Source organism: Mesorhizobium sp. LCM 4577 (assembly GCF_001854795.2).
Lineage (GTDB): Bacteria > Pseudomonadota > Alphaproteobacteria > Rhizobiales > Rhizobiaceae > Mesorhizobium > Mesorhizobium plurifarium.
This window is the reverse complement of sequence record NZ_MDDU01000006.1, coordinates 56306-112166: the sequence shown is the minus strand read 5'-3', so window position 1 is coordinate 112166 and position 55861 is coordinate 56306. Positions and strand designations below refer to the sequence as shown.

At 64.7% G+C, this 55861-nt stretch carries 54 protein-coding genes and 2 tRNA genes (2 of these 56 cut by a window edge); 28 read left to right on the top strand and 28 right to left on the bottom strand.

Annotated features, from left to right (window positions below; translation table 11 throughout):
- On the top strand, positions 1 to 231 hold the 3' portion of the coding sequence (locus LCM4577_RS11130; protein ID WP_071071157.1) for an AraC family transcriptional regulator. 600 nt of this gene lie to the left of the window's left edge; 231 of the gene's 831 nt are visible here — the last part of the coding sequence; its start codon lies beyond the left edge, outside the window; the stop codon is at positions 229 to 231.
- A 3-nt stretch (positions 232 to 234) separates the two neighbouring features.
- Here the strand turns inward: LCM4577_RS11130 and LCM4577_RS11125 are convergent, their stop codons facing one another.
- Positions 235 to 1107 (bottom strand): ATP-binding protein, encoded by an 873-nt coding sequence (locus tag LCM4577_RS11125; RefSeq protein WP_071031991.1) that lies wholly within the window; start codon positions 1105 to 1107, stop codon positions 235 to 237.
- Between the two features lie 267 nt (positions 1108 to 1374).
- On the opposite strand from LCM4577_RS11125, the gene yajC reads away from it, so the two are divergent.
- From yajC to LCM4577_RS11090, 7 genes are all read left to right on the top strand, one after another.
- Entirely contained in the window at positions 1375 to 1710 is a 336-nt protein-coding gene (gene yajC / locus LCM4577_RS11120; protein WP_071031992.1) for a preprotein translocase subunit YajC, read from the top strand.
- A 52-nt stretch (positions 1711 to 1762) separates the two neighbouring features.
- Positions 1763 to 2776, top strand: coding sequence for a SecDF P1 head subdomain-containing protein (locus tag LCM4577_RS11115; RefSeq protein ID WP_071071155.1), 1014 nt, complete (start codon positions 1763 to 1765; stop codon positions 2774 to 2776).
- 89 nt (positions 2777 to 2865) lie between these two features.
- Positions 2866 to 5415: a protein translocase subunit SecDF gene (secDF, locus tag LCM4577_RS11110; protein WP_071071153.1), complete on the top strand. Its 2550-nt coding sequence runs from the start codon at positions 2866 to 2868 to the stop codon at positions 5413 to 5415.
- Between the two features lie 115 nt (positions 5416 to 5530).
- Complete coding sequence (locus LCM4577_RS11105) at positions 5531 to 5920, top strand: Mth938-like domain-containing protein (protein WP_071071151.1); 390 nt, start codon at positions 5531 to 5533, stop codon at positions 5918 to 5920.
- Positions 5921 to 6787 (top strand): phytoene/squalene synthase family protein, encoded by an 867-nt coding sequence (locus LCM4577_RS11100; protein WP_244508291.1) that lies wholly within the window; start codon positions 5921 to 5923, stop codon positions 6785 to 6787.
- 82 nt (positions 6788 to 6869) lie between these two features.
- A complete protein-coding gene (locus LCM4577_RS11095) occupies positions 6870 to 7295 on the top strand; it encodes a hypothetical protein (protein WP_071071149.1) in 426 nt (141 codons plus the stop codon).
- Entirely contained in the window at positions 7295 to 8242 is a 948-nt protein-coding gene (locus tag LCM4577_RS11090; RefSeq protein ID WP_198540233.1) for a sterol desaturase family protein, read from the top strand. The genes LCM4577_RS11095 and LCM4577_RS11090 overlap by 1 nt, the downstream gene beginning before the upstream one ends.
- Here LCM4577_RS11090 and trmFO read toward each other — a convergent pair whose 3' ends face one another.
- From trmFO to LCM4577_RS11075, 3 genes are all read right to left on the bottom strand, one after another.
- The gene (trmFO, locus tag LCM4577_RS11085; RefSeq protein ID WP_041011754.1) at positions 8243 to 9652 is read right to left on the bottom strand and encodes a methylenetetrahydrofolate--tRNA-(uracil(54)-C(5))-methyltransferase (FADH(2)-oxidizing) TrmFO; all 1410 of its coding nucleotides are present in this window, start codon (positions 9650 to 9652) and stop codon (positions 8243 to 8245) included.
- 426 nt (positions 9653 to 10078) lie between these two features.
- A complete protein-coding gene (locus tag LCM4577_RS11080) occupies positions 10079 to 10219 on the bottom strand; it encodes a DUF1127 domain-containing protein (RefSeq protein WP_071031998.1) in 141 nt (46 codons plus the stop codon).
- Between the two features lie 53 nt (positions 10220 to 10272).
- Complete coding sequence (locus LCM4577_RS11075; protein WP_071031999.1) at positions 10273 to 10413, bottom strand: DUF1127 domain-containing protein; 141 nt, start codon at positions 10411 to 10413, stop codon at positions 10273 to 10275.
- Positions 10414 to 10647: 234 nt separating this feature from the next.
- Here LCM4577_RS11075 and LCM4577_RS11070 point away from each other — a divergent pair, with 234 nt between their 5' ends.
- Entirely contained in the window at positions 10648 to 11766 is a 1119-nt protein-coding gene (locus LCM4577_RS11070; protein WP_071071147.1) for a DUF2157 domain-containing protein, read from the top strand.
- Positions 11763 to 12344 (top strand): GDYXXLXY domain-containing protein, encoded by a 582-nt coding sequence (locus LCM4577_RS11065; RefSeq protein WP_071071145.1) that lies wholly within the window; start codon positions 11763 to 11765, stop codon positions 12342 to 12344. The genes LCM4577_RS11070 and LCM4577_RS11065 overlap by 4 nt, the downstream gene beginning before the upstream one ends.
- A 329-nt stretch (positions 12345 to 12673) precedes the next feature.
- On the opposite strand, the gene LCM4577_RS11060 is transcribed toward LCM4577_RS11065, so the two are convergent.
- Positions 12674 to 12758: transfer RNA gene (locus LCM4577_RS11060), tRNA-Leu, on the bottom strand.
- A gap of 343 nt (positions 12759 to 13101) precedes the next feature.
- On the opposite strand from LCM4577_RS11060, the gene tig reads away from it, so the two are divergent.
- Together tig and LCM4577_RS11050 are read left to right on the top strand one after the other, a co-directional pair.
- A complete protein-coding gene (gene tig / locus LCM4577_RS11055) occupies positions 13102 to 14592 on the top strand; it encodes a trigger factor (RefSeq protein ID WP_040981612.1) in 1491 nt (496 codons plus the stop codon).
- A 177-nt stretch (positions 14593 to 14769) separates the two neighbouring features.
- Complete coding sequence (locus tag LCM4577_RS11050; protein WP_071071144.1) at positions 14770 to 15297, top strand: hypothetical protein; 528 nt, start codon at positions 14770 to 14772, stop codon at positions 15295 to 15297.
- 10 nt (positions 15298 to 15307) lie between these two features.
- Here LCM4577_RS11050 and LCM4577_RS11045 read toward each other — a convergent pair whose 3' ends face one another.
- Genes LCM4577_RS11045 through map form a run of 3 tightly spaced genes read right to left on the bottom strand, consistent with a single transcriptional unit; the run spans position 15308 to position 17561 of the window.
- A complete protein-coding gene (locus LCM4577_RS11045) occupies positions 15308 to 15922 on the bottom strand; it encodes an isochorismatase family protein (protein ID WP_071071141.1) in 615 nt (204 codons plus the stop codon).
- Between the two features lie 16 nt (positions 15923 to 15938).
- A complete protein-coding gene (gene radC, locus LCM4577_RS11040; RefSeq protein WP_071032003.1) occupies positions 15939 to 16700 on the bottom strand; it encodes a DNA repair protein RadC in 762 nt (253 codons plus the stop codon).
- A gap of 33 nt (positions 16701 to 16733) precedes the next feature.
- Entirely contained in the window at positions 16734 to 17561 is an 828-nt protein-coding gene (map, locus tag LCM4577_RS11035; protein ID WP_041008132.1) for a type I methionyl aminopeptidase, read from the bottom strand.
- Between the two features lie 168 nt (positions 17562 to 17729).
- Between map and LCM4577_RS11030 the strand changes: the two genes are divergently transcribed.
- The 4 genes from LCM4577_RS11030 to LCM4577_RS11015 all read left to right on the top strand — a co-directional run bounded on the left by LCM4577_RS11030 (position 17730) and on the right by LCM4577_RS11015 (position 21352).
- Positions 17730 to 18125, top strand: coding sequence for a hypothetical protein (locus LCM4577_RS11030; protein ID WP_083354695.1), 396 nt, complete (start codon positions 17730 to 17732; stop codon positions 18123 to 18125).
- A 113-nt stretch (positions 18126 to 18238) separates the two neighbouring features.
- Positions 18239 to 18475, top strand: a complete 237-nt coding sequence (locus LCM4577_RS11025; protein ID WP_071032005.1) for a hypothetical protein — start codon at positions 18239 to 18241, stop codon at positions 18473 to 18475.
- A gap of 139 nt (positions 18476 to 18614) precedes the next feature.
- Positions 18615 to 19589, top strand: coding sequence for an ABC transporter substrate-binding protein (locus LCM4577_RS11020; RefSeq protein WP_071071139.1), 975 nt, complete (start codon positions 18615 to 18617; stop codon positions 19587 to 19589).
- Positions 19590 to 19750: 161 nt separating this feature from the next.
- Positions 19751 to 21352 (top strand): iron ABC transporter permease, encoded by a 1602-nt coding sequence (locus LCM4577_RS11015; RefSeq protein ID WP_082369744.1) that lies wholly within the window; start codon positions 19751 to 19753, stop codon positions 21350 to 21352.
- A 58-nt stretch (positions 21353 to 21410) separates the two neighbouring features.
- Here LCM4577_RS11015 and LCM4577_RS11010 read toward each other — a convergent pair whose 3' ends face one another.
- A complete protein-coding gene (locus tag LCM4577_RS11010) occupies positions 21411 to 22454 on the bottom strand; it encodes an ABC transporter ATP-binding protein (RefSeq protein ID WP_071071138.1) in 1044 nt (347 codons plus the stop codon).
- 213 nt (positions 22455 to 22667) lie between these two features.
- Between LCM4577_RS11010 and LCM4577_RS11005 the strand changes: the two genes are divergently transcribed.
- A complete protein-coding gene (locus LCM4577_RS11005) occupies positions 22668 to 22973 on the top strand; it encodes a DUF982 domain-containing protein (protein ID WP_040981602.1) in 306 nt (101 codons plus the stop codon).
- A gap of 15 nt (positions 22974 to 22988) precedes the next feature.
- Here the strand turns inward: LCM4577_RS11005 and LCM4577_RS11000 are convergent, their stop codons facing one another.
- The 8 genes from LCM4577_RS11000 to LCM4577_RS10965 all read right to left on the bottom strand — a co-directional run bounded on the left by LCM4577_RS11000 (position 22989) and on the right by LCM4577_RS10965 (position 34977).
- Positions 22989 to 23675 carry an aspartyl/asparaginyl beta-hydroxylase domain-containing protein gene (locus tag LCM4577_RS11000; RefSeq protein WP_041007298.1) on the bottom strand — a complete coding sequence of 229 codons (687 nt, stop codon included), beginning with the start codon at positions 23673 to 23675 and terminating at the stop codon, positions 22989 to 22991.
- 107 nt (positions 23676 to 23782) lie between these two features.
- Positions 23783 to 25276, bottom strand: coding sequence for an efflux transporter outer membrane subunit (locus LCM4577_RS10995; RefSeq protein WP_071071137.1), 1494 nt, complete (start codon positions 25274 to 25276; stop codon positions 23783 to 23785).
- Positions 25277 to 25289: 13 nt separating this feature from the next.
- Positions 25290 to 28433 carry an efflux RND transporter permease subunit gene (locus tag LCM4577_RS10990; RefSeq protein ID WP_071071136.1) on the bottom strand — a complete coding sequence of 1048 codons (3144 nt, stop codon included), beginning with the start codon at positions 28431 to 28433 and terminating at the stop codon, positions 25290 to 25292.
- Positions 28434 to 28436: 3 nt separating this feature from the next.
- Positions 28437 to 29663, bottom strand: coding sequence for an efflux RND transporter periplasmic adaptor subunit (locus LCM4577_RS10985; RefSeq protein WP_071071135.1), 1227 nt, complete (start codon positions 29661 to 29663; stop codon positions 28437 to 28439).
- A 49-nt stretch (positions 29664 to 29712) separates the two neighbouring features.
- The gene (locus tag LCM4577_RS10980; RefSeq protein WP_071071134.1) at positions 29713 to 32859 is read right to left on the bottom strand and encodes an efflux RND transporter permease subunit; all 3147 of its coding nucleotides are present in this window, start codon (positions 32857 to 32859) and stop codon (positions 29713 to 29715) included.
- Entirely contained in the window at positions 32856 to 33995 is a 1140-nt protein-coding gene (locus tag LCM4577_RS10975; protein WP_157900462.1) for an efflux RND transporter periplasmic adaptor subunit, read from the bottom strand. The genes LCM4577_RS10980 and LCM4577_RS10975 overlap by 4 nt, the downstream gene beginning before the upstream one ends.
- Positions 33988 to 34182, bottom strand: coding sequence for a hypothetical protein (locus LCM4577_RS10970; RefSeq protein WP_071071131.1), 195 nt, complete (start codon positions 34180 to 34182; stop codon positions 33988 to 33990). The genes LCM4577_RS10975 and LCM4577_RS10970 overlap by 8 nt, the downstream gene beginning before the upstream one ends.
- Positions 34183 to 34296: 114 nt before the next feature.
- Positions 34297 to 34977 carry a hypothetical protein gene (locus tag LCM4577_RS10965; RefSeq protein WP_071032012.1) on the bottom strand — a complete coding sequence of 227 codons (681 nt, stop codon included), beginning with the start codon at positions 34975 to 34977 and terminating at the stop codon, positions 34297 to 34299.
- A 213-nt stretch (positions 34978 to 35190) separates the two neighbouring features.
- On the opposite strand from LCM4577_RS10965, the gene LCM4577_RS10960 reads away from it, so the two are divergent.
- From LCM4577_RS10960 to LCM4577_RS10950, 3 genes are all read left to right on the top strand, one after another.
- A complete protein-coding gene (locus tag LCM4577_RS10960) occupies positions 35191 to 35916 on the top strand; it encodes a response regulator (protein WP_071071130.1) in 726 nt (241 codons plus the stop codon).
- The gene (locus LCM4577_RS10955; RefSeq protein ID WP_071071129.1) at positions 35913 to 37157 is read left to right on the top strand and encodes an ATP-binding protein; all 1245 of its coding nucleotides are present in this window, start codon (positions 35913 to 35915) and stop codon (positions 37155 to 37157) included. Before LCM4577_RS10960 ends, LCM4577_RS10955 begins: the two co-directional genes overlap by 4 nt.
- Positions 37158 to 37313: 156 nt before the next feature.
- On the top strand, positions 37314 to 37607 hold the full coding sequence (locus tag LCM4577_RS10950) for a hypothetical protein (protein WP_041008120.1): 294 nt from the start codon (positions 37314 to 37316) through the stop codon (positions 37605 to 37607).
- Between the two features lie 106 nt (positions 37608 to 37713).
- On the opposite strand, the gene LCM4577_RS10945 is transcribed toward LCM4577_RS10950, so the two are convergent.
- From LCM4577_RS10945 to phaC, 4 genes are all read right to left on the bottom strand, one after another.
- Positions 37714 to 37965 (bottom strand): hypothetical protein, encoded by a 252-nt coding sequence (locus LCM4577_RS10945; RefSeq protein ID WP_131803453.1) that lies wholly within the window; start codon positions 37963 to 37965, stop codon positions 37714 to 37716.
- A 137-nt stretch (positions 37966 to 38102) separates the two neighbouring features.
- Positions 38103 to 38177: transfer RNA gene (locus LCM4577_RS10940), tRNA-Glu, on the bottom strand.
- Positions 38178 to 38639: 462 nt separating this feature from the next.
- Positions 38640 to 39812, bottom strand: coding sequence for a YcbK family protein (locus tag LCM4577_RS10935; protein ID WP_071071233.1), 1173 nt, complete (start codon positions 39810 to 39812; stop codon positions 38640 to 38642).
- A 326-nt stretch (positions 39813 to 40138) separates the two neighbouring features.
- Positions 40139 to 41974 (bottom strand): class I poly(R)-hydroxyalkanoic acid synthase, encoded by a 1836-nt coding sequence (gene phaC, locus LCM4577_RS10930; RefSeq protein ID WP_071071126.1) that lies wholly within the window; start codon positions 41972 to 41974, stop codon positions 40139 to 40141.
- 97 nt (positions 41975 to 42071) lie between these two features.
- Here phaC and LCM4577_RS10925 point away from each other — a divergent pair, with 97 nt between their 5' ends.
- From LCM4577_RS10925 to recJ, 5 genes are all read left to right on the top strand, one after another.
- Entirely contained in the window at positions 42072 to 42479 is a 408-nt protein-coding gene (locus LCM4577_RS10925) for a hypothetical protein (RefSeq protein WP_040981582.1), read from the top strand.
- A gap of 47 nt (positions 42480 to 42526) precedes the next feature.
- Positions 42527 to 43744: an LL-diaminopimelate aminotransferase gene (locus LCM4577_RS10920; RefSeq protein ID WP_040981580.1), complete on the top strand. Its 1218-nt coding sequence runs from the start codon at positions 42527 to 42529 to the stop codon at positions 43742 to 43744.
- A gap of 40 nt (positions 43745 to 43784) precedes the next feature.
- Positions 43785 to 45098 (top strand): homoserine dehydrogenase, encoded by a 1314-nt coding sequence (locus LCM4577_RS10915; RefSeq protein ID WP_071071125.1) that lies wholly within the window; start codon positions 43785 to 43787, stop codon positions 45096 to 45098.
- Positions 45099 to 45284: 186 nt separating this feature from the next.
- A complete protein-coding gene (gene glpX / locus LCM4577_RS10910; protein WP_040981577.1) occupies positions 45285 to 46268 on the top strand; it encodes a class II fructose-bisphosphatase in 984 nt (327 codons plus the stop codon).
- 130 nt (positions 46269 to 46398) lie between these two features.
- Positions 46399 to 48183, top strand: a complete 1785-nt coding sequence (recJ, locus tag LCM4577_RS10905; RefSeq protein WP_071071123.1) for a single-stranded-DNA-specific exonuclease RecJ — start codon at positions 46399 to 46401, stop codon at positions 48181 to 48183.
- Positions 48184 to 48200: 17 nt separating this feature from the next.
- On the opposite strand, the gene LCM4577_RS10900 is transcribed toward recJ, so the two are convergent.
- The 3 genes from LCM4577_RS10900 to folE all read right to left on the bottom strand — a co-directional run bounded on the left by LCM4577_RS10900 (position 48201) and on the right by folE (position 50382).
- A complete protein-coding gene (locus LCM4577_RS10900) occupies positions 48201 to 49166 on the bottom strand; it encodes a patatin family protein (protein WP_040981573.1) in 966 nt (321 codons plus the stop codon).
- 84 nt (positions 49167 to 49250) lie between these two features.
- A complete protein-coding gene (hisI, locus tag LCM4577_RS10895; RefSeq protein ID WP_040981571.1) occupies positions 49251 to 49709 on the bottom strand; it encodes a phosphoribosyl-AMP cyclohydrolase in 459 nt (152 codons plus the stop codon).
- A gap of 40 nt (positions 49710 to 49749) precedes the next feature.
- Positions 49750 to 50382, bottom strand: a complete 633-nt coding sequence (folE, locus tag LCM4577_RS10890) for a GTP cyclohydrolase I FolE (protein WP_040981569.1) — start codon at positions 50380 to 50382, stop codon at positions 49750 to 49752.
- Between the two features lie 236 nt (positions 50383 to 50618).
- On the opposite strand from folE, the gene LCM4577_RS10885 reads away from it, so the two are divergent.
- Positions 50619 to 51065 (top strand): iron-sulfur cluster assembly scaffold protein, encoded by a 447-nt coding sequence (locus tag LCM4577_RS10885; RefSeq protein WP_040981567.1) that lies wholly within the window; start codon positions 50619 to 50621, stop codon positions 51063 to 51065.
- Positions 51066 to 51073: 8 nt separating this feature from the next.
- On the opposite strand, the gene LCM4577_RS10880 is transcribed toward LCM4577_RS10885, so the two are convergent.
- Positions 51074 to 51979 (bottom strand): LysR substrate-binding domain-containing protein, encoded by a 906-nt coding sequence (locus LCM4577_RS10880; RefSeq protein WP_041007249.1) that lies wholly within the window; start codon positions 51977 to 51979, stop codon positions 51074 to 51076.
- Positions 51980 to 52300: 321 nt separating this feature from the next.
- Between LCM4577_RS10880 and yidD the strand changes: the two genes are divergently transcribed.
- Positions 52301 to 52675, top strand: coding sequence for a membrane protein insertion efficiency factor YidD (yidD, locus tag LCM4577_RS10875; RefSeq protein WP_041007247.1), 375 nt, complete (start codon positions 52301 to 52303; stop codon positions 52673 to 52675).
- A gap of 145 nt (positions 52676 to 52820) precedes the next feature.
- Complete coding sequence (blaOXA, locus tag LCM4577_RS10870) at positions 52821 to 53633, top strand: class D beta-lactamase (RefSeq protein ID WP_083354692.1); 813 nt, start codon at positions 52821 to 52823, stop codon at positions 53631 to 53633.
- Positions 53634 to 53728: 95 nt separating this feature from the next.
- Here the strand turns inward: blaOXA and LCM4577_RS10865 are convergent, their stop codons facing one another.
- The 3 genes from LCM4577_RS10865 to LCM4577_RS10855 all read right to left on the bottom strand — a co-directional run.
- Positions 53729 to 54697, bottom strand: a complete 969-nt coding sequence (locus tag LCM4577_RS10865) for an ABC transporter permease (protein WP_071071120.1) — start codon at positions 54695 to 54697, stop codon at positions 53729 to 53731.
- 101 nt (positions 54698 to 54798) lie between these two features.
- Positions 54799 to 55371 carry an ABC transporter permease subunit gene (locus tag LCM4577_RS10860; protein ID WP_244508290.1) on the bottom strand — a complete coding sequence of 191 codons (573 nt, stop codon included), beginning with the start codon at positions 55369 to 55371 and terminating at the stop codon, positions 54799 to 54801.
- A 310-nt stretch (positions 55372 to 55681) separates the two neighbouring features.
- A protein-coding gene (locus tag LCM4577_RS10855; protein ID WP_071071118.1) for an ATP-binding cassette domain-containing protein crosses the window boundary here: on the bottom strand, positions 55682 to 55861 show its 3' end. Its footprint extends 570 nt past the window's final position; only the last 180 of its 750 coding nucleotides appear in the window; its start codon lies beyond the right edge, outside the window; it ends in the stop codon at positions 55682 to 55684.

The window sequence follows — 55861 nt, the reverse complement described above, 5'->3', positions numbered from 1 at the left end:
AGCTCGCATCTGCGCACATGGTTCAAGGCGGCGATGGGCGTCACCTTGCATCGCTACGTGTTGCGGCGCCGCGTGGAAAGGGCATGCGTCCTGCTGCGACGAGACGATCTCAGCACGAGCGAGGTTGCGGCGCTGACCGGCTTCGCGCACCAGTCGCATCTGGCGCATTGGATGCGCCGCGAGATTGGCCAGACGCCACGTGATCTGCGGCGGGCGCAGCTTCCTAAGTGACATTCAATCCTTCAGCGGCTTGCCGAGCCGGCCGGCGAGGTCCTGCGTGAATTGCCAGGCGACGCGGCCGGAACGGCTGCCGCGCGTCGTTGCCCATTCCAGGGCTTCGGCGCGCAATTGCTCGGGATCGATCGTCAGGCCGTGATAGCGGACATAGCCGCCGATCATATCGAGATATTCGTCCTGCGAGCATTTGTGGAAGCCGAGCCACAGGCCGAAACGGTCGGATAGCGAGACTTTTTCCTCGACCGCTTCCGACGGGTTGATCGCGGTCGAGCGCTCATTGTCGATCATGTCGCGCGGCAAGAGATGCCGCCGGTTGGACGTGGCGTAGAAGATGACGTTGATGGGCCGACCCTCGACGCCGCCTTCCAGCGCCGCCTTCAACGACTTGTAGGAGGTGTCGTCATGGTCGAAGGAGAGGTCGTCGCAAAACAGGATGAACCTATAAGGCGCGGCCTTCAGGAGACCCATCAGCTTGGGCAGCGTGTCGATGTCCTCGCGGTGGATCTCGATCAGCTTCAGCGGCTGGTCGAGCCTGTCGGAGGCGTTGACGGTGGCATGCACGGCCTTGACCAGGGAGGACTTGCCCATGCCGCGCGCGCCCCACAAAAGCACGTTGTTGGCCGCATAGCCGGACGCGAAGCGCTCGGTGTTGTCGAGCAGGATGTCGCGCACGCGGTCGACGCCGCGGATCAGGCCGATGTCGACGCGGTTGACCTTGCGAACCGGTTCCAGATAGCCGGGCTCCGCCTGCCAGACGAAGCAGTCGGCTACCGACAGGTCGGTTTGCGGCACAGGCGGTGGGGCGAGGCGGGAAACCGCCTCTATCAGGCGGTCGAGTTTCTTGTTCAAGGCGTCCAGGCTGTCGGTCATTTGGGGTCTTTTTGTTGAGGTCTTTCAGCGTGCGGGAGCAGCTTCCATGACATCGCTGCAAGAACCAGGTCCAAACTTTTGTTGGAACATGATCTTTTCGGCAGCCTCGAAGCGGCTTCCGCTGCGACGCTCTAGCACGTCGCAAACAGCTGGAAAAGCAACGGATTGGGCTGGCGGCGCAGTTGCATTGGCAAGTTTAGCGACTATATTCCGGCCAAATTTTCGCGGGGCGACCGCGGCGGTATTTCACCACCCAGGAGTTTCTTGATGTTCGTTACACCGGCATACGCCCAGGGCGTCGGCGCCTCGCCAGACATGTTCATCTCGATTTTGCCGTTTGTCCTGATTTTCGTAATCATGTATTTTCTGATCATCCGGCCGCAGCGCGCGCAGCTGAAGAAGCGCCAGGAGATGCTCTCGGCGGTGCGCCGCGGCGACACGGTGGTGACCGGTGGCGGCTTCATCGGCAAGGTGACCAAGGTGATCGACGACAATGAGCTGGAGATCGACCTTGGCGGCACCAAGGTGACCGCGTTGCGCTCGACGATCTCGGACGTGCGCGTCAAGGGCGAACCGGTGGCGAACCAGAACGCCAAGAAGTAGGCGAAATCCCAGCGGCGATGGCCGCGGGCAGGGTTCTGACGAACGGCGGCATATGGTCTATCTTTCGCGCCTGAGGGTCATTTTGATCGGGATTGCCCTGCTCTCGATGGTCTTCGGCGCGCCGAATGTCCTGGCCGCGGTGCCCGGTGCGCATATTGTGTTTCGCCTGGATACGGACCAGGTAAGAAGCCGGCGGCTGGAAGCAATGCGCGACCAGATCAGGGCGCTGCTTCGCGATGCAGAACCCAAGATCAGCTACAACGGCCTTGTCGTATCGGGCCCCACGGTTCAACTGCACATTGGCGATCCCGCGCAAGTCGAGGCCGCCAAAGCGGCACTCAAGGCAGTAGTCGATCCTATCGCCGGCAAGGAAGGCCCGGTCCAGGAGTTCGCGCTGGACGACAGCGAGCCTGGCCTGTTGAAGCTCACCATGACCGATGCCGGCGCGAAGTATCAAACCTCTGCCGCGCTCACACAGTCGATCGAGGTTATCAAGAATCGCCTCAATGAACTTGGCGTGGCCGATCCGGGGGTCCAGTTGACGGATGGCGGCATACTGGTTCAGGCGCCAGGCGTCGCGGATTTGCACAGCCTGGCGCAAACCCTCGCTCGGCAGGGCCGACTGAGCTTCCAATTGGTTGACACTTCGATGCCTGTGGACGATGCGGTCAATGGCCAGGCGCCTGCCGGTTCAACGGTGTTGTACACGCCGGATGAACCGCCAGTTCCCTATCTGGTCGAAGACCGGGTGCTTGTCTCGGGTGACAGCGTGCTGGACGCGAAAGCGACCCACGACAGCTCGACAGGACAGTTTATCGTCGCATTCCGGCTCGATTCCAAGGGTACACAACGTTTCAAGTGGGCGACCACGCGCAATATCGGCAAGCCATTTGCGGTGATTTTGGACGGTCAGGTGATTTCAGCGCCTATCATCCGGGAGCCCATCGAGCACGGCACCGTGCAGATATCGGGCAATTTCACAGCCCAAAGCGCCAAGGAATTAGCCTTGTTGTTCCGCACCGGCGCGCTGCCGGCGAGATTGACAATCGTCGAGGAAGCACGATAGGGCCGGCCGTGGTCGCAACGATAACCATAGCTGACAACCGAGCCGATGGCGGAACGCTGCCGCTTGTACGCCTGAACGGATAAGAACGAATGCTCTATTTCTCGCGCCTGAAGATGATCCTGATCTGGCTCGCCGTGGCCATCACAGTGATCCTCGCCGCGCCCAACCTCTTCCCGGCAAGCATGCTGGYGCAACTGCCGAACTGGGTGCCGAAGCGGCAGATGACGCTCGGCCTCGACCTTCAGGGCGGTTCGCACATCCTGCTCCAGATGGACCAGAACGATCTGATCAAGGATCAACTGGAGACGACACGCGACGAGATCAGGACGCTGCTGCGCGATGCCAAGATCCAATATACCGGACTTGGTGGAACGGGCCGGACCGTGCAGGTACGCATCAACGATCCGAACCAGGTCGAAGCCGCAAAGACGGCGTTGAAGCCGATAACCAATCCGGTCACCGCCGGCCTCTTTACCGGCGGTTCCGTCCAGTCGATGACCCTGGACGATTCCGAGCCCGGGTTGTTGAAATTCACCGTCACGGATGCGGGCATCAAGTACCGCACATCGACGGCGTTGTCGCAGGCGATCGAGGTGGTGGAGCGGCGCGTCAACGCGCTCGGCACGACGGAACCGATCGTGCAGCGGCAGGGTGACGATCGCATTCTGGTTCAGGTGCCCGGACTGCAAAATCCGCAAAGGCTCAAGGACATCATCGGCCAGACCGCCAAGCTGACGTTCCAGATGGTCGATACGTCCGTGCCGGTCCAGGATGCGATCAAGAACCGCCCGCCGCCCGGCGATTCGGTCCTCTATTCGCAGGACGATCCTCCCGTTCCTTATCTGGTCGAAAACCGCGTCATCGTGTCGGGCGAAGACCTGTCGCAGGCGACGCCGACCTATAATTCGCAGACAAACGAGCCGGTCGTTTCGTTCACCTTCAATTCCCGCGGAGCGACCCGGTTCGGCCAGGCGACCCAGCAGAATGTCGGTAAGCCATTTGCCATCGTTCTCGACAACCAGGTGATTTCGGCGCCGGTTATCCGCGAACCTATCCTTGGCGGCAGCGGTCAGATCTCCGGCAATTTCACGGCCGAGAGCGCCAACGACCTTGCCGTGCTGTTGCGAGCGGGCGCCCTGCCGGCAAAGCTGACCATCATCGAAGAGCGCACGGTCGGCCCTGGCCTTGGCCAGGACTCGATCCATGCGGGTAAAATCGCCGGCATCATCGGCTCGATCCTCGTCGTCGCCTTCATGTTCGTCGCCTACGGCTTCCTCGGCTTCCTCGCCAACATCGCGCTCGCGGTCCACGTGGCGATGATCGTGGCCGTGCTGTCGCTACTGGGTGCAACGCTGACCTTGCCAGGCATCGCCGGTATCGTGCTCACCATCGGCATGGCGGTGGACTCCAACGTTCTGATCTACGAGCGCATCCGCGAGGAGCGGCGAAACGGCCGCTCGGTGATTCAGGCGATCGATACGGGCTTCTCCAAAGCGCTGGCGACGATCGTGGACTCCAACGTCACCTCGCTGATCGCCACCGTGGTGCTGTTCTGGCTGGGCACCGGACCGGTCAAGGGGTTCGCCATCACCTACGCGATCGGCATCCTGACCACGGTCTTCACCGCTTTCACCTTCACGCGCATGCTGGTGTCGATCTGGCTGCGCCGCGCCCGGCCGAAGGAACTGCCGCGCGCGCCGGTCACCTTCATTCCGCCGGGCACGAAGATCCCGTTCATGGGCATCCGCCGCTGGACCTTCGCCCTGTCCAGCCTGTTGTCGATCCTGTCGGTCGTCGGGTTCCTGACCATCGACATCAATTACGGCATCGACTTCAAGGGCGGCTCGATGATCGAGGTGCAGGCGAAGCAGGGCAACGCCGATCTCGGCGACATCCGCAACAGGCTGTCTGAGCTCAACATCGGCGAGATCCAGGTGCAGCAATTCGGCGCGCCGAACGACGTGCTGATCCGCGTCGRCACCCAGGACGCCGGCGAGAATGCCGAGCAGACCGTCATCGACAAGGTKCGCGGCGAACTGCAGGACCAATACGACTTCCGCCGCGTCGAAGTGGTCGGACCGACGGTTTCGGGCGAGCTCGCCAAGCAGGGCACGATCGCCATGCTGATCGCGCTAGTCGGCATCCTGCTCTATGTCTGGTTCCGCTTCGAATGGCAGTTCGCGGTCGGCGCCATCATCGCCACGGTGCACGATGTGGTGATGACCATCGGCTTCTTCGTCCTGACCGGGCTGGAGTTCAACCAGTCTTCGCTGGCGGCGATCCTGACCATCATCGGCTATTCGCTGAACGACACGATCGTCGTCTATGACCGCGTCCGCGAGGATCTTCGAAGATACAAGAAGATGCCGCTGCCGCAGCTGTTGAACAACGCCATCAACGAGACGCTGTCCAGAACCACGCTGACGTCGGTCACCACCATCCTGGCGCTGTTGGCGCTCGTGCTGTTCGGCGGCGAGGTGATCCGCTCCTTCACGATGGCAATGCTGTTCGGCGTGATCTTCGGCACTTACTCGTCGATCTTCATCGCCGCGCCGCTGCTGATCCTGTTCCGGTTGCGGCCGCAGGCCGCGACCGAAGAGGAGAAGAAGCCGGTGAACGGCAAGGCCGTGACGACCTGACGCCAATGCCGGATGATTTCAAGTCGAGTCGACCTGAAATCATCCCAATCAAAGGGATAGGGCATGATGTCGTCGGAAAACCGCTCCAGACTTTTCGGCATCATGCTCTAGACCCATGGCCAAAGGCATCATCATCCGCGAGRCGCATTTCCCCGGCAAGGCGCCGATCGAAGCCTATGGCAATGGCGGCTTCCGCTTTGCCGACATGTCGCATCGCGGATCGCTGCTCGTCCTGCCGTCGGGCATCCATGGCTGGGAGCCCGCCGATCCGCTGGCGCTGAAGGCCGCGGATTTCGACAGGCTGTTCGCCGAGGCCGGCAAGGTGGAGATCCTGCTGGTCGGCATGGGCAAGGAATTGCGGCCGCTGCCGGCGCCTCTGCGCGCCGCGCTCAAGGAAGCCGGCATCTCGGCCGACCCGATGTCTACCGGAGCGGCGGTGCGGACCTACAATGTCCTGCTCGCCGAAGATCGCGCCGTCGCGGCCGCGCTGATCGCCGTCGATTGAATGGCCAACACGTCCACCACCGTCAAGAATGGCGACGTCGTCATGGAGGCGGTGCGCTCAGCCGACCATGACCGGTACCTGTCGGCGCTCTACGCGCCGGCCGACAAGCGTGACGCGCTGCTCGCGCTCTACGCCTTCAACGCCGAAGTCGCGAGCGTGCGCGATCGCATCCACGAGCCGCTGCCGGGTGAAGTCAGGCTGCAATGGTGGCGGGACGTCGTTTCGGCCGACGGGGATGCCGAGACGGGCCATCCGACCGCCGATGCGCTGCGCGCGACGATCGCTGCCAACCATCTGCCGAAGGCCGCCTTCGAGAACATGCTCGAGGCGCGGATCTTCGATCTCTATGACGATCCGATGCCGTCGCGGACCGACCTTGAGGGCTATTGCGGCGAAACGGCCGCGGCGCTGATCCAGCTTGCGGCGATGGTGCTCGATCCGGCCGCGGCGCCGGGCTTTGCCGAGCTGGCAGGTCGAGCGGGCTGCGCCCAGGCCATCACCGGGCTGCTGCTTCTGCTGCCGTTGCACCGTCGGCGCGGCCAGTGCTTTGTGCCCGCCGATATACTGGCGGCAGCCGGCACGGCACCGGAAGAGTTCGTCAAGGGAGAGGGCGGGGCTGCCGCGGAGCGGGCGGTGGCGGCGATGATCGCGCTGGCGCGGGAACATCTCAACGTTTTCGAGAAAGCCGCGCCGACGCTTCCGGTTTCGCTACGCCCGGCCTTCCTGCCGCTGGCGCTGACGCGCGCCTATCTCGACAAGATGGAAAAGGCGGGCAGTTCGGCGCTCAGCAGGACGGTAGCGCTCTCCATCCTGCGCCGGCACTGGCTGCTCCTGCGTCACGCGATGCGGGGCTGGACGCCCCTTTGACGTAAACGTCAATCATGCTAGGGATTCCATCCACGTGGACTCGCGTCAAAGAAATGCGGGCCGCCGGAGGAGCCGCCTTTCCATGAGCCTGCCAGTCCTGGTCGTTCTTGTCGTGTTCGGCATCGCGCTGTCGGTCGCGGCCGTGCATTTCACCGGCGGCACGACAACCGCGACACTTGCTGGCGCAGATCAGGCTCTCGCACGCTTTGCCGAGGATTTTCCCGACGAAAGGCCGGGCACCGTGCGGCTGACAGCCGACAACCATACCGCCTTTCTCGATCTCGGCCCGCAGCGTTGCGGCATCGTCCAGAGCATAGGCGACTGTTTTCTGACGCGTATCGTCACACCGCACGACATTCTGGCGCTGGCGAGGGAAGRCAATGCGGTCTCGCTGCGGCTTAGTGATTTCACCTGGAAAGGCGGCAGTTTCGTCTTTGCCGACGAAGCCGGCGCGCTGGCCGTGGTGGCGGCATTGCAGGGCCACGATCGAATCCGGAAGGCGGCGTGATGGATCAGTATAATTTCCCTCAGGTCACCCAGCTTGCGATCCCCTTCTTCGTCGCGGCGATCCTGATCGAGCTCTGGCTGGTGCGCACCGGCCGCGCCAAGGGATCGTTCGAGACGCGCGACACGCTGACCAGCCTGATGATGGGGACCGGCAATGTCGTCGCAGGCCTGCTGCTCGGCGTCGTGTCCTATTGGGCGCTGCTGTGGCTGTGGCAGTTCCGCTTCTTCAATCTCGGCCTGTCGATCTGGGTGTTCGTCGCCGCCTTCCTGCTCGATGATCTGCGCTACTATGTCTATCACCGCATAGCGCACCGGGTGCGCTGGGTGTGGGCCGAACACGTCAACCATCATTCCAGCCAGCACTACAATCTTTCGACGGCGCTGAGGCAGAGCTGGACCGGCCTGTTCACCTTCACCTTTATCCTGCAGGCGCCGCTGGTGCTCGCCGGCTTCCATCCGGCGGTGATCGCCTTCGTCTTCGGCTTCAACCTCGTCTGGCAGTTCTGGATCCACACCGAGACGATCGGCAAGATGTGGGGCTGGTTCGAGTTCATCTTCAACACGCCCTCGCACCACCGCGTCCACCACGCCATCAACCCGCGCTATCTCGACGCCAACTATGCCGGAACGCTGATCATCTGGGATCGCATGTTCGGCACCTTCGTCGAGGAGTTGGAGGAAGACCGGCCGCGCTACGGCATCGTCAAGAACATCGGCACCTTCAACCCGCTGAAGGTGGCGTTCCACGAATGGATCGGCATGTTCAAGGATGCGCTGGCGCCGGGGCTGACGCTTGGGCAGCGGCTGAATTACCTCATCCAGCCGCCAGGCTGGAGCCATGACGGCTCAAGGGATACGTCGGAGACGCTGAAGGCGGCTTATATCAGACGCAATCCGGGCGAGGCGGGTAAGCCGGGATTGCCGGGGGCGAGGGCGGCGGCGGATTAGCTACTCCGCAGCCTCGGCCCGCACCGGCAGCCCCAGCCATGCTCGGCAATCGGCCAGCGCGCGCGAGGTGATCGCGTGCCTCTTGGCGACGGTCTTGTCCTTGCCGCGCAGGCGCTTGCCTTCGGCCTTCGGCGTCTCCACCGGCGGGAACAGGCCGAAATTGACGTTCATCGGCTGGAAGGAGCGTTTTCCAGGCTCGTCGTCCGAGACGATATGGCCGCCGGTGATGTGGTTGAGCAGCGCGCCGAAGGCGGTGGTCGCAGGCGGCAGCGAGGGCGCCTGTCCAAGCCGTTCGGCGGCGGCGAAGCGGCCGGCGAGCAGGCCTATTGCCGCGCTTTCGACATAGCCTTCGCAGCCGGTGATCTGGCCGGCGAAGCGCAGGCCGGGGCGCGATTTGAGCTGCAGCGAGGGGTCGAGCAGCGTCGGCGAGTTGATGTAGGTGTTGCGGTGCAGGCCGCCGAGCCGTGCGAAGTCCGCGTTTTCGAGCCCCGGAATGGTGCGGAAGATGCGCACCTGCTCGGCATGTTTCAGCTTGGTCTGGAAGCCGACCATGTTGTAGAGCGTGCCCAGCGCATTGTCCTGGCGAAGCTGCACCACCGCATAGGCCTTGACCGACGGATTGTGGACGTTGGTCAGGCCCATCGGCTTCATCGGCCCGTAGCGCAGCGTCTCGACGCCGCGCTCGGCCATTACCTCGATCGGCAGGCAGCCGTCGAAATAGGGCGTGCCTTCCCACTGTTTAAACTCGGTCTTTTGGCCCTCCAGCAGCGCTGCCACGAAGGCGAGATACTGCTCCTTGTCCATCGGGCAGTTGATGTAGTCCTTGCCGGTGCCGCCGGGGCCGACCTTGTCGTAGCGCGATTGAAACCATGAAGTGTTCATGTCGATCGTGTCGAAATGCACGATCGGTGCGATCGCGTCGAAGAAGGCCAGCGCATCGGCGCCGGTCGCCTCGGCAATCGACTGCGCCAGCGAAGGCGCCGTCAGCGGGCCGGTGGCGATGATCGCCTGGTCCCAATCCTGCGGCGGCAGTCCGGGCACTTCCTCGCGCTGGATGGTGATCAGCGGATGCGCTTCGATCTTTGCGGTGACCGCGTCGGAAAAGCCGTCACGGTCGACCGCCAGCGCGCCGCCGGCCGGTACCTGGTTGGCATCGCCGGCGCTCATGATCAGCGAGCCGGCAAGGCGCATTTCGGCATGCAGCAGGCCGACGGCGTTGTTTTCGGCGTCGTCGGAGCGGAAGGAGTTGGAGCAGACCAGCTCCGCCAGGCCGTCGGTCTTGTGCGCGTCGGTGCCGCGCACAGGGCGCATTTCATGCAGCACGACCGGGACGCCGGCTTGCGCGATCTGCCATGCGGCTTCGGAGCCAGCGAGGCCGCCGCCGATGACGTGTACGGGATTTTTGCTCATGGGCGCCGGAATAGTCGCTTGAGGACGCGATTGCAATTGCCGGCTGAGAACGCACCGTGCCGGTGCCTACGCCAAAAACAACAACACCCGCCGGGGGAGGAGGTCCGGCGGGTGTCGTTTTGGGGGTCGATCCTCGGGAGGAGGTGAAGATCGACCGTATTCGCCATCGCCGGGGAGGAGGTCGGCTTTGACGAAATCTCTTTCGCCTTTAAGGGCGAAAATTCTTTTTCGCCTTTTTAGAAGGGCGAAACCTTCGAAGACGAACTTCGTTCGCTTGGAAGACGAACTTCGTTCGCTTCTGAACAACGCCCGCCGGGGGAGGAGGTCCGGCGGGCGCCGTTTCGGTGGTCAACCCTTGGGAGGAGGTAAGGGTTGGCCGTATCCGTCAGGGTCGGGGAGGAGGTCGACCCTGGCGAAATTCCTTACTTAGATCGCCTTGCGGGCAACCATCTTGATCTCATCGCGAACGATGCCGAGATCATGGAGCTGGCGGTTCGAAAGCCGACCCAGCTCAGCAACGGTGTCGCGGTAGACGCGCCAGTTACGATAGCTGCGGATCAGGTTCATTGTCGTCTTGCTCTCTTCAAAACTGGTTCGGACCATTTGCGGTCCGAAGCGGATTAGACCGCCTTGCGGGCGACGTAGTGGATGTCGCTGCGGCTGATGCCGAGGTCGGTCAGTTCACGGTTCGACAGGCGGCTCAGCTCGGAAACGGTTTCCCGGTAGCGGCGCCAGTTGCGGTAGTTGCGGATCAGGTTCATGGTAGTTCTCGTTTCGTCTTTGGTTCGGATCATTCCGTTTGTGTACGAACGGAAAATAGGTGGGATCGTATCGGTTTAAAAGTGCCGTTGGCGCATGGCAGCAATGCAAATTGTGCAATGCAACATTAACGGCCATTCACGCCTGCGTCACAAAGAAGGCCGAATCGGAAAATGCCGCTGCGTCAACGGTTTGGCTGTTCCGGCTAAGGACATGACCTGGCTCCAGGGGAAAGCATGGCGGGCTATGCGACACGGGTGAGGGCGGATATAGCGCGCTGGCGGCAGGCCGGGCTGATCGATCCCGCAACAGCGGAGGCATTGACGCGCGACGTCGCGGCCAACGAGCGCGCGTCGCTGAGTTTCGGCTCGATCCTGGCGATGATGGCAGCACTTCTGTTCGGCGCCGCGATCCTGATCTTCGTCGCCGCGAATTGGGAGGTCATTCCGCGTCTCGTTCGCGTGGCGGCGCTGTTTGCGGTCATCCTCGCCGGCTATGTCGGCGGCGCGGTGCTGAAGACGCGCGACCATGACGCGATCGGCGAGGCGCTGTGGATCGTTGCGGCCGCCGCCTTCGGCGGATCGATCGCGCTGATCGGCCAGATGTATCACCTCTCGGGCGACGAGGCTTCGGCGCTGCTCACCTGGTGCGCCGGCACGGCACTGGCGGCGGTGGCGCTGCGTTCGAATCCGCTGACGGTGGCTGCGATCGGCATCGCCGATGCCTGGCTGGTGCTCAAGGGGTTCGGCTTCTACTGGCGCGCGGAAATTCCGCATCTCTTCATCGTCGTGGCGGTCGTTCTGTTCGCCATCTCGTTCTGGACGCGCAGCCGGGCCGCGCGCCATCTCATCATCCTGTCGGTCATCCTCTATCTGGTTCTGTTGGCGACGGATCACGACACGCTGCCGGTGGCGATTTCGCTGGCCATCGCCTCGGCGCTGCTCTTTGCCGCTTCGGTCTTTGCCGGCGACCCGATCGACAGGATCCTTCAACTGGGCGGCCGGCTGCCCTTGCACGCCTTGCTCGGCTTCCTCACCGGCGTGGCGATCATCCAGTTCGATCTGGCGGATGAAAGCACTTACAACAGCGGTTTCGCCGTCGCCTCGATCGTAGCCCTTGCCGGCATCGTCGCGGCAATCATGCTGGCGGGCCGCGAGAGCAGGGGGCTGCGCTGGCTGGCCTATGCCGGCTTCGCCTTCGAACTCGCCATCATCTATGGCGTCACCTTGCGGTCGATGCTGGATACGGCCGGCTTCTTCCTGGCGGCGGCCGTGCTGCTCGGCATACTGGCGCTGGTCATCATCCGCATCGAGAAGCGCATGAAAGCGCCTGCCGGGACAGGAGCAGCGGCATGACCGGCAAGAAACTCATCATCTCGGCGCTGGTGCTGGCGCTCGTCCAGATCGGCTTCCTCAGCTGGATCATCGCCGGCCGGGCGGCAATCCTGCGCAACGGCAAGGAAGTGCTCTTGAAGGTCGAACCCGTCGATCCGCGCGATCTGCTGCGTGGCGACTACATCTCGCTCAACAACAACATTTCACGCATCCCGGTGAAGCTGATCGCCAACATTCCGCAAGGCGCGTTCTCCAGCGACGACGGCTCGATCACGGTGCGATTGAAGAAGGGCGCGGACGGTTACTGGCAGCCGACGGCGGCCTGGCTCGGCAAAGCGCCGGCCTCGGCTGCGGCGGACGAGGCGGATATCGCCGGACATGTCGCGGCGGGCTGGGATCTTCGCAGCCCCGACATGACGATCGCGCCCGACTATGGGATCGACCGCTTCTATCTGCCCGAAGGCGAAGGCGTGGCGATCCAGGACGACATTCGCGTGCGGCCGTTCGGCATCAAGCTCGCGCTCGCGGCCGACGGCACGGCGCAGATCAAGGCGCTGATGGACGGTGACAAGACGCTGTTCGAGGAGCCTCTATACTGAATTACCAGAACCAAAACGTCTTCATGCTTTTTAGGAAGACGTCGATTATCGGGTAGCCTGATTTGTCTCCAAGAACGGAATCGATGCCGCATTTGGGGCAAATAGCCGTTGCCCCACGTCCGGCTTCATCTTCATCTACCCATTCTTGGATATCAGAGGGAGGATAGACGGAAAGGCAAAAGAAACATCCGCAGATTAGGCTGCTCTCCACCTCTTGCCTATGGTTGGAGCTGTGTTTGTGGGCTTGCCTGAGTTCGTCAGGGATTTCCATCATCGAAGCGACATCGGCTAAGGGCGGCCTGCCACCCGAAGCTCGCCAGAGCGAAGGGTGGTGCGGATGAAGGGACTCGAACCCCCACGCCTTTCGGCACTGGAACCTAAATCCAGGGCGTCTACCAATTCCGCCACATCCGCTTTCCCCGGCAATCCCATGTAGCCATCATTCTGTCAATGTCGGGGCTCAAATGGCCATTATTCGCCTGATCGCGAAGATGGTTGAAAATTAGCCTAGCCTGTGACAAAAGGCGTGTCGAATGTGACGGGACGCGACTATCCGCTTCTGCAGAATGTAAGAAGAAGTAGGAAAAACAAAGACTTCTTCACATTTTGGGAAGTGCAGTTCAGGAGAGTTTGAGCCGCTTAGCGGTCAAATCACCGGGTTCCGTACAGAAAGCCATTTCCGGCAAGATTATACCGGCAGGCTGTGAACGGCTAAGGACCGTTTGGCAGCCTCATTGGTGAAGACAAAGGTTTTAGGATGCAGGTCACCGAAACACTCAACTCCGGTCTCAAGCGCGAGATCAAGATCACCGTGCCGGCCGGTGACATGGAAGCCAAGCTGATGGCGCGGCTGACCGATGCTCGCGACAAGGTGCGCATTAACGGCTTCCGCCCCGGCAAGGTGCCGGTGCAGCATCTGCGCAAGATGTACGGCAAGTCGTTCATGGCCGAGGTCGTCAACGAGATCCTCAACGACTCGACCCGTTCGATCATCTCGGGCCGCGGCGAAAAGGCCGCCATGCAGCCCGAAGTGATCATGACCGAGGACGAGAAGGAAGCTGAGAAGATCCTGGCCGGCGGCGCCGATTTCGAATTCAGCCTCAATTACGAGGTCATCCCGGCGATCGAGATCAAGGATTTCTCCGACATCAAGGTGACGCGCCAGGTCTATGACGTGCCGGAGCAGGAAGTCGACGAGCAGGTCAAGCGCGTTGCCGAATCGGCGCGCAGCTACGAGCCGAAGACCGGCAAGGCCGCCGAGGGCGATCGAGTGAGCATCGACTATGTCGGCAAGATCGGCGGCGAGGCGTTCGCTGGTGGTGCTGGCACCGACCAGCCGCTGGTGCTCGGCTCCAAGGAGTTCATCCCCGGCTTCGAGGACCAGTTGATCGGCACGAAGGCCGGCGACGAGAAGCAGGTCACCGTCACGTTCCCCGAAAACTATCAGGCGGCGCATCTGGCCGGCAAGGAAGCCACCTTCGACGTCACCGTCAAGGAAGTGTCGGCGCCCGGCGCGCTCGAGGTCAATGACGAGACGGCCAAGAATCTCGGCTTGGAATCGCTGGAGCGCCTGCGCGAGATCGTGCGCGGCCAGCTCGAGAACCAGTTCGGCTCGATGACCCGCCAGAAGGTAAAGCGCCAGCTGCTCGACCAGCTCGACGCATCCTACTCCTTCGAGGCGCCGTCGAAGCTCGTCGAGGCCGAGTTCAACAACATCTGGGCTCAGGTCAACCGTGACCTCGAAGCCGCCGGCCGCACTTTCGCCGACGAAGAGACGACGGAAGAAGAGGCGCGCGCCGAATATATGCGCCTTGCCGAGCGCCGTGTGCGCCTTGGCCTGGTTCTGGCCGAGATCGGCGAGAAGGCCGGCGTCACCGTGTCGGACGAGGAATTGCAGCGCGGCCTGTTCGAGCAGGTGCGCCGTTTCCCGGCCAACCAGCAGCAGGAAGCCTTCGAGTTCTATCGCAGCAATCCGGAAGCCATCAACGCGCTGCGGGCGCCGATGTTCGAGGAGAAGGTCGTCGACTATCTGCTCGGCCAGATCTCGGTCAATGACGTCAAGGTCGGCAAGGATGAGCTGATGGCCGACGACGAAGAGGCCGAAACCGCGACCAAGGCGAAGCCGGCCAAGAAGGCCTCCTCGAAGAAGGCCGAAGCCAAGGCAGAGGCGGGCGAAGCCGCCGGCGAGGCCGAGGAGCCGAAGAAGAAGGCGGCGCCGAAGAAGAAGGCTGCCAAGGAAGCCGAGTGACAGGTTTCAATACCGCGATTTAGAAAAGGCCGCCTCGGGGCGGCCTTTTCATTAAGATCTGCTTCATTGTGGCGGCGCGGCAACACAGGCAACTTGTCTTGATGGGCCGCCGCTGGCGATACCAGCCGTTGAACATTATCTGCGTTTCATCGCATTCGCGGGTGTTTGGAGGCATTGGTGAGGCTGGGGTTCATGATGGGAGACGTGGTCGCCGCCGCGGCGCTCTTGTTTGCCGCAGCAACCGGCGCCGCGCGGGCCGAGCCGGATCTCGGCAATTGGAGCGTCGCCACTGGCGACGATGGCCAGATCACGGCATCGCTGCACGCCAGCAACAAGCTGATCACCGGAGGCGGGGCGCTGGGCTACAGCCCGGTGCTGACCTTGGCTTGCCGGCCCGACGGCCAGCCGCGGTGGAGCGAACGGCTCCAACTCAATGACGCCGTCTCCGCCAGTCGCAAGATCACCATCTCCGTCATTGTCGATGGCGGCGGCAGGATCGATGAAAGCTGGTCGGTCGGCCCGCGCGGCAGAACACTGGTCAAGGATGGAGACGACGGCATCAGGCGTCTGGTTTCGGCGAACCGGCTGACGCTGTCATGGCGCTTCGGCCTGCTGTCGGGGCGCGGCGAGGCCGATTTCGAGCTCGCCGGTCTCTCCGAGGCGATCGGCCAGATCGCAGCGAGCTGCAAGACCGATCCGCCTTGAAGATAGCTGCCTAGAGTAAGCTCGCAAGCTCGGCGGCCGTCATCACGCGCCCGAACACCTTGCCGATGATAGCGAGCGTGGCATTGTGCGATGCCTCGTCCAACCCGCCATTGGCGTCGCTGACGAAAGCCACTTTGTAGTCGCGCATGAAGGCGCTGCGGGCCGTCGATTCGCAGCAGATGCTGGTCACCGTGCCGATGATGATGACGGTGTCGACCTGGCCGGCGCCGCGGATGTTGCGCAGCACCGTTTCCAACTGGGTGTTGTGGAAGGCGTCATAGCGGTGCTTCTTGATGATCACCTCACCCGGCAAGGGAGCGAGTTCCGCGACGATCTCCGTGCCGGCGCTGCCTTCGCGCATGCCTTTGGCTTTCAGCCTTGGCTGGTAGGCGGTTTCGAGCGGCGATATGTCGAAATGGTCGCTCAAGACATGCTGCGTGTAGATCACCGGAACGCCATGCGCTCGGCACAGGTCGATCACCTGCCGCATGACCGGAATGCGATGCCGGGCCATCGCCACTTCCATCACCGCGCCTTCATCGACGAAGTCGCTCTGCATGTCGATGACCAGCAGGGCGGCGCGCGCCTTGTCGAACGGCCACGGTTCCTTGCCGTGCAGAGACATGTCGGTTCTTCCCATTTCAGATCAGCAGCAGGCCCTTCATCGAGGCATTGCCCTTGCGGCCGATGATGATGTGGTCGTGCACGGCAATGCCGAGGGGCTTCGCCGTATCGATGATCTGCTTGGTCATCTCGATGTCCGCGCGGGAGGGTGTGGGATCGCCCGAAGGGTGGTTGTGCACCAGGATGACGGCGCTGGCGGAGAGCTCGAGCGCGCGCTTCACCACCTCGCGCGGATAGACCGGCGTGTGGTCGACGGTGCCGGTCTGCTGCACCTCGTCGGCGATCAGCCCGTTTTTCTTGTCGAGGAACAGGATGCGGAACTGCTCGCGGTTCTCGAAGGCCATGGCCGAGCGACAATAGTCGAGCAACTGCGTCCAGTTGGACAGGACTTCGCGCCCGCGCACCTCGCCGCGCGCCATGCGCTGGGCCGTCGCGGCGATCACCTTGAGATCGGTCGCGACGGTCGGCCCGATGCCTTTGACTTCTTCAAGCAGGGATGCCGGCGCGCCGAGCACTTCGGCCAGCGAGCCGAAGCGAGCGATCAGCGCCTTGGCGATCGGCTTGGTGTCGACGCGCGGGATCAGCCGGAACAGCAGCAGCTCGAGCAGCTCATAGTCGGGCAGGGCATCCGGTCCGCCGGCGACAAAGCGTTCGCGCAGGCGGTCGCGATGGCCGTGATAATGGGGCTTTTCGGTCGCTGCGGCTTTTTTCAGCGCCGTCTTGGGCGGCTCGATCCAGCCTTCGGAAAAGAACGCCCGCTCGTCCTCGACTTTGCCCATATTCGCCCGCTCCCCCTCAGGCATAGTCGAGTTCTAGGCTGGCAAGCCGGGGCGGTCGAGCTTTTTCGGCGACAGCGTAAAGATCTCGCAGCCGGTGTCGGTGACGCCGATCGTGTGCTCGTACTGCGCCGACAGCGAGCGGTCGCGCGTGACCGCGGTCCAGCCGTCCGACAGCACCTTCACATGCGGGCGGCCGAGATTGATCATCGGCTCGACGGTGAAGATCATGCCGGGTCGCATCTCGACGCCTTCATTGACGGTGCCGTAATGCAAGATGTTCGGCGCGTCGTGGAAAAGCTGGCCGACGCCGTGGCCGCAGAAATCGCGCACCACCGAGCAGCGCTCAGCCTCGGCATAGGTCTGGATCGCGGCGCCGATGGCGCCGGTGCGGGCGCCGGGCTTGATCGCGGCGATGCCGCGCATCAGGCACTCGTAGGTCACCTCAAGCAAACGCTCGGCGGCGCGCTTGATCGTGCCCACCGGATACATGCGCGAGGAATCGCCATGCCAGCCGTCGAGGATGTAGGTGACGTCGATGTTGACGATGTCGCCTTCCTTCAGCGGCTTATTGTCGGGAATGCCGTGGCAGACGACATGGTTGATCGAGGTGCAGGACGATTTGGTATAGCCGCGATAATTGAGCGTCGCCGGTAGCGCACCGTGGTCCATGCCGAATTCGAAGACGAAGCGGTCGATCGTTTCCGTCGTCACGCCGGGCTTCACCATCGGCACGAGCTCGTCCAGGCAGCGCGCGGTGAGGTCGCAGGCCTTGCGCATGCCGGCAAAACCTTCCTCGCCATAGAGGCGGATCTGGCCGGTATTTCTAAGGGGGGCCGTGGAGGCGTCGAGATAGGTTACCATTTTTGTCCGTTGCCGGCGTTGGCTCCAAAAAGGCCGAACGCGAAAATCTGCTCCAGATTTGGCACCGGAAGCCGCAAGGTTCAAGGACGAAGTGCGGTTGCGACGTCCATTGCGGCTTTCCTTCGGCCGTTCCATGGGTTAGGCCGGGTCTGTTATCCGGAGATTGCCTTGACGGCACCTAAACGCGAAAGATCGACGCTGCTGCCGGCCAGGACCGCCTTTGCGGGCCTGATGGCGCTGCTGATGCTCGCGCTGCTGGGCTTTGCACAGGCCGGAATCTCCGCATCGGCCGTCTCGCTCCAAGGCGGCTCCAGCGTCAGCGCCACCCGCCAGGGCGACACGATCGCGCTGCTCAGAACCACCGGCAAGGCGCAGGCGCTCGAGGTTCGGGCCAGCCGGCCGCTGCCGGCAAAACCCGTCAGCGGCAACCCCGGCGCGCTTGCGCCCGCAGCCGATTTTCTGGTCGTCGCACAGGGGTTGTCAGCCGAGATGGGCGTCACGCCCGCGGCGGGAAGCGCGACGCCTTCGCGCACCAACCAGCCCCGCGCGCCGCCCGCTGCATAAAGCCTTAGCCGCAAGGCGCGGCACTCAAATCAAAAACATCTCTTCGCGTCGCGACCCGGCGACGGCCGCGGGCCGTCCGCCGGTCGCGTGCGCGTCAGTTCGGATTCCGTTCAATGCAACGCATCAAGACATTCAAGACACTTACCCGCGCCGCCGCCGCGGCCTCTTTTCTAGCAATCCAGGCGGTGATCTGCATCGGCACCGTATACTGGGCCGTTGCCGCCACCCTTCGCATGGAGGGAACGGCGGCGATGGTGCTCGCGGCCATCTTCGCGCTGCCGTCCGCCTATCTGCTGATGGTGGTTATCCGCATGGCCTATGACGCAGAGACAGACCCGGCCAACCAGTAGCGCCGACGATATGGAACAAGAGCAGGRCGGCGCGGGTTGCGTCGCCCTGTCACATAATGGTTATCCTGCGGCCTTAGTCAGGTTTTCCAGCCCCGGCGCTTGCCGGACTTCCTCAGCTTGATCAAGAACAGGTATTTCCATGCGCCAGATCGTCCTCGCCGCCGCCCTATTGCTGGCAACCGCCGCTGCGGGCGCCGCCGCCGACAGCACGCTGGTGCTCTATACCAGCCAGCCGAACACCGACGCCCAGCAGACGGTCGACGCCTTCATGGCCAAGAACCCGGGCATCAAGGTCGACTGGGTACGCGACGGCACGCCGAAGATCCTGGCGAAGCTGCATGCGGAGATCGAGGCCGGCCAGCCGCAGGCCGACGTGCTTCTGATCGCCGATGTCGTGACCATGGAGGGTCTCAAGAAGGAAGGCCGCCTGCTTGCCTATCCGGAGGCCAAGGTCGACGGCCTCGACGCCGCGCTCTACGACAAGGACAAGAGCTATTTCTCGACCAAGCTGATCACCACCGGCATCGTCTACAACACCAAGGCGCCTTTCGTCCCGACGAGCTGGGAAGATCTGAAAAAGCCGGAGGCCAAGGGCCTCATCGCGATGCCGAGCCCGCTGACCTCGGGCGCGGCGATGATCCACACGGTGACGCTCACCGGCAACCTGCCGGAGGGCTGGGATTATTATGGCGCGCTCGCCAAGAACGGCGCGCAGGCGAGCGGCGGCAATGGCGACGTGCTCAAGGCCGTCAGCGGCGGCGACAAGCTGTTCGGCATGATCGTCGACTACATGCCGATCCGCGAGAAGGCCAAGGGCGCGCCTGTCGAGTTCGTGTTCCCGAAGGAAGGCGTGTCAGCCGTCACCGAGCCGGTCGCCATCCTCTCCACCGCCAAGAACAAGGACGCCGCCAAGGCCTTCGTCGATTTCCTCTTGTCGAAGGACGGACAGGAAGTGGCGGCCAAGATGGGCTACATCCCGGCGCGCGCCGATGTCGCGCTGCCGGCCGGCTATCCGGACCGCGCCTCGATCAAGGTGCTGGATTATGATGCGGCGGCCGCGCTCGCCAACGATGCGCAGAACAAGGAAAAGTTCAGCGCGGTGATGAGTCAGTAAGCGGCGCGAAGGGCAAGTTGGCCTCCGCGKAACATCGCGTCGCCGGGTCGGGCCCGGCGTTGCCGCGGGCAGGCGGTTTCGCGCTGCCAGGCACGATATCCGGCCGGCGTCTGTCGGCGCTGGCTGTTCTGCTCGTCGTCGCCGTGCTCAGCCTGCTGCCGATGGCGCGTCTCGTGCTTGCGGCGATCGCGCCCGGCGGAGAGGTCGATTTCGCAGCCTTCGCCGGGCGGCTTGCCAGCCCTGCCGCGCTCAAGGCGACGTGGCATACGCTGGACACGGCCTTCTTCGGCGCCCTGCTGGCGCTTTGCCTCGGCATTCCGTTCGCCGTCGCGGTGACGATGACCGATCTGCCGGGACGCAAGATCCTCGGCTTCCTTCTGCTCTTGCCGCTGATGATCGCGCCGCAGGTGACGGCGCTCGCCTGGCTGCATCTCTTCGGCCCGTCGAGCACGCTGCTCGGCATGCTCGGGCTTGCGCCTCAGCCCGGCAGCGGCAATCCGATGCTTGGCCGTGGCGGCATCGTCCTTCTCTATGGCGTCCAGCATGCGCCGATCGTCTTCATCACTATGCGGGCTGGGCTGTCGCGCGTGCCGCGCGATCTGGTCGAGGCGGCGCGCTCTTGCGGCGCACGGCCGCTCGGCGTGCTGCGGACAATCGTGCTGCCCGTCCTGCGGCCCTATGTGGTGGCCGCCGCTGCCCTTGCCTTCGTTTCCGGCGTCGGCAATTTCGGCATACCGGCGCTGCTCGGCATGCCGGTCAATTATCTCACCCTGCCGACCCTGATCTATCAGGACCTGTCGAGCTTTGGTCCGAGCGTGTTGCCGCAGATCGCGGCGCTGTCGGTGCTGGTCGGCGCCCTGGCGCTTGCGGGCATGGTGTTCCAATCGCTGGCCCTGCGCGGCGCCGGACATCGCATCGTTGCCGGCACGCCGGCGCAATTCGAGCTCGGGCGCTCGCGCATGCCGCTCGCCTGTGCCGGCTGGCTGGTCATCGGCCTGGTCCTCATCCTTCCGGCCTGCGCGCTGCTGGCGACGTCGCTGGTGCCGTCCTTCGGCGTGCCGCTCGGTCCGCGCACGGCAACGATCGCCAATTACGCGGAAGTGCTCGTCCGGCAGGCGTCCACGGTGCGCGCCTTCCGCAACTCGCTGCTCTTTGCGGGCGGCGCGGCGCTGATGCTTGCCTTTGGCGTCATCCCGATGGCCGCACGGCTCGAGCGCTTCGACAAGCGCTGGCGGCGCGTGCTCGGCGGCATCGTAGACCTGCCTTACACGATCCCCGGCGTGGTGCTGGCGATCGCCTGCATCCTTTTGTTCCTGCGGCCGCTGCCGCTGATCGGCAGCCTCTATGCGACCGCGTCGATCATCCTGGTCGCTTACGCGATGCGCTTCCTGACGTTGGCGATGAAACCGGTGACGACGGCCGTCGGGCAAATTCCGCGCGATCTTGACGAGGCGGCAGCAGTATCCGGCGCCGGCCCGATGCGGCGGCTCTGGACGATCACCGCGCCGCTCGCGGCGCCCGCGGCCGTGGCCGGCGGGCTGCTGGTGTTCATGAGCGCTTTCAACGAGTTGACCGTCTCGGCGCTGCTGTGGTCGAGCGGCAAGGAAACGCTCGGCGTCGTGCTGTTCAGTCTGGAAGAGGCGGGACTGGGCACGCAGGCGGCGGCAATCGCCGTGTCCACGATCGTCGTCGTGATCCTGCTGCTTCTGGTGCTCGACCGGTTCGGCCGCCGCTTGCCGGCCGGGGTATTGCCTTGGCGATGACCTTTGTTTTCCGCAATTCCGGACGGAAAACCGCTAAGCACTTTTTCTGGAATTGCTCTTAGGCGCCCGGCACCACCCAGGCATCGGACACCGCGACATGCACGCGCTGTCCCGTCGCCAGCGCCTCGGTGCTGTCGACCAGCAACTGCTGTCCGGGCTCGGCGAGCGCCAATCGCACTTCATGCACTGGCCCGCGATAGACGCTGTCCAGGACCGTCGCTGGCAGGCCTTCGGCCGCGATGCGCAAGGCCTCCGGGCGTAGCAGGACCTTGACCGCGCCCGCCGGTCTTTCGTGGCTGCGCGCCGCGAGCCGGTGGCCGGCGATATCGATGATCGAGGCCTGGTCCGAATGGCCGACGGTGTTGCCGGAGAGCAGGCTGCCGCGGCCGACGAAGCCGGCAACCGCGGCATCGGCGGGAGAACGATAGATCTCCTGCGGCGGTGCCGCCTGCAGCAGCCTGCCCTTGCTCATCACGGCGACGCGGTCGGCAAGCGCCAGCGCCTCGGCCTGGTCATGCGTGACATAGACGATCGTTGCGCCGGTGCGGCGATGGATGTCGCGGAAGGCATCGACCATTGCCGAGCGCAGATGCATGTCGAGATTGGCGAGCGGCTCGTCGAACAGGATGATGCCGGCCTCGGCGACCAGGCAGCGCGCGAGCGCCACGCGCTGCCGCTGGCCGCCCGACAACTCGTCGATGCGGCGCTTGGCGAAGCCGCCGAGCCCAACGATATCGAGCACGGACGCGACGCGATCTGGGATGCCGGCTGAAGGCACATGCCGGGCTTTCAGCGGATAGGCGACGTTTTCGGCGACATCCATATGCGGCCACAGCGCGTAGGACTGGAAAACGACGCCGACATTGCGCGTCTCCGGCGGCAGCTGCCGCTTCGGGTCGGCGACAAGCGCGTCGCCAAAAAACACGCGGCCTTCGCTCGGCGCCTCGAAGCCGGCGATCAATCGCAGCATCGTCGTCTTGCCGCAGCCGGAAGGGCCGAGCAGCGCCGTGAAGGAGCCCTTCGGAAAGGCCAACGAAACACCGTCCAGCGCGGTCGTTTCGCCATAGCGCTTGACCAGAGACTCGACCCGGATTTCGCTCATCTTTTCGCCCACGGCAGCTGTGATGGCAGGCAATACGGTGGAAATCCGGCATTGGCAATGCAGCCGGTATCGATGCGGACCGACGCCGATCTGCCGCACCGGCGAACCGATTCTTCACCGCACTGAGGTCACATTTGCGAGTCAGAAGCCCCCAAAAGAAACTTTTCAGAACGAGCGGCGTTGCTCCGGCTGCGCCAGTTCGGGAGACAGGGAATGGACAGACTGCAATTCGAGGTGCCGGTGCGCATCACGCCCGCGCCCGGCCTGCCCGTCGAGGAAATCTACAGTGTCGAGCAGGCGCTCGATTTCCTGCAGGATTGGCCGAAGCGCCGCCAGGGCAAGGTCTACGAAGCCGCGTTCAACGCCTGCTTCGGCGCGACGGTCGATGTTGCCAGTGCCGAGGAGGCCTGCCGCGCCTTCGCGGCCTTCTGTCGCGTTAGCGGATTGCTGGCGAAGGACGCGATGTTCCCTGGCAAGCGTGGCAACGGGGCGGGGACGTACCGCGAGGCGCGGGCGTAGGCGCAATCGCAGCTTTCAGCCGCCGAACGATACGCCCCGATAGCGCATCCCCACCTGCACGCCACGCACGATCACGCGTGACAGGATTTCCATGTCGAGCGGCATTTGCGGGCGCCACACGTCGAGCAGGAGCGCGACGCGGGGCTGATCCGAGTTGTTCATGACTTCATGCTCGAACGTGTCGTCCCAGAGCATGCACTCGCCGTCGGCGATGCGCCTTTCCTCGTGGTTGATCATCATGATCGTCGCCGGGCGGCCATCCGCCTGTTTCGGGATGACCAGGCCGAGATGGAATCGCATGATGCCGCGAAAAGGTCCGCGGTGCGGCGGGATATGCTTGCGCGGGGCGAGGAACGAGACGGCCGCCGATTTGACCTCGGGGCACTCCGCAAGCAGCCGGGTCAGCACCGGCATGCGCGCGAGGTTCTCCGGCACCGTCATGTCATAGGCCTTGAGCACGAACATGCGCCAGTCGAGACCGTCATTGGCCGAGATATCGGCCTGCTCCGGCATGATGTCGTGGAAGCGCGGCGCCGTGTTCAGCTTCGCTGCCAGCGCTTCGTCGCGGATATCTTGCCAAGCGGCGCTGAACTTCGCCGCATTGGGGAAATGCGTGCCGGCATCAAGAATGGCCGGTGCATCTATGCGCTTTTCATAGATACGGCGAACCAGGTTGGTTCCGAGATCGTAGGCGCCTGACATCTCATTACCTCAACGAGGCTGTTATATAGTGGGATATTGTTTGCGGCCACGGCTCACGGAGATTTGTACGGGCCGTCAACAGGCGGATAGACATCCTGCGCCTTGTCTCACTCGGCCTTCGATGCCAGTCGCGGCCCGGTGCCGACATCGATGATTTCAGGCCTGGCGGTGTCGATCGCGCCGTCCCAGCCGCCGCCAAGCGCCTTATTGAGGGCTATGTAGTCGGTGGCGATCGAGACGCGGCTTTGCAGGGCTGAATCGTCGGCGGAATAAGCCGACCGTTCGGCGTCGAGCACGTCGAGAAGGCTGGTCTCGCCAGCCTTGTAGAGCGTTCTTTCAAGCCGCGCGGCATCGCCATAGGACTTCGCGGAGGAGGCGAGCTTGCCGTTCCGGATGCGTTCCTGCGACAGCGAAACCGTGGCGTTTTCCACGTCTTCCAGCGCCGTCAACACGGAAGCCTTGTAGGCGACGAAATACTGGTCGCGTTGAGCCCTGGCGACGTCGACGGCTGCCTGCAGCTGGCCGCCATTGAATAATGGCACGCTGAGCGTGGGGCCAAAGGACCAGCCTATGGTGGAGTTCTTGCCGAGATCGCCGAGCTTGAGAGACGTGGTGCTGATGTCGCCGGTCAGGCTGACGCTCGGATAGCGCGCGGCCTCGGCCTGGCCGATCTTGGCGGTGGACTGCGCATACTGCCGTTCGGCCATGCGCACGTCCGGGCGGGTGAGCAGGATGTCGGCCGGGATACCGGTCGGGATCGGCAGGCGCGGCGCCGGGATCGGCTTTACGCGCTTCAAGCGCTCGGTGAGGGCCGCCGGCGGCCGCCCGGTCAGCACTGAAAGGCGATGCACGGCCTCGGCATAGCTCGCTTCCAGGCTCGGAACGCCGGCTTCCGTGCCGCTGGCCTGTCCTTCCGCCTTGGCGACATCCGCCGCGGTCGCCGAACCGGCCAGAGCCATCGTGCGGGTGAGCTGTGCGGTCTGCCGCTGCGATGCGGCGGAGCGCCGGGCAAGCGCTATGCGCGCCTGGTAGCCGCGCGCCTGGACGTAGTTCGAGGTCACATCGCCAACCAGCGTGAGAAGGGTCGAACGCAGTTCCTCCTCGGAAGCGTCCAGCCCGTAGCTCGCCGCCTCGACGCCCCTGCGGTTGGCGCCGAAGAGGTCGAGTTCCCAGCTGGAATCGAAGCCCGCCTGATACTGGCTGTAGGTCTCGCTGGCCGTCGTGCCAGCGGAAGTCGCGGAAACCCGGTTGCGGGTAGCCGAGGCCGAACCGTCTGCTGTGGGGAACAGCGTGCCGACCGACTGGCGGTAGCTCGCCCGCGCCTCGCGGATCTTGGCCTTCGCGCTTGCCACATCGAGATTGCCGGCAACCGCTTCCTCGACGAGCGCGTTCAGCTCGGGATCGCGCAGGCGCTGCCACCATTTCGACAGTTGCGCCGGCTTTGCCGGTTTCGCCGCCTTCTGCCCGCCCCAGCTCGCCGGCATCGCCAGCAGAGGTTTCTGGTAGTCCGGCCCGACGACGCATCCCGAGAGCAGGGCAGCGGCAAACGCGGGCAAAAAGAGCCCCTTCGCGGTCGCGAGACCGCGTTCAAAATCAAACATTTGAGAGAAACCTTTATTCCGGAGTGGCTGTGGCTTGTGTCCCGCCCGTATCCTGCTTGGCCGCCCTGCCTTTGAAGATGCGGCGCACCGTGACGAACAATAGCGGCACCAAGAAGACGCCAATTACCGTCGCCGCGATCATGCCGCCCATCACGCCGATGCCGACCGAGTTCTGCGCGCCCGAGCCCGCGCCGCTGGCGATCGCAAGCGGCGTGACGCCGAGGATGAAGGCAAGCGACGTCATCAGGATCGGCCGCAGGCGTTGCCGCGCCGCTTCCAACGTCGCTTCGACCAGCCCCATGCCGGCAGACTGCCGCTCGATGGCGAACTCGACGATGAGGATGGCGTTCTTGGCCGCGAGACCGATCGTGGTGAGCAGACCGACCTTGAAATAGACGTCGTTGGTCTGGCCGAAGAGAGTGGCCGCAGCCAGCGCGCCGAATATGCCGATCGGCACCGACAGCATGACGGCGAACGGGATCGACCAGCTCTCATAGAGCGCAGCAAGGCAGAGGAAGACGACCAGCGCCGAAATCGCGTAGAGCGACATCGCCTGGTTGCCGGAAAGCCGCTCCTGGTGCGAGAGCCCGGTCCATTCATGCGAATATCCGGCGGGCAGTTGCGCGACCAGCCTGTCGATCTCGTCCATGGCCGCGCCCGAGCTTTGGCCGGCGGCCGCGGCGCCTTGGATCTCGACGGCCGCCGAGCCGTTGTAGCGTTCGAGGCGGGGCGATCCATAGGTCCAGTGGCTGGAGGCGAAGGCCGAGAACGGCACCATGGCGCCGCCGGAGTTGCGGACCTGCCATTTGTCGAGGTCCTCCGGCTGCATGCGGAAATCCGGGTCCGACTGCAGATAAACCGGCTTAACCCGCCCGCGATCGATGAAGTCGTTGACGTAATCACTGCCCCAGGCGGTCGACAGCGTGTTGTTGATGTCGGCGAGGCCGATGCCGAGCGCGCTGGCCTTTTCCTGGTCGATATCGACCGAGAATTGCGGCTGGTCTTCCTGGCCGTTGGGCCGGGTGTTGGCGAGCAGCGTGCTCTTCGCGGCCAAGCCCAGAAGCTGGTTGCGCGTCTGGATCAGCGCCTCATGGCCGGCGCCATTGACGTCCTGCAGATAGAAATCGAAGCCGTTGGTGTTGCCGAAACCCTGGATGGCGGGCGGGGCGAGGGCGAAGACCTGGGCGTCCCTGATTTTGGAGAAGGCGCCCATGGCGCGGCCGGCCACCGCCGACGCGGCGAGCGCCGGCGTCTTGCGCTGAGCGAAATCCTTCAGCCGCACGAAGGCGATGCCGACATTCTGTCCGGCCCCGCCGAAGCCGAAGCCGGAAGCGGTGAACACGCCTTCGACCGCGTCTTTTTCTTCGTTGAGATAATGGTCCGTCACCTTGGCGAGCACGCGCTCGGTGCGGTCCTGCGTCGCGCCGACCGGCAGCGATGCGCTGGTGATGAGGATGCCCTGGTCCTCGTCCGGCAGGAACGAGCTCGGCAGGCGGGCAAACATCCAGCCCATGGCGATGACGATCGCCAGGAACACGGCAAGGAAGCGCCACGACCGGTTGATGATGCCGTGCGAGCCGTCGCGGTAGGCGATCGTGCCGCGGTCGAAGAGGCGGTTGAACCAACCGAAGGGGCCCCTCTGCGTCGCATGGTCCTTTGGCGCGCGCAGGATGGTGGCGCAGAGCGCCGGCGTCAGAACAAGTGCCACCAGCACCGAGAGCACCATGGCCGAGACGATGGTGACGGAGAATTGTCGGTAGATGATGCCGGTGGAGCCGCCGAAGAAGGCCATCGGCACGAACACGGCCGACAGCACCGTGGCGATGCCGATTAGCGCGCCGGTGATCTCGTTCATCGATTTGCGCGTCGCCTCTTTCGGCGGCAGGCCTTCCTCATGCATGACGCGTTCGACATTCTCGACCACGACGATGGCGTCGTCGACGAGCAGGCCGATGGCCAGAACCATGGCGAACATGGTGAGGGTGTTGATCGAATAGCCGAAGAAGGAGAGCACGCCGAATGTGCCGAGCAGCACGACCGGCACCGCGATCGTCGGGATGATGGTGGCGCGCAGGTTCTGCAGGAAAAGCAGCATCACCAGGAACACCAGCACGATCGCTTCGGCGAGCGTCTTCACCACTTCCTCGATCGACAGGCGCACGAAGGGCGAAGTGTCGTACGGGTAGACGACCTCGACGCCTTGCGGGAAGGTCGAGCTCAGGCGGTTGATGGTCGCGCGCACCGCCTCGGCGGTGCTGATGGCATTGGCGCCGGTCGCGAGGTTGACGGCGACACCGGCGGACGGCTTGCCGTTGTAGTGGGCTTGGGTGGTGTAGCTTTCGGCGCCGATCTCGACCTTGGCGACATCGTTCAGCCGCACCAGCGAGCCGTCGGTGTTGCTCTTGAGGATGATGTTGCGGAACTGTTCGGCGGTCTGCAGCCGGCTCCTGGCCGTCACAGTGGCGTTGAGTTGCTGGCCCTTGCGCGCCGGCAGGCCGCCGAGCTGGCCGGCCGAAACCTGCGTGTTCTGCGCCTCGATCGCGGTGGCGACATCGCTCGGCATCAGCGCGTATTGCGCTAATTTGTCGGGGTCGAGCCAGATGCGCATGGCATAACCGGAGCCGAAGAGCTGCGTCGAGCCGACGCCTTCGACGCGCTTCAGCGTGTCGTTGACAGTGCTGTCGACATAGTCGGCAAGGTCGGTCGAGTTCATCTTGCCGTCGGTGGAGACGAAGCCGATGACCATCAGGAAGCCGGTCGAGGATTTGGAGACGGTGATGCCGTTGCTCTGGACGACCTGCGGCAGTTGCGACTGCACGAGCTGCAGCTTGTTCTGCGTCTGCACCTGCGCGGTGTCGGGATTGGCGGCGCTGGTGAAGGTCAACGTGATCGAGGCCTGGCCGGTCGAGGTCGACGTCGCCGTCATGTAGTCGAGATTGTCGATGCCGGTCATGCCCTGCTCGATGACCTTGGTCACCGAGTTCTCCACCGTCTGGGCGTCGGCGCCGGGATAGCTGGCGCTGATGTTGACTGTGGTGGGCGCGATTTGCGGATATTGCGAGATCGGCAACGTTTGCAGCGCGAGCAGCCCGCCCAGCATGATCACGATGGCGATCACCCAGGCGAAGATCGGCCGGTTGATGAAGAAAGCCGACATTGCTCAGTTCCCGGTTGCGCCAGAGGCGGGCTGCTTTGCGGCGCCGGCGGCATTGCCGCCGGCCGGCGCGGCCGAGGCGGAGCTCTGCTCGCGGTCCTTGATCTCGCCGGTCGTTTCGTCGATGGTCACCTCGACCGCTGCCGCGTCGCCGCCGGCGCGCACCAGCTGCAAGCCCTCGACGATGACGCGGTCGCCGTCGCCGACACCGGAATCCACCAACCAGTTGTTGCCGACGCTGTTGCGCACGCTCAGCGTGCGCTGCTCGACCTTGCCCTGGGCATTGACCACCATGGCCGTCGCCAGGCCCTTGGGGTCGCGGGTGACGCCGCGCTGCGGCACCAGGAAGCTGTTTTGCGCGACACCTTCCTCGACGATGGCGCGCACATACATGCCGGGCAGGAGAAGGCGGTCGGGATTGGGGAACTGGGCTCTGAGCGCAAAGGTGCCGGTGGACTGGTCGACATTGGCGCCGGCGAATTCCAGCTTGCCGTTCTGCGCGTAGATGGTGCCGTTGTCGAGCTTCAGCTTGACGCTGACATTGGTCCCGCTGAATTTCAGCCGGCCTTCGTTGATCGCCTGGCGCAGGTTCAGCAGGTTGGTGCTGGACTGCGTGACGTCGACATTGATCGGGTCGAGCGAGCGGATGGTGGTCAGCACCGTTTCCTGGTTGGCCGTGACCAGCGCGCCCGGCGTCAATGTCGATTTGTCGATCCGGCCGGCGATGGGCGCGGTGATCGAGGTGCGGTTGAGGCTGATCTTCGCGGTCTCGACGCTGGCCTTGGCCGATGCGACATCGGCCTGGGCCTGCGCAAGCGTCGCGGCGGCATCGTCGTAATCCTGCTTCGAGACCACATTCTGCTTCAGCAGCCCGGAATACCGGTCGAACTTCGCCTGCGCGGTCGGCACGGCGGCTTCCGCCTTCTGCTGCGCGGCGACGGCGCTGTCATAGGCGGCCTGATAGCTCGCCGGATCGATGAGGTAGAGCGGCTGTCCCGCCACCACCTCGGCGCCTTCCTGGAACAGGCGCTGCTGGATGATGCCGTCGACCTGCGGGCGCACCTCGGCGACGAGCGAAGCGGCGGTGCGGCCGGGCAGCTCGGCGGTGATCGCAACCGATTGCGGGTGCAGCGTGACGACGCCGACCTCGGGCCTGCCGACGCCACCCATGCCGGCCGGCATCTGGCTCTTTTCCTGCGAGCAGGCCGCCAGGAGCAGGGCAGCGCACAACATTCCGGCCCAGGAGGAAAACTGGCGCGGACTTGAAGGCAAAAAGGATTGATTAGATTGCATGGGCATTGTCTGAAACTTTCCCCGGAATGGCAGTTACGGCCCGGCTATCGGCGCGAGGTCCTTCGACCAATAGCTTGCCCAGATGCCGGGCAAGGAACCGCTGGATGTCGTCCATGAAGGTATAAACGACCGGCACGTAGACGAGGCTGAGCACGGTCGAGGAGATGAGGCCGCCGATCACGGCGATCGCCATCGGCGCACGCGTCTCGGCGTCGGCGCCGATGCCGAGCGCGATCGGCAGCATGCCGGCGCCCATGGCGATCGATGTCATGACGATGGGCCTGGCCCGCTTGCGGGCGGCGTCGAGCAGTGCCTCGAAGCGGCTCATGCCGTGCTCCTTCTCGGCGACCAGAGCATATTCGACAAGCAGGATCGAGTTCTTGGCCGCGATGCCCATCAGCATCAGTATGCCGATCAACGGCGAGATGCCAAGCGCCTTGCCGGTAACGAGCAGGAAACCAAGCGCGCCGCCGACCGAGAGCGGCAACGCGACCAGGATGGTCACCGGCTGCACGAAGCTGCGGAACAGCAGCACCAGCGTGAGGTACATCAGGATGATGCCGGCGGCGATGGCGGTGGCGAAGCCCGTGAACAGCTCCTGCATGCGTTGGGCATCGCCGCGCGCCAGCTCATGCACGCCGGCCGGAAGGTTCTGCATGGCGGGCAGGGCGCGGATGGCTTCGGTCGCTTGGCCGAGCGTCAGGCCGGAAAGATCGGCCTCGACCGTGGCGCTGYGGCTCCTGTCGACACGCGTGATGCTGTTGGGGCCGGCGTTGAAGCCTATATCGGCGACGGCGCCAAGCGGAACCACGCCCTTTGTGCCGGTCAGCGGCAGCATGGCGAGCTTTGCCGGATCATCGATGGCGCCGTCGGGCACGGTGACGATGATCGAGACCTGACGGTCGCCTAGATTGAATTTCGCCAGGCTGGTGTCGGTGTCGCCGATGGTGGCGATCTTGACTGTCGCGGCGATCTCGGTTGGCGTGACGCCAAGCTCGGCCGCCTTGGCGCTGTCGGGCCGCACGATGAGCTCGGGCTTGGTGGTGGCCGCGGTCGACGTCGGATTGATCAGCCCGGGAACCGATTTCATTGCGTCGATCAGCGCGTCGCTTGCCTTTTCGAGGGCTTCGCCATCGTCGCCAACCAGCGTGATCGACACCTTGGCGCCGGAGAAGCCGTCCGCGCCGAACTGGATCCGGGCGCCTGGGATGTCGTTGAGCTTCGGCGAAGCCTCGGCCTCGAATTGCTGCTGGCTCATTGTCCGCTCGGCGCGCGGCTTCAGGTTGACCGTGACGGTCGCGGTCCGCACCTCGGCCGAGCTCGAGCTTTGGTTCGGCCCGCCGCCCGACGAGGCGGCCGTGCCGATCGTGGCGAACACACTGTCGACGGCCGACTCCTGCTCCAGCCGTTTGGTGATCTCCTGCACCACCGCCGTGGTCTGCTCGATGGTCGAGCCAGGCTGCAGCTCGACCGAGATCATCGAGCGGCCGCGATCGGCCGCCGCCATAAATTCGGTCGGCAAGTGTGTCGCCAGCATCATCGAGCCGGCGAAGAAGGCAATGCCGGCAGCAAGCGTGATCCAACGGTAATCGAGCGCCTTGCGCAGCAGCCACAGATAGGTCGGCACCCAGGCCGGCGTGTCGTCCTCGTCATGGCCGCCGGCGCGCACCAGATAGGCGCCCATCAGCGGGGTGAGCATGCGCGCCACCAAGAGCGAGAACAGCACCGAGACGCAGACGGCGACGGCGAACGAGAAGAAGAATTTGCCGGGAATGCCGGGCATGAAGGCCACCGGCAGGAACACGGCGACGATGGTGGCGGTGGTCGCCACCACGGCCAGCCCGATCTCATCCGCGGCTTCGATCGCCGCCTGGTAGGCGCTGACGCCGGTCTGGCGCATATGGCGCACGATGTTCTCGATTTCGACGATGGCGTCGTCGACGAGGATGCCGACCACCAGCGACAGCGCCAGCAGGGTGATGTTGTTGAGCGAGATGTCGAAGGCCGCCATCACCGCGAAGGTCGGGATCAGCGACAGCGGCATCGCCACAGCCGACACCAGCGTCGCCCTGACGTCGCGCAAAAACWGCCAGACCACGCCGATAGCGAGCAGCGCGCCCAGCCATAGAGCTTCGAAGGCGGCGTCGTAGCTTTCCTGGACGAAGCCGGATGAGGAGGTGACTTCGGTGAACTTCGCGACGGTGGTCTTGGCGCCCATGTCGGCGATCGCGGCGCGGGCGGCCTTGACCACGTCGATTTCGCTCGAACCCACCGATCTGTAGACATTGAAGGCGACGACCTGCCTGCCGTCGAGATAGGCCGCCTGGCGCGGCTTTTCCCAGCGGTCGACGACCTTGCCGAGATCGGAGAGTTTCACGTCGCCCGCGCCGCTCAGCGCAATGCGGGTATCGGCCAGCGCCTCGACGGTCGTGGCGCTGGCCAGCGTGCGCACCGACTGCTCCTGGCCGCCGATATTGGCGCGGCCGCCGGGCTGGTTGACGTTGTTGGAAGCCAGCGTCTGGCTGACATCGCCGGCGCTGATGCCGAGAGCGGCGAGCCGGTCGGGGTCGAGCTCGACGCGGATGACGCGGTCGACGCCGCCGGAACGGGTGATCTTGGAGACGCCGTCGACACCGAGCAGGACCTTGGCGACGTCGTTGTCGATGTACCAGCTCAGTGCGTCGGGCGACATGGTCGGCGCCTCGACGACGAAGGTCAGCACCGAATTGCCGGTTGCGTTGACCTTCGCCACGACCGGCGTCTGGGCCGCGGCCGGCAGGCTGGACTGCACGCCGGAGACGGCGTTGCGGACATCGTTGGTGGCGGTCTCGGGATCCGTCCCGAGGGTGAATTCGACCGTGGTGACGGACGAGCCCTCGCTGATCGAGGTCGAGACGTCGTCGACGCCTTCAAGCGTCGCGACGGCGTTCTCGATGACGCGCGCCACCTGGACTTCCATTTCGCTCGGCGCCGCACCCGGCTGCGCCACCGTGACGGTGACGGTCGGCAAGTCGATGTCGGGCATGTTGTTGGTGCGCAGCTGCATGAAGCCGTAGACGCCAGCAACGCTGAGCGACAAGAACAGCACGATGGTCGGAACCGGATTGCGGATCGACCAGGAGGAGATGGCGTTCATTGTGCCGACTCCGCCGTGCTCGCGGCATCGGCAGCTTTCGTCTCGCCGGCGGCGACGCGCACGAGGTTGCCGTCGTTGAGGAAGCCGGCGCCGGCGACGACGACGCGGTCGCCTTCCGACAAGCCGCTTTCGATGGCTACCCGGCCGTTCTGACGCGTGCCGGTCGCAACGGGATGCGTGCTGACCTTGCCTTGATCGTCGACGACGAACACGGCCGGCTTGCCGTCATGCCAGACCAGGGCCGTCTCGGCGACGGTGAGCTGGCGGGAGGCCGCCGTCTCGATCGTGACGCGGGCGAACATGCCGGGCTTCAGGCCCGAGCCGTCGCCGACGGCGACATAGACTGTGGCGAGCCGGGTGGTCGCGTTGACCGTCTCGGCTATCCGGGAAACGCTGCCGGAAAAGGCGCGGCCGGAGGCATCGACGATGTTGGCCGGCTGACCGGCCGAGATTGCCGCCAGATCCTTTTCAGGGATAAGCACGCCGACCTCCAGCCTGCCGTCGCGGACGATCTTCATCAGCTCGGTGCCGGCCTGGACGATGGAACCCGTCACGGCCGGCTTGCTGGAGACGATGCCGTCGAATGGAGCGCGGATGGTCGTCCTGTCGAGTTGGGCCTGCAGCCGCGCCGCCGCGGCCTCGGCCTGATCGACGCCGGCCTTACCGGTTTTGACGGCGGTCGCCTTTTCCTCGGCGGTCTCCGCGCTGACGGCATTGCTGGCCAGCAGCTTGTCGGCGCGCGCGGCAGCCGACAGCGCGGAGTCGAGCGTCGCCTGGGCCTGGGCGACGGCTGCCTTCTGCTCGGCGAGCTGGGCCTTGAGAAGCGAGTCGTCCAATCGCGCGACGACATCGCCGGCCTTCACATGATCGCTCTCGGCCACCAGGACCTCGGTCAGGCGCAGGCCGCTTTCTTCCGCGCCGATCGTCGCTTCCTGCCAGGCGGCGACGGTGCCGGTCGCGCCGATCGACGACGTGACCGTCTCGGAGGCGACCTTCTCCACGGAAACCGTAAGTGTCGCCGACGACACGGGTGCCAGCGTGGCAGGTACGGGGGCGGCGCGGCCATAGGCCTTGAGCGCGGCGACGGCGGCCACCACARCAAGCACAGCCAGCAGAAGAAGATGTCGTTTACGCAATTTTGCGGTCATCGTTTTTGACGTTGGTCGAGGCGCTCGGGAGCGACAGCCGAAAGGCCGCGAAGTTCAACCGGATCGCGTCCCCGGTTGTGATGGGCGCGATCGCTGGCTGCGGCGCGCGCCGGCCGACCGGCAAGCCCGGAGCGACAGACACGATGAGGCGCAGCATCATGAGCGCTTCCCACATGGTGCTCTCCATTCGCGTCGGGCGGCTTGGCGGCAGCTCGACGCATCGTTCGGTTGAAAGAGGAGCCGGCCGGCCCTTGAACGGGTGGGTCAGAGGGCCGGCCGGTGCAGCCGGTTAGAGTTGCTCGCCACTCCGGGGGAGGGGTGGAGGGAGCTGTCCGCCGTGATCAGGCAGACCTCCGGGGCCGGCTGCGTCCGGCGGATCACCCCATGGACCGGGGGGCGGGCCGTGCGGCCGATCCGCCGAAGCGAGTATTTCGAGCTGTTCGGGCGTCAGCTTGGCCCGCAGCACCGTGATGGCGTCCTTGAGCTTGGCGGCCGAGGCGGCGCGCTTGGTCACCTCGTCGGCCAGCTTTTCCTGGAAGGCGAACGGATCGCGCTTTGCCTGATCCGGCTTGCCGCCGACAGCATCGTCGGGCCCCCGGCCGGGTGGGCCGAAATCGGGCCGCGGCGGCGGCGCCAGCACCGCTTGCAGCGCGCTGGTGTAGTCGCGCCAGGCGTCGAGCTGTTCGGAACGGATGCCGATCCGGGTTTCGAGCGCCGCAAGCCGGGCGGCAAGGAATTCCGGCGGCGGACCCATGCGGCGCGGACCGAAGTCCTCGGGGCCGTGCCGCATTGCCCAACGCTGGCCGTGCCACGGCATCGGGCCGGGGCCGGAGTCGGGACCCGCGTCATCCTGCCGGCCGATTGCCGGCGGTTCGTCCCCGGGAACTGCGCCAGGCTCCGGCTGCGCGGCGAGCACGGGGTGGATGGCCGCGACCGAGAAGAGGCCAAGCGCCAGAAGTCTGCTTCGCATGACATGATCCTTTCCTGCATGCTTCGGATGCCGGGGAGGATAGGAAGCGTCTTTTGCCCCATTGCTTCGGCGCGTTGCCGAAGGTTTCCGGAAAAAGGAGATTTGTTTCCGAATGTTTCCAGCGGCTTTGCGGAAACGTTCCGTTGCAATTTTCCATGCCGCTTGGCGGCGTCGCTCCCTATAATCACAAACAAACAGGCAAGCGGGCTAAGAATGCAGGCACAATCCCACATCCTTGTCGTCGACGACGACCGCGAGATCAGGACGCTGCTCGGGCGCTATCTCGACGGGCAGGGATTTCGCGTGTCGGTGGCGGCGGACCGGCGCGAATGCGAGCAGAAGCTCGGTTCAGGCCAGTTCGATCTCATCGTGCTCGACGTCATGCTGCCCGACGGCTCCGGTCTCGACATCTGCCGGAGCCTGCGGGACCGCAAGCCGCACATCCCCGTCATCCTGCTGACGGCGCTGAAGGAGGATGTCGACCGCATCATCGGGCTGGAGCTCGGCGCCGACGACTATCTTGGCAAGCCTTTCAGTCCGCGCGAGCTCTCGGCTCGCATCCGGGCGGTGCTCAGGCGTTCGGCGCCGGACGAAGCCGCCCCGCCCAAGGTTCGCGTCTATCATTTCGCCGGCTACAGGCTTGAGCCGGATACACGCAAGGTGATGGATGCCGACGGCGCCCTGATCGACCTTACCGGCGCCGAGTTCGACCTGCTGCAGGTCTTTCTCGACCGGCCGGGCCGGCTCTTGTCGCGCGACCAGCTGCTCGACCTGACGCAGGGGCGCGAGCGCGAGCCGCTCGACCGGTCCGTCGACGTGCTGATGAGCCGACTGCGGCGGAAGTTCGCCGAAGCGGGCGAGGAAAACCTGTTCAAGACCGTGCGCAATGGCGGCTATCAACTGACCGCGCGCGTCGAGACGGCGGAGACCGGGGCATGACCTCGCTGCGCCGGCGGCTGATCATCCTTCTGGTCGTGTCGATCCTGGGCGTGGTCGGGCTCGCCACCTTCGTCGCGGTGAAGGTGCTCGGCGGGCCGTCGCCGGAACTGATCATGGGGCCGCTCGCCCACCAGATCCAGTATATGGTGCAATTGGTTCCCGGCCGCGCGCCGAAGACAAGCGATGCGCCCGTCATCGTGAAGGATCGCCCGGCCGACGGCTTCGAGGACCGCAAGCACACAAAGGTGCTGAATGAGATCCTGCACCACAACGGGCTGGATCTTTCGGCCGTGGTCAGCCGCAATGCCGGCAGGCCGGGAATGGTCGCTTCCGTCGAGCTGCCCGACCATCGCTGGATGATCGTCGACGTGCCCGATTTCGGTCCGCCGCGCGATGTCTGGCACGGGCTCGCAGGCTGGATGGTGCTGATCGTGCTAGGGGCCACCCCGGTGTCGATCTACTTCACCGGCGTGCTGGTGCGGCCGCTGGAAATGCTCGAAGCCGCCGTCAGCAAGATCGGATCGGACGGGGTGCTGGCGACCTTGCCGGAAAAAGGCTCGGCCGAGGTGAGGGCAACCGCCCATGCGCTCAACGAGCTGTCCGCAAGATTGAGGACGGCGATGGAAAGCCGCATGCGGCTGGTTGCCGCCGCCGGCCACGATCTGAGGACCCCGATGACCAGGATGCGGCTCCGGGCCGAGTTCCTCGAGGAGGATCGCGAGAAATGGCTGAGCGACCTCGACGAGCTCGACCGCATCGCCGACAGCGCCATCCGCCTGGTGCGCGAGGAGGTCAATCAGGACGCGGTCGAGCCGGTGGAACTGGACCGGCTGGTCCGCGATATCGAGGTCGAGATGGTCTCGCTCGGCCATGCGGTGACGATCGACCATCTCGATCATGTGTCGGTCAAAGCCGGCGCGCTTGGCTTGCGCCGGGCGCTGCGCAACCTGATCGTCAACGCCGCCACGCATGGCAAGAGCTGCACCGTCGCGCTTGCGAGGCGGGGCGGCCAGGCGGTCCTCACCATCGCCGACCGCGGCTCGGGCATTCCGCCGGACCTCCTGAACAAGGCCTTCGAGCCGTTCTTCCGGGTCGATCCGGCGCGCACGCAATTCATTCCGGGCGCGGGGCTGGGGCTTGCGATCGCCAAGGAGATCATCGAACGCTACGGCGGGACGATCACGCTGGAGAACAGGCCGGGAGGAGGGCTGATGCAGACGGTGGTGTTTGCAACAGCCTGACGTCGGACATTGTTCGTCCTCGGGCAATTCCAGGCCTTTGGCGCGGGCTTCAGCTGCTTTTCAAGGCTTCGCTCGCTGCATCGTGACCGCGCCACCGTTGCGGAGTGGCGTCGCCAGATGCGAATTTGGCGACAGGATGTTTGCGAGGATGCCACAATGCCCATGCGCAAGATTGCGTTTTGCGCGGCAGCGATGATCGTTGCCGCCACAAATTTCGCCGATGCGCGGCCCGACACACGCACAATGACCTGCGCTGAGACCCAGGCGCTGATTCAGAGCCGGCACGCGGTGGTGCTGACCACGGGGGCGAACACGTATGAGCGCTATGTCCGCCAGTTCGGCAATGAGTGCGATGCTCCCTATGTCCCGATGGTCGACTATGTCCCGACCCGTGACGGGCAGTGCATGGTCTATCGGTGCGAAGAGCCGGCGCCGATGGTTCCGGATTGATCGGGGGTCGCCGTTTCTCTCTGCTGGGTGGCCGCTGCCTTTTCTGATCGTCAACTCGCGCTGGCTCGATCAACGGCATGCCGTTCGGCACAGAGCGCGCCGCCTCTCACTTGACCTTCTTGATCTCCGGGCCGGTCGGCTGGTCGGTCGCCGGGGCCGGTGTGCAATCCTGCCCCTTGCACTCCAAAGCGGGGTCGTTCCTCGGCGGCAGGCAATTCTGTCCCTCGCAGTGAACGGGCGGCAGCTGTTGCGACGCGTCGCCTTTCGACTGGGCAGGCTGATCCTCGGCGAGGACTGGCTGCAGCCCGCCCAGGCCGGTCATCACCGCGCATAAGAGAGCTGTCCGAAGCAGGTTCATCCGCGCCTCCATGGCGAGGCAGAACTCTACACCGTCCGATTGCCGCCAACATGCGTCACCCGACAACGCCGTTAACGACGCGTTTCGGCCCGGGGAGCGCGAGGTGCCGGATTGCAGGTGTTCAGGGGAGACAGGTCTGGTACGCCCAAGGGGAATCGAACCCCTGTTACCGCCGTGAAAGGGCGGTGTCCTAACCGCTAGACGATGGGCGCGCTCAGACGAAGCGGCTTATAATTGCGTTGTTGCCAGCCGGCAACCCATCCGCCGCCACATGCGACAACTTTTTTCAAGGGCGGGAAAATCCGGCTTTTCAGCGAGGCAGAGCCTGCTTAGTGGACCTACTCCGCGTTGCAGCCTTGGAGATTGGCTGTAACGCTTCTCGCGGTCGTCATTCTATGGCGGAGCAAGGAGCGAAGCGACGCGCGCAGACCATAGAATCCATTCCGTTACCCAGAAGCGTTGCAGCGGTGAAAATTCTGCTCGGCTGCATTCTTTCGCCAAGGTCACGGAATGGATCCTCCGGTCTGCGCGTCCGCTTCGCTCCCGCTCCGCCCGTGGATGACGAAGTTCGGAGGGCCTCGGCCAATGTCCACTATGGCTTGTTCAGACGAATGTCAGCGTTGGCTTGGATCGGCTCTCAACCCGGCTATGCGCACCGGGCCAAGCCGAACGTATCAGCCGTCCTCGCCACCGCCGCTGCGGCGACGGCAGCGCCAGTTCCAGTCGCGCTCGGGGCCGACGTCGACATGGACGGATTCGGTGTGGCAGTAGGTGCCGACGCCGCCGCGGCCCGGCATCGTGCGGACGTAGTTCGCCAGCTCCCACTTCGACACGCCGGGCACCTGGATGTCGGCGGCGGCGCAGTACATGTGCAGCGAGTTCTTGGCGCCGTTGGCGCGGCGGTTGCGCGAGGGATCGCGGTAGCCGGAGGTAACGACCATCTTGCGGCCGAAATGACCCTCGATCGTCTTCAGCACCCGCACCAGCGAGGGCTTGAGGCAGGCGACGTCGACGCTTTCGTTCTGCTTCAGGAGACCGTTGGGCGCGAGTCTCGCCATGCCGGCGGCCGAGGCCACCTGGTAGGAACCGCCGCCTTCATCCTCGTTAAGGTCGACGTCGCTCTCGTCGTCGATACCGGACTTGCGCTTGATCTCGAACAGCGCGGTCTGGCGTACGCCCGGAAGGGCATCGGCACCGGTGATGTGATAGCTCGGGTCGTCCAGCGAGGCGAGCTGCACCGGTTTTGCGGCCGGCGTCGCGGAGGCCAGCTCAACGATCGGCTTGGCGGGAGCCGGCGCGGCGGTCGCGGTCTTGGCTTGGGCCGCGGTCTGGTCGCCGGAGCGCGCATTGTTGACCAGCGGCGCGGGCGCGGCCGAAGCCGGCGTGGTGCTGAACAGCGAGGCAAACAGGCTCTTCTTCGGCGCGGCGATCTGCGGCTGCGCCGGCTCGCCCGCGGTGACATAGACACCGTTGCTCATGGCCTGCGTGGTCGCCTGGGCCTTTGAGGCAATGGCGGCGGCATCGCCGGCGGCGACCTGCTGGGCAACGGTTTGCGTCTGCTCCGCCGTTTGCGCCTGCTGAACCAGCGGTTGCGGCGTGCGGCCGGCAATCGCGGCGGAGCCCGCCGGCACGGAAACCGCCGGGAAGGCGGCGGCTTGCGGCCGTGTCTCCGGCACATAGGCGACCTTCTCGGGCAAGGGCGTATCGCCCTCGCTCATCACGGTCGACCCGGCTTCGGCCGGCGCCGAAGCCTGCAGCGACGAATCGGCCGCGGTCGCGGTCTTGGCGCCGGATGTCGCGCTCATTTCGGTCGCGGTTGAATTGTAGGCGGGCGAAACGACCGACATGGTCGGGTCGCCGGTCGAGGTGCAGGAGGCCAGCAGCACGGAGAAAAGCGCTGCCGCGATGCTGCGACCTTCCCTTCGTGCAAGACGCCAACCTGCTGATTTCAAAATAAATTCCCCCTCGGTATCCGGTCGGTTCGTCATCGCCGCGCCACTCCAGCATCGCGCCGCGATAACCCTCCTGTTCCCAACCGGAAACGGGACATGTGTCGAATCTGCAAGCCTCGGAATTATTCTGCGTCGGAAGGTGATTTGAGGCCGTGAAACGATTGACGCCACCATTTCGCCCTGTTTTGGCGGCCCGTCAACTCACCAGACATTACAGTCCGTTACACACGCACCTTGACGTAGGTGCCCGGCGCATCCCCCAAGGTTTTCATACGCTTGCCGGGTTTGCGGGCGGGTACGCGGATGTTGTCCTGGTTCTCGATCCAGTGCTGCCAGTGCGTCCACCAGGAGCCTTGATGCTCGTGGGCGGCGGCAAGCCACGCGTTGAAGTCGCCCACCGGCTTGCCGCCGGTCCAGTACTGGTACTTCTTGGCGGCGGGCGGGTTGACGACGCCGGCGATATGACCCGAACCCGCCATCACATATTCGACGTCGCCGCCGAAGAACCGCGATCCCAGGAACACCGAAAGCGCCGGCGCGATGTGGTCTTCCTTCGTGGCTAGGTTGTAGACGGGGATGGTGATGTCGGCCAGCGAGACGGTGCGGCCGGCAAGCTCCATCGTGCCGCGCGAGAGATTGTTTTCGAGATAGCAGTTGCGCAGGTAGAACGAGTGGTTGGCCGCCGCCATGCGCGTGGAGTCGGAATTCCAGTAGAGCAGGTCGAAGGGCAGAGGCTCCTTGCCGCGCATGTAATTGTTGACGACATAGGGCCAGATCAGATCGCCCGAGCGCAGCATGTTGAAGGCGGTCGCCATCTTGGTGCCTTCGAGATAGCCCTTTTCGCTCATCGAGCGCTCCACGGCGGCGACCTGGTCCTCGTCGACGAAGACCTTGAGGTCGCCGGCATAGGTGAAGTCGACCTGCGTCGTGAAGAAGGTGGCAGATTTGATGCGGTGGTCGCCTTCCTGCGCCAGCAGCGCCAGCGCGGCAGCCAGGAGCGTGCCGCCGACGCAATAGCCGATGGCGTTGACCTCCTTTTCGCCGGTCGCCTTCTCCACCATGTCGAGGCCGAATTGCAGGCCTTCGCGGATATAGGCCTCCCAGCCCTTGGCGCCGTGGCGCTCGTCCGGATTGATCCAGGAGATGACGAAGACCGTGTGACCCTGCTCGATCGCCCAGCGGATGAAGGACTTTTGCGGGTTGAGGTCGAGGATGTAGAATTTGTTGATCCATGGCGGGCAGATCAGCAGCGGCCGCTTCAGCACCGTCTCCGTCACCGGATCATATTGTATGATCTCGGCGACATCGCTGCGGCCGATGACCTTGCCGGGCGTGGTGGCGATGTTCTTGCCGATTTCGAAGGGCGTGTAGTCGGCCTGGCGCAGCTTCAGGTCGCCGCGGCCGGCGGCGATGTCCTCGGCCAGCATCTTCATGCCGCGCACCAGGTTTTCGCCATTCGAGGCGACCGTTTCGCGGAACAGCTCTGGATTGGTCAGGATGAAGTTCGACGGCGCGATCGCGTTCGACACCTGCTTGACGTAGAAGCTCGCCTTGTGGCGGGTGTRCTCGTCCAGGCCCTCGGCGTGCTCCACGAGCTCGTTCGCCCAGCGCGAGGTGACGAGATAGGCCTGCTTGAGGAAATCGAAGAAGGCGTTGCGGCCCCATTCCGGATCCTGGAAGCGCTTGTCGCCGCGCTCAGGCTGAACCGCGTCCTGCGGCGCCTCGGCGTTGGGATTGACCTTCTGGATGGCGTTCGCCCAGACCGTCATATAGCCGGCGAAGAGCCGCGTCTGGGCTTCGAGCGCGCGTTGCGGATCGCCCAGCCAGTACTCCGAGAGTTTTGAGAAGGTCTTGACCATGTCGACCACCGGTTCGGCGACATGATCGCGCACCTCGCCCTTCTCGCGCGGTTCGGTCCAAGCGGACGCCGCCTTGCCGGCCTGCTCGATCATGCGGGCCATGTTCAGGGCGAAACGCTCGGGATCCTTCACCAGATATTGCTCGATGGCCGAAGGTCCGCCATTTTCCGCTTTGTCCGAATCGGGAGCTTTGGACATGGTTCGCGGGGTTCCTCCCGGAGCGTTTTCTTGACATATTACCATGGGACATCTGACCGGGTCCAATTCGCTGTAACCCGGCTGCCAGGAAAACAATATGACGATTAATGTTGGCGGGACTTTTTTTCTCAGGCCGGGTTCGATTTGCCGCACGGCCGCCGTGGCGGGGCTGCTCGGCGTGCTGCTGCCCGCCGGCGGCTGCACAAGCACCAGCCCGAACAATGCGGCGCCGACGGCCCTGACCGAAGGCCCAAAGGACACCGGCTCCTATCCAAATCTCAACATCCCGCCGCAGGTGGCCGCCAAGCAGTTCACCAAGGAGGAGACCGCGGCGAACCTCGCCCAGCTCAAGGCCGAGCAGCAGGCGCAGGCTGCCAAGGGCGGCAGCGTCAAGGCGCCGACGAATTCCGCGGCGCTCAAGACGCTTGCCAAGACGCATGGCGACGACACGCTGAAGCAGATCGAGGGCAAATGCGACCCGACCCTCGACCCTAACTGCAATTAGGTTTATATCGCGCGCCGAAAGCGCCCCTTCGATCGTCTGGAACTGAAATGGAAGAATTTCACAAGGTCCGCCGGCTTCCGCCTTACGTGTTCGAGCAGGTCAATCGGCTGAAGGCCAGCGCCCGTTCGCGCGGCGCCGACATCATCGACCTTGGCATGGGCAATCCGGACCTGCCGACGCCGAAGGCCATCGTCGACAAATTATGCGAAGTGGTGCGCGATCCGCGTACGCATCGCTATTCGTCCTCGCGCGGCATTCCAGGGCTGCGCCGCGCCCAGGCCAACTATTACCAGCGCCGCTTCGGCGTGAAGCTCAATCCAGACACGCAAGTTGTGGCGACGCTCGGCTCAAAGGAAGGCTTCGCCAACATGGCGCAGGCGATCACCGCGCCCGGCGATGTGGTCCTGTGCCCCAATCCCACCTATCCGATCCATGCCTTCGGCTTCATCATGTCGGGCGGCGTCATCCGCTCGCTGCAGGTCGAGCCCGATGACGGCTTCATCCCGGCGGTGGAACGCGGCATCCGCCACTCGATCCCGAAGCCGTTGGCGCTGATCCTCAATTATCCGTCGAACCCGACGGCGCTGGTCGCCTCGCTCGACTTCTACAAGGATGTGGTCGCCTTCGCGAAGAAGAACGACATCATCATCCTGTCGGATCTTGCCTATTCTGAGATCTATTTCGACGGCAATCCGCCGCCTTCGGTGCTGCAGGTGCCGGGCGCGATGGACGTCTGTGTCGAGTTCACCTCGATGTCGAAGACCTTCTCCATGCCTGGATGGCGCATGGGCTTCGCCGTCGGCAACGAGCGGTTGATCTCCGCGCTGACGCGGGTGAAGTCCTACCTGGACTATGGCGCCTTCACGCCGATCCAGGTGGCGGCGGCGCATGCGCTGAACGGCGACGGCGCCGACATCGAGGAAGTGCGCGAGGTCTACCATAAGCGGCGCGACGTGATGGTCGATTCCTTCAGCCGCGCCGGCTGGACCATTCCCGCGCCCGCCGCCTCGATGTTCGCCTGGGCGCCCATCCCCGAGCAGTTTCGCCATCTCGGCTCGCTCGAATTCTCCAAGCTGCTCATCGAGCATGCGGATGTCGCGGTGGCGCCGGGCATCGGCTTTGGCGAACATGGCGACGACTATGTGCGCGTGGCCCTGGTCGAGAACGAGCACCGGATCCGCCAGGCGGCGCGCAACATCAAGAAATTCCTCGCGACCACCGCCAAGCAGCCCAACAATGTGGTGCCGCTCGCCGCGCGCCGCTGAATTTGCCGGACATTTGTTGAATTGAGGGGCGTCGCCGGACATGGCTGAAGCGTTGCGTGTTGGAATTGCCGGCCTCGGCACGGTTGGCGCCTCCGTGGCGCGCGTGCTGCGCGACAAGGCGACCGAGCTCACCCGGCAGTGCGGCCGCGACATCGTCGTGACGGCTGTTTCGGCGCGTGATCCGAAGCGCGACCGCGGCGTCGATCTGAGCGCGGCGAAATGGTTCGACGACCCGGTCAAGCTGGCCGAGAAGGCCGATATCGATGTCTTTGTCGAGCTGATCGGCGGCGATGAAGGCCCGGCGCGAACCTCGGTGAAGGCGGCGCTCGAGGCGGGCCGCCATGTCGTGACCGCCAACAAGGCGCTGCTTGCCAAGCATGGCGTGGCGCTTGCCGAGATCGCCGAGAAGAAGGGCGTGCTGCTCAACTACGAGGCGGCGGTCGCCGGCGGCATCCCGGTCATCAAGACGATGCGCGAGGCGATGGCCGGCAACGCGGTAACCCGTGTCTTCGGCATCCTCAACGGCACCTGCAACTACATCCTGACGCGCATGGAGGCCGAGGGCATTTCCTTCGACGCCTGCCTGAAGGACGCGCAGCGGCTGGGCTACGCCGAGGCCGACCCGACCTTCGATATCGAAGGCCACGATACGGCGCACAAATTGTCGATCCTGACCAGCCTTGCCTTCGGCACCAGGATCGCCGCCGGCGACATCTATATGGAAGGCATCTCCAACATCACCCAGGCCGACATCCGCGCGGCGGCCGATCTCGGCTACCGCATCAAGCTGCTCGGCGTCGCCCAGCGCACCGACAGCGGCATCGAGCAGCGCGTGCACCCGACCATGGTGCCGACGGCGTCGGTCATCGCCCAGGTGCATGGCGTCACCAACGCGGTGGCGATCGAGACCGATATCCTGGGCGAGCTTCTGCTTTCCGGCCCCGGCGCCGGCGGCAACGCCACGGCGTCGGCGGTGATCGGCGATATCGCCGATATCGCCAAGAGCCGGCCCGGGTTCCAGCACGCGCCGGTGTTCGGCTGGCCGGCGAAGGAGCTGAAACCCTACAAGAAGGCGCGGATGCGCAGCCATGCCGGCGGCTATTTCATCCGGCTGACCGTGCATGACCGCACCGGCGTCTTCGCTGCCATCGCCAAGCGCATGGCCGACAACGACATCTCGCTGGAGTCGATCGTCCAGCAGGCGGCCAGCGCGGAAAGCCAGGCGCAGAAGACGGTGATCCTCGTCACGCATGAGACGACGGAAGCTGCGGTGCGCAAGGCCGTCGAAGGCATCACCAAGGACGGTCACCTGACCGACAAGCCGCAGGTGATCCGCATCGAACGGGCGGAATAAACCAGGTCCGATTCCGTCTTCAATCGATTGATTTTGCTGTCATTTCGAAAAATGGCGAGCCAAGTCTTGCCGTTGTCATGGAGCTTTGCCAGAAGAAGCCCGCCTCTGGCGGGAGGCGGAGCAATTCCGGCGCTCAACCGTTCTGGGATCGCTCGACGCAAACAGACAACGAGGAATGCGTAATCCATGAATATCGCCCAGAACATTGCCGCTGGTCTCGACCGGATCCTTACGATGGAAGTCGTGCGCGTGACCGAACGGGCCGCCGTCGCGGCCGCCAGGCTGCGCGGGCGCGGTGACGAGAAGGCCGCCGACCAGGTGGCGGTCGACGCCATGCGCCAGGAGCTCAACCGGCTGGCCATCAAGGGCACGGTGGTGATCGGCGAGGGCGAGCGCGACGAGGCGCCGATGCTCTATATCGGCGAGGAGGTCGGCACCGGCAAAGGTCCGGCCGTCGACATCGCGCTCGATCCGCTCGAGGGCACGACGATCTGCGCCAAAAACCTTCCCAACGCGCTTGCCGTCATCGCGATCGCGGAAAAGGGCAGCCTGCTGTTTGCGCCCGACGTCTATATGGACAAGATCGCCATCGGTCCCGGCTATCCGGAAGACCTGATCGACATCGACGCCTCGCCGGCGGAAAACCTCGCCAATCTGGCCAAGGCCAAGGGCGTGGCGGTTTCCGACATCACAGCCTGCATCCTCGATCGGCCGCGTCACGCCAAGCTGATCGACGCCGTGCGCGCCACGGGCGCCGCGATCCGGCTGATCGGCGACGGCGATGTCGCCGGCGTCATCCACACCACCGATCCGGACGAGACCGGCATTGACATCTATCTCGGCACCGGCGGCGCGCCGGAAGGCGTGCTGGCGGCGGCAGCGCTGCGCTGCACCGGCGGGCAGATGCAGGGCCGGCTGATCCTCGACACGCCGGAAAAGGTGGCGCGAGCCGAGAAGATGGGCATTTCCGACCCGAAGCGGGTCTACCGCGCCCAGGACATGGCGCGCGGCGACGTGCTGTTCGCGGCGACCGGCGTCACCGACGGCAATCTGCTCGACGGGGTGAAGTTCGGCCGCACCTTCATCACCACGCATACCATCGTGCTGCGCTCGTCCTCGCGCACGGTGCGCGAGATCAAGGCGCGTCACCAGGACCTGGACAAGTTCTGATCTTTCCGCTTGAGCGTCGCATCCGGGGAAACCCATCCACACCTTTCCCCGGCTTGCCCGCTTGCCCGCAATTGCTCCAGACGTCGCATGTTGATATCTGCGCAAGTATGATGTGCAGACGGCGCGTCGCATGACGGGCGAGAAACGGTTCTTCCTCGATGTCAGGCAGTCGGCGACGGGTGTTTCCTGGGAACACCGGCTGACCGAGCGGCAGGATATGGCCGCCTTGGCCATCGCGCAGGGCCATGGCGTGCCGGACATCGTGGCGCGGGTGCTTGCCGGGCGCGGCGTCAGCGTCGAACAAACCGGGCGCTTCCTCGATCCGACCATCCGCGAGCTTTTGCCGAACCCGGCATCGCTGACCGACATGGAGAAAGCGGCGGCGCGGCTGGCGGACGCGATCGTCGCCAGCGAAAAAGTGGCGATCTTCGGCGACTATGACGTCGATGGCGCCGCGTCGTCGGCGCTCCTGAAACGCTTTCTCACGCATCTTTCCGTACCGTCCGAAATCTATATCCCGGACCGCATCTTCGAAGGCTATGGGCCCAACCCGGAAGCGATGCGGGAGCTGATCTCGCGCGGCGCGAAGCTGATCGTCACCGTCGATTGCGGCACCAACAGCGCGACCTCGATCGAGGCGGCGAGGGAAGCCGGCGCCGACGTCGTGGTGCTCGACCATCACCAGGTCGGCGGCCCGCTGCCGCCAGCGGCGGCCGTGGTCAATCCCAATCGCGAGGACGACCTGTCGGGGCAGGGGCATCTGTGCGCCGCCGGCGTCGTTTTCTTATGCCTGGTGCAGACGGCCAAAGTGCTGCGCGAGCGGCTGCCGAACGCCGCGCCGGTCGACCTGCTCTCGCTGCTCGATCTGGTGGCGTTGGCGACGGTCTGCGACGTGGTGCCGCTCACCGGCGTCAACCGCGCCTTCGTCGTCAAGGGACTGCAGGTATTGCGCCAGCAGAAGAATGAGGGGCTGGCGGCGCTGGCGCGGGTCTCGCGCATCGGCGAGCCGATCAACACCTTTCACTTGTCCTTCCTGATCGGGCCGCGCATCAATGCCGGTGGCCGCATCGGCGATGCCGCGCTCGGCAGCCGGCTTTTGGCCACCGACGATCCCGTCGAGGCGGCAAGCATCGCCGAGACGCTCGACCGGCTGAACCAGGAACGGCAGCAGATGGAACAGGAGATGCTGGCGCAGGCGCGCGCCGAGGCCGATGCGGAGCTTGCCGGCGGCAATGGTCCCGCGGTCATCGTCACGGCCAGCAACAGCTGGCATCCGGGCATCGTCGGGCTGATCGCCTCGCGGCTCAAGGACTATGCGCGCCGGCCGGCCTTTGCCATCGCCTTCAATTCGACCGGCGTCGGCACGGGCTCCGGCCGTTCGGTGACCGGCTTCGATCTCGGCCGGCTGGTGCGCGAGGCGGCGGCTGCCGGGCTGATCGTCAAGGGCGGCGGCCACGCGATGGCCGCGGGCATTACCGTCGAGCGTCCCAAGCTTGGCGAGTTGCGCGCCTTCTTCGAGGAGCGCGCCGCGGCCGACGTGTTCCGGTTGCAGAACGAGGAAAGCCTGGCGATCGACGGCGCTCTGGCCGCCGAGGGCGCCACGATCGCGCTGCTCGACGCGCTTGAGAAAGCCGGGCCGTTCGGCGCCGGGCATATCGCGCCGGTGTTCGTGCTGCCGGGCCACCGGCTGGCCGATGCGCGCGCGATCGGCACCAACCACATTCGCGTGGACCTGCAGTCGCAAAGCGGCGGCAACATCCAGGCGATCGCCTTTCGTGCCGTCGATACCGCGCTCGGCGAGTTCCTGTTCAAAAACAGGGGCAGGACCGTGCATGTCGCCGGTTCGCTGTCGGGCAATTACTGGAACGGCAATCGCACGGTGCAGTTTCGCATCAGCGATGCGGCACTCGCCTAGCAATAATAGCGGGAAATTCAGACCAGAACGGATTGCAGCCGGGTCAGTTCGCTGATCTGTGCCTTCGTTGCCTGATAGCCGATGCTGATCGCCTCGTCGGCGCGGTGGAATTCCGTGAGGCCGATATGGCTAAGCTTCGGCTGCAGCGACATATCCGGCGGATCGCCGGCGAGCCTGGCGCGCGAGATCCTGTCCTGGATGATGTTGAAGGCCTCGACCATGACGCCGGTGATGCCCAGGCGTGTCTGATGTGACTGGGAATTGACCTGCCCGGGGCGAGGCGCGTCGTTCTCGACGAGCAACTCGCCGGCGCTGTGCTTGATGACGGCCGCACGCCCGAACAGGTCGTAATGCAGGTTCACCGCGACGACGAGCGGCTGCTCATAGGCGCGGCAGACCGAAACCGGCACCGGATTGACCAGCGCGCCGTCGACCAGCACGCGGCCGTTGCAGGCCACCGGTTCGAAGACGCCCGGTAGCGCATAGGAGGCGCGCATGGCGGTGACGAGCAAGCCGCTCGACAGCCAGATTTCATGGCCGGTGCGGATTTCGGACGCGACGGCGACGAAGGGTTTCGACAGGTCTTCGAAGCGGGCGCCGTCGAGGTGCTCGCGCAGGCGCTGGTCCAGCTTCATGCCGCCGAACAGGCCGCTGCCGCGCAGGTTGAGATCGAGAAGGCCGAAGATGCGCCTTTTGGTCAGGCTTCTGGCAAACTCTTCCAGTTCGTCGAGCTTGCCGGCAAGATAGCAGCCGCCGACCAGCGCGCCGATCGAGGTGCCGGCGATCATCGACACTTCGATGCCGGCCTCGTCAAGCGCGCGCAGCACGCCGATATGGGCCCAGCCGCGGGCGCATCCGCCGCCGAGTGCCAGCGAGATGCCGGTTTTCGCGCCAGGTTTCGGATCGGGCAGGCCGCCCGACGATGCGGGGCCGTTAGCCTCCTGAACGTCAGGTCTGCTGCGCAATGACGCCCATTCGAGCATCACGATCTCCCATGTCCCATATCCCTTGTACCACAAGGACGTTTGAGAATAATGAATATGAGTGGTTTTTGAATATTGAACGGTTCACAGAGGCTTCCGATACGTTTGGTCCGCATCGAACAGCGGCCTGCTACCGTCGTCGGCAAGCGTCGCCCTGCCGTCACTCAGCCCCACCGTCCGATAAAAGCAGGAACGTCTGCCGGTGTGACAAGTTGCGTCGTGGCCCAACACTTTGACGCTCAACCATATCGCGTCCTGGTCACAATCCGTGCGCATCTCGACGACGCGCTGGAGATTGCCCGAGGTCTCGCCCTTCTTCCAGAGCGCATTGCGCGAACGCGACCAATAATGCGCGATGCCGGTTTCCAGCGTGAGCGCCAGCGCCTCGGCATTCATATGCGCGACCATAAGAAGCATGCCGTCGACGGCATCGGTGACGACGACGGTGACGAGGCCTGCGGCGTCAAAACGCGGAGAAAGGACGGTGCCTTCCTCCAGCGCTTTCTTGTCTGACGGAGCTTTCGGGAATTCAACTGCCGACATCGCCGGTCCCTATATGTTCTGGCCGGCGAGGGCCGGCAAATCAGCCGCCTGCGCGCACCATGGTGACGAAACGGACCTGTTCCTCGGGTGTGTCCTTGAAGACGCCGGTGAAGGTCGAGGTCAACGTGGTCGAGCCCTGCTTGCGGATGCCGCGCATGGCCATGCACATATGCTCGGCCTCGAGCATGACGGCGACGCCGCGCGGATTGAGCACGTCCTGGATGACGCCGGCGATCTGCGCGGTCATTGCTTCCTGCGTCTGCAGGCGATGCGCGAAGATGTCGACGACACGGGCGATCTTCGACAGGCCGACGACCTTGCCGTCCGGCAGATAGCCGACATGCGCCTTGCCGATGATCGGCACCATGTGATGCTCGCAATGCGAATGGAATTTTATGTCCTTGACGATCACGAGGTCGTCATAGCCGGCCACTTCCTCGAAGGTGCGGCCAAGCTCGTCGGCCGGGCACATGTCATAGCCGTTGAACATTTCGCGGAAGGCCTTGGTGACGCGCTTGGGTGTATCGACTAGGCCTTCGCGGTCCGGATTGTCGCCGGTCCAGCGCAACAGCGTGCGCACGGCCGCCTCGACCTCGGCTTCGCTCGGCCGATCGGTGACGGGCTTGTCCAGATATTGGGACGGGGGCATGATTTTCTTGATGACGGCATCCATAAAGGCGTCTCCCGTAGTCCCACTCAAAGGTGGGACGAGTTGAACGGACCACGACCTTTTGGGTGAAAATCGCCCATTTCCATCCCGCAAGCGGCGTGAACAGATGGGCAAGGACACTGGCTTTTCGTCGCCTTGTCGATGCCCGACTGCCACCATTATATATGGTTACAGCGAAGCGAAAGGAAGACGCGGGAGCGGCAAAGCCTGTTCGCTGGGCGGCGACGGATTGGAAAAATATGATCGACGACGTCTACAATGCGAAAATTCTCGGCTTCGCCGGGAACATAGGGCGGATCGGCCGGCTCGACGACGCCGACGCGACCGCCAGGGCGCATTCCAAATTATGCGGCTCGACGGTTACCGTCGACCTCAAGATGGACGGCGATGTGGTGACCGATTTCGCCCATGACGTAAAGGCCTGCGCGCTCGGCCAGGCCTCGTCCTCGATCATGGCCCAGCATGTGGTCGGCGCCAGCGCCGACGAATTGCGCGCCGTGCGTGAAACCATGCTGAAGATGCTCAAGGAGAACGGCGCGCCGCCGGAAGGCCGCTTCGCCGACCTCAAATATCTGGAGCCGGTGCGCGACTACAAGGCGCGCCACGCCTCCACGATGCTGACTTTCGACGCGGTGGTCGACGCGATCGGCCAGATCGAGAAGAAGCGCGCCGGGCAGGCGGCTTGAAATCGGGCTTAGGCCGCTCTCCTGGTCATCGCGAACTCGCTTCGGATCCAGTCGGCGAACGCCCTGGCAGGCTCCGTCAGATCCCCAAGGCTCCTGGCCACCAGCCAGTAGGCGCCGGAAGCGACATCGATGTCGAAGGGCTTGATCAAAGTGCCCGACGCGAGTTCCTCGCCGACCTGCAAGAGATCGCCGAGCGCCACGCCATGGCCCAGGAGTGCCGCCTGTTTCGAAAGCGCGACATCCGCCAGCATCGGGCCACGCGCGGGCACCGCATCGGCAGGCACACCTGCCGCCTGGAACCAGCGCGCCCAACCCTGGCGGTTTTCCTCATGCAGCAACGTGTAATGGCGTAGGTCGACCGGCTTTTCCAGCGGAGGGCCGGCGGCGAGCAGCGTCGGCGACAGCACAGGTGAATCGACGGTCGAGACCAGGCGCTCGGCCTCGCTGCGCGGCCATGAGGTGGCGTGCGCGCTGAAACGCAAGGCGAGCTCGGGCTGATCGCTGCGGAACTCGATCGGCCGGGGATCGACTTCGAGGGACACATCGATGTCGGGCCGCAACTGGCGAAAGCGATTGAGTCGCGGCACCAGCCACACGGCGGCAAGCGATGGCTCGACGCTGACGCGGACAATCGCCTGCGCCGGCGAGGCGGTGAGCTCCGAAAGCACGCGGTCGATGTCGTCGAAGCTTCTGACCAATCGGTCGAGCAGCCGATGTCCCGCATCCGTCAGCTCGACGCGGCGATGGAGGCGCAGAAACAGCGGTCTGCCCAAAAAGGTCTCGAGCTCGCGTATCTGCCGGCTGATCGCGGCCTGTGAGACGTACAGTTCTTCGGCCGCCCGGCTGAAGCTCAAATGCCGGCCGGCCGTCTCGAAGCTTCTGAGCGCTGTCAGCGGCAGCCGGCCACGCTTCATGTCGCATAACCTCAAGTTATCCGACGCGGAAATTATACTCGTTTGAGAGGGAAGGCCAGCGGCGGTCTAATCCGTCTCAAAGGAGACCTGCCATGAACGAGTTCCTGGCCATTTTCAGCGATGTGATACGGATAGCGACCTTCCAATGGCACGGCGAGGCCGTGCGTGGCGGACACCACCATGACTGTCGCGATCTTCCCTCTCACCATCGCCCATGGACCGGCAGCCATCCTGTCCGGCGCTCCAGACCTTGAGGGCAAAGGCATTGCGTTTCAGCGCCGAAGCCCACATCTATCGCGCAGTGAAACAGGCTGCGGAGCGATGGGCGACCATCACGGGCATATGCATGGCGTCCGGTCGGTCCAGCGCGGGCGCAATTGGCCGGGGCCCTGGCGCAAGACGCCCGGGCGCGTGCTCGGCACATCGCTCGTGCGCCTCTATCAGCTGACGCTCTCAGGCTTCGTCGGCAACAGCTGCCGGCATCTGCCGACCTGCTCCGAATACGCGCATGAGGCGATCGCCCGTCACGGCCTGTGGGCCGGTGGCTGGATGGGGCTGTTCCGGGTCCTGCGCTGTGGGCCGTTCGGGACGCATGGCATCGACCGCGTGCCAGAGACGCTTGCGGCGCGCTATGTCTGGTTCATGCCCTGGCGCTACTGGCGGATCGGCAAGAAACGCGGCGACCCCGAAATCTGATTGCTTCGCCGTCACGCGCGGCTCGGATCTTAACGGTCCGGTAGGGTTAACGCGAAGCTGCACAAACACTGCGAATTTGAGACAAAATCGAGACAAGACGCCTCGCTAAGCCGCTCTCGTAATCTCATACCGGAGTGACTTCGCCATGCGCCAGATGGACCGCTATCCCTTCATTTTTGCCATCGTCCTCTTCCTTCTGGCCTGGATGCTGGGCTTGCCGGTGCGGGCGCAATCGGCGCCGCTCAACGAGATCCACTGCACGCTGATCCTGGACGCGCAAAGCGGCGCAACACTTTACCAGGACGGCGTCTGCGACCAGCGCGTCAGCCCGGCCTCGACCTTCAAGGTGCCGCTCGCGCTGATCGGCTACGATGCYGGCATCCTGAGCGACCAGCACACGCCGAGCTGGGACTACAAGCCGGAGTTCAAGGCGGCGAAGCGCGACCAGAAGAGCGTCGATCCGACGATCTGGGAGCGCGATTCCATCGTCTGGTACTCGCGCGAGATCACGCGGCGTCTCGGCGCCGAGAAGTTCGCCAACTACGTGTCGAAATTCGGCTATGGCAACAAGGACGTCTCGGGCGATGCCGGCAAGGACAATGGGCTGACGCAATCCTGGATCAATTCCTCGCTCGAAATATCGCCGGCCGAGCAGACGGCGTTCCTTCGCCAGCTGCTCGCCGGCAAGACGCCGGTGTCGGCGAAGGCGCATGAAATGACCAGGGCGATCCTGCCGACCTTCGCGGCGGGAGACTGGACGGTGCAGGGCAAGACGGGCAGCACCAGGCTTGGCGAGGACGGCAAGCGCTCGCTCGGCTGGTTCGTCGGCTGGGCCGAGAAGGACGGCCGCCGCATCGTCTTTGCAAGGCTGGTCATCGATGCCAAGCGTACCGACAAGCCGAAGGGCCTCGTGACGCGAGCGGCGTTCCTGAAGGACTTGCCGCAGCTGGTGAAATGAGGCGCGCTCGACGCAAAGTCAGGACAAGGCGATCCGATGGGCGGATCGGTCGCGGTTGATCAAACGGCGCGTCAGGCACGCTCGTGCGGTCGCGCTCAGATCAATGTGCGGACGTGGGCTTCGCGGCCGTAGATCGAGACCAATGCGAGAATGACGATCCCCAGCGCGGCCTGCACCGTGGAGGGCGCGAGGCCGAGGCCGATCAGGAAAGTGTTGAGCTCGATCAGGACTGCCGAGCCGGCAACCGTGCCGATCAGGCTGCCGCGCCCGCCGACGAGCGCGGTGCCGCCGATCACCACCGCTGCAATGGTCTGGAACAGGTAAGGTTGGCCGACGTCGCCATAGGCCGAGCCGGTGAAGCCGAGCAGCAGGACGCCCGCGAGCGCGGCGAACAGGGCGCTCAGCGCGTAGCTGACGACGACGATCCGATGCGGGTCGATCAGCGCCAGCGGCGCTGCCGTCGGGTTGCTGCCGAGCGCATAGACCTGCCGGCCGAACGGCGTGCGCGCAAGCATCACATGGACAAAGACTGCCAGCACCGCGAAGCACGGCACGACCCACGGCACGGGCAGCGGGCCGATCGCCCCGCCGATCGACACGAACTCGCTCAGATAGGCTGGAGCCGAGCCGGTGGGCAGCCCGCCCGTCCACATCAGCACGATCCCCTGTACAGCGGTGCCGACGCCAAGCGTCACGATCAACGGATGGATCCTGAGGAAAGAGGACAGCGCGCCGTTGAGGGCTCCGATGGCCATCGACAGCAACGCCACGATGAAACAGACCAGCCAGAACGCCATCCCGTCGCCGTAAAGCGATGCGGCAACGACATTGGCGAAGCCGATGACGAAGGGGATCGACAGGTCTATGCCGCCAAGCAGGACCACCAGCGTCTGGCCGATGGACGCCACGGCTATGAATGTCGCTAGAACGAGCATCGAGCGGATGGCGAACGGCGCGCCGAAACCCTCGATCATCAGTGAGCCGAGGACGAGCAGCACCAAAGCCATGCCTGTGGCGCCAAGGGTGCGGCGGGTGTTGGCGCCGAGGTCGGAAAGGACGTTCATCTCGATCCTCCCGCGATGCGGCCGGTGAGCGCGTTCAGCGACACGGATGCCACCAGGATGACACCGTAGAGGGTGTGCAGCAGGAAGCTCGAGACGTTGAACTAGGTGAGCGTGCTCTGCAGCAGGAAGATCACTGCCGCCCCAAGCGCCGCGGCCGCGAAGCCGCCGCGCCCTCCCGCAAGGCTCACGCCGCCGAGCGCCACGCCGGAGATGGCGACCAGCGTGAAGGTGGGGCCGACATTGGGGTCGGCCGAGCCGAGCAGCGCGCTGAGCAAAAGCCCTCCGGCGCCGGCAAAAAGGCCGCCAAGCGTGTAGGCGAAGACACGCACGCCGGTTACGGGGATGCCGGCGGTGAAGCAGGCACGGTCATCGCTGCCGCACGCCATCAGCCAATCATAGACGGTCAGGCGCTTCGCCAGCAGCCAGACTGCCGCCATGCCGGCGAGCGGGACGATGGAGTAGGGGCCGGCAAGGGCCTTCAGCCAGGCGGGCGCCGCGCCCTCCGGCGCAGGCAGCAGGGTCAGTGTCACGCTGCTGAGCACCAGATAGGTGCCGAGCGTGGCCACGATCGGCTGGATGCGCGGCACCGCGGAGAGCAGCCCGTTGAACAGCCCGACGAGCGCGCCGATCGCAAGGGCGACCGGCACCAGCACCCAGGGTTGGTCGATGCCCATATCTCCCGCCAGCACCTTGACCAGGATGATGTTGATGACCCCATCAACGGGCCGATCGAGACGTCGATGCCGCCGCGCCCGGCCATGATCGCCGGCATGGAGGCGATCGCTGCCGCCATCGTCGGGCCGGCGAGGCCGATGACGGTGCCCCAGGAGCCGGGCAGCATCCAGGCCCGGTTCAGCCACAGGTCGACGATGAGCAGTGCGGCAAGGATGACCAGGGCCGGCGCCGACTCGCGACGGCCGGCCAGGAGCGCCCCGATGCCACGCGATCGCGCAGGCGCGTTGCCGGCAATTGGCGCGGCCGCTGTCATGCGACGCGCCCGAACATTGCCGCGATCACTGTGCTGCTGTTCATATCGGCCCCCGAAAAGGTAGCGACGACGCCCTGCTCGCGGAACACCAGGAGCCGATCGCAGAGGCGGAAGATTTCCTCTAGCTCCGAGGACAACACGACAAGCGTCATGCCCTCCTGTCGCGCGAGATCGCG

Excerpts from the sequence above, each read along its gene's own strand:
- LCM4577_RS11075 (WP_071031999.1), bottom strand. The coding sequence starts at position 10,413 with ATGAACCTGATCCGCAACTACCGCAACTGGCGCCGCTACCGGGAAACC.
- LCM4577_RS10935 (WP_071071233.1), bottom strand. The coding sequence starts at position 39,812 with ATGTCGGTCGTTTCGCCCGCCTACAATTCAACCGCGACCGAAATGAGC.
- LCM4577_RS11045 (WP_071071141.1), bottom strand. The coding sequence starts at position 15,922 with ATGTCTCTGCACGGCAAGGAACCGTGGCCGTTCGACAAGGCGCGCGCC.
- tig (WP_040981612.1), top strand. The coding sequence starts at position 13,102 with ATGCAGGTCACCGAAACACTCAACTCCGGTCTCAAGCGCGAGATCAAG.
- LCM4577_RS10945 (WP_131803453.1), bottom strand. The coding sequence starts at position 37,965 with ATGAACCTGCTTCGGACAGCTCTCTTATGCGCGGTGATGACCGGCCTG.
- yajC (WP_071031992.1), top strand. The coding sequence starts at position 1,375 with ATGTTCGTTACACCGGCATACGCCCAGGGCGTCGGCGCCTCGCCAGAC.
- LCM4577_RS10925 (WP_040981582.1), top strand. The coding sequence starts at position 42,072 with ATGACGATTAATGTTGGCGGGACTTTTTTTCTCAGGCCGGGTTCGATT.
- map (WP_041008132.1), bottom strand. The coding sequence starts at position 17,561 with ATGGTAACCTATCTCGACGCCTCCACGGCCCCCCTTAGAAATACCGGC.
- hisI (WP_040981571.1), bottom strand. The coding sequence starts at position 49,709 with ATGTCGGCAGTTGAATTCCCGAAAGCTCCGTCAGACAAGAAAGCGCTG.
- radC (WP_071032003.1), bottom strand. The coding sequence starts at position 16,700 with ATGGGCAAAGTCGAGGACGAGCGGGCGTTCTTTTCCGAAGGCTGGATC.
- LCM4577_RS11025 (WP_071032005.1), top strand. The coding sequence starts at position 18,239 with ATGCAACGCATCAAGACATTCAAGACACTTACCCGCGCCGCCGCCGCG.
- LCM4577_RS10965 (WP_071032012.1), bottom strand. The coding sequence starts at position 34,977 with ATGCGAAGCAGACTTCTGGCGCTTGGCCTCTTCTCGGTCGCGGCCATC.
- LCM4577_RS10955 (WP_071071129.1), top strand. The coding sequence starts at position 35,913 with ATGACCTCGCTGCGCCGGCGGCTGATCATCCTTCTGGTCGTGTCGATC.
- LCM4577_RS11070 (WP_071071147.1), top strand. The coding sequence starts at position 10,648 with ATGGCGGGCTATGCGACACGGGTGAGGGCGGATATAGCGCGCTGGCGG.
- LCM4577_RS11010 (WP_071071138.1), bottom strand. The coding sequence starts at position 22,454 with ATGAGCGAAATCCGGGTCGAGTCTCTGGTCAAGCGCTATGGCGAAACG.
- LCM4577_RS11000 (WP_041007298.1), bottom strand. The coding sequence starts at position 23,675 with ATGTCAGGCGCCTACGATCTCGGAACCAACCTGGTTCGCCGTATCTAT.
- trmFO (WP_041011754.1), bottom strand. The coding sequence starts at position 9,652 with ATGAGCAAAAATCCCGTACACGTCATCGGCGGCGGCCTCGCTGGCTCC.
- yidD (WP_041007247.1), top strand. The coding sequence starts at position 52,301 with ATGGGCGACCATCACGGGCATATGCATGGCGTCCGGTCGGTCCAGCGC.
- LCM4577_RS10950 (WP_041008120.1), top strand. The coding sequence starts at position 37,314 with ATGCCCATGCGCAAGATTGCGTTTTGCGCGGCAGCGATGATCGTTGCC.
- LCM4577_RS10990 (WP_071071136.1), bottom strand. The coding sequence starts at position 28,433 with ATGTCGGCTTTCTTCATCAACCGGCCGATCTTCGCCTGGGTGATCGCC.
- folE (WP_040981569.1), bottom strand. The coding sequence starts at position 50,382 with ATGGATGCCGTCATCAAGAAAATCATGCCCCCGTCCCAATATCTGGAC.
- LCM4577_RS11090 (WP_198540233.1), top strand. The coding sequence starts at position 7,295 with ATGGATCAGTATAATTTCCCTCAGGTCACCCAGCTTGCGATCCCCTTC.
- glpX (WP_040981577.1), top strand. The coding sequence starts at position 45,285 with ATGAATATCGCCCAGAACATTGCCGCTGGTCTCGACCGGATCCTTACG.
- LCM4577_RS10900 (WP_040981573.1), bottom strand. The coding sequence starts at position 49,166 with ATGCTCGAATGGGCGTCATTGCGCAGCAGACCTGACGTTCAGGAGGCT.
- LCM4577_RS10860 (WP_244508290.1), bottom strand. The coding sequence starts at position 55,371 with ATGGGCATCGACCAACCCTGGGTGCTGGTGCCGGTCGCCCTTGCGATC.
- LCM4577_RS10985 (WP_071071135.1), bottom strand. The coding sequence starts at position 29,663 with ATGTTGTGCGCTGCCCTGCTCCTGGCGGCCTGCTCGCAGGAAAAGAGC.
- LCM4577_RS10960 (WP_071071130.1), top strand. The coding sequence starts at position 35,191 with ATGCAGGCACAATCCCACATCCTTGTCGTCGACGACGACCGCGAGATC.
- LCM4577_RS11115 (WP_071071155.1), top strand. The coding sequence starts at position 1,763 with ATGGTCTATCTTTCGCGCCTGAGGGTCATTTTGATCGGGATTGCCCTG.
- LCM4577_RS11065 (WP_071071145.1), top strand. The coding sequence starts at position 11,763 with ATGACCGGCAAGAAACTCATCATCTCGGCGCTGGTGCTGGCGCTCGTC.
- LCM4577_RS10920 (WP_040981580.1), top strand. The coding sequence starts at position 42,527 with ATGGAAGAATTTCACAAGGTCCGCCGGCTTCCGCCTTACGTGTTCGAG.
- LCM4577_RS10885 (WP_040981567.1), top strand. The coding sequence starts at position 50,619 with ATGATCGACGACGTCTACAATGCGAAAATTCTCGGCTTCGCCGGGAAC.
- LCM4577_RS10970 (WP_071071131.1), bottom strand. The coding sequence starts at position 34,182 with ATGTGGGAAGCGCTCATGATGCTGCGCCTCATCGTGTCTGTCGCTCCG.
- LCM4577_RS11100 (WP_244508291.1), top strand. The coding sequence starts at position 5,921 with ATGGCCAACACGTCCACCACCGTCAAGAATGGCGACGTCGTCATGGAG.
- LCM4577_RS10995 (WP_071071137.1), bottom strand. The coding sequence starts at position 25,276 with ATGTTTGATTTTGAACGCGGTCTCGCGACCGCGAAGGGGCTCTTTTTG.
- LCM4577_RS11015 (WP_082369744.1), top strand. The coding sequence starts at position 19,751 with ATGGCGCGTCTCGTGCTTGCGGCGATCGCGCCCGGCGGAGAGGTCGAT.
- LCM4577_RS11020 (WP_071071139.1), top strand. The coding sequence starts at position 18,615 with ATGCGCCAGATCGTCCTCGCCGCCGCCCTATTGCTGGCAACCGCCGCT.
- LCM4577_RS11005 (WP_040981602.1), top strand. The coding sequence starts at position 22,668 with ATGGACAGACTGCAATTCGAGGTGCCGGTGCGCATCACGCCCGCGCCC.
- LCM4577_RS11125 (WP_071031991.1), bottom strand. The coding sequence starts at position 1,107 with ATGACCGACAGCCTGGACGCCTTGAACAAGAAACTCGACCGCCTGATA.
- LCM4577_RS11080 (WP_071031998.1), bottom strand. The coding sequence starts at position 10,219 with ATGAACCTGATCCGCAGCTATCGTAACTGGCGCGTCTACCGCGACACC.
- LCM4577_RS10865 (WP_071071120.1), bottom strand. The coding sequence starts at position 54,697 with ATGAACGTCCTTTCCGACCTCGGCGCCAACACCCGCCGCACCCTTGGC.
- recJ (WP_071071123.1), top strand. The coding sequence starts at position 46,399 with ATGACGGGCGAGAAACGGTTCTTCCTCGATGTCAGGCAGTCGGCGACG.
- LCM4577_RS10880 (WP_041007249.1), bottom strand. The coding sequence starts at position 51,979 with ATGAAGCGTGGCCGGCTGCCGCTGACAGCGCTCAGAAGCTTCGAGACG.
- LCM4577_RS10915 (WP_071071125.1), top strand. The coding sequence starts at position 43,785 with ATGGCTGAAGCGTTGCGTGTTGGAATTGCCGGCCTCGGCACGGTTGGC.